Source organism: Cryobacterium sp. BB307 (genome assembly GCF_012274275.1).
Taxonomy (GTDB): domain Bacteria; phylum Actinomycetota; class Actinomycetes; order Actinomycetales; family Microbacteriaceae; genus Terrimesophilobacter.
This window is the reverse complement of sequence record NZ_JAANZA010000001.1, coordinates 453,060-507,963: the sequence shown is the minus strand read 5'-3', so window position 1 is coordinate 507,963 and position 54,904 is coordinate 453,060. Positions and strand designations below refer to the sequence as shown.

At 67.8% G+C, this 54,904-nt stretch carries 67 protein-coding genes (1 of these 67 running past the window's edge); 52 read left to right on the top strand and 15 right to left on the bottom strand.

What is annotated here, in order from left to right; all coding sequences use genetic code 11:
• The 3 genes from dnaB to HGK58_RS02495 all read left to right on the top strand — a co-directional run bounded on the left by dnaB (position 1) and on the right by HGK58_RS02495 (position 2,230).
• Complete coding sequence (dnaB, locus tag HGK58_RS02505; RefSeq protein ID WP_168625960.1) at positions 1 to 1,371, top strand: replicative DNA helicase; 1,371 nt, start codon at positions 1 to 3, stop codon at positions 1,369 to 1,371.
• Positions 1,372 to 1,459: 88 nt separating this feature from the next.
• Positions 1,460 to 1,978, top strand: a complete 519-nt coding sequence (locus HGK58_RS02500) for a DUF308 domain-containing protein (protein WP_168625959.1) — start codon at positions 1,460 to 1,462, stop codon at positions 1,976 to 1,978.
• 3 nt (positions 1,979 to 1,981) lie between these two features.
• The gene (locus HGK58_RS02495; RefSeq protein WP_349236107.1) at positions 1,982 to 2,230 is read left to right on the top strand and encodes a hypothetical protein; all 249 of its coding nucleotides are present in this window, start codon (positions 1,982 to 1,984) and stop codon (positions 2,228 to 2,230) included.
• A gap of 89 nt (positions 2,231 to 2,319) precedes the next feature.
• On the opposite strand, the gene purB is transcribed toward HGK58_RS02495, so the two are convergent.
• Positions 2,320 to 3,699 (bottom strand): adenylosuccinate lyase, encoded by a 1,380-nt coding sequence (gene purB, locus HGK58_RS02490; RefSeq protein ID WP_168625958.1) that lies wholly within the window; start codon positions 3,697 to 3,699, stop codon positions 2,320 to 2,322.
• Positions 3,696 to 4,220 (bottom strand): low molecular weight protein-tyrosine-phosphatase, encoded by a 525-nt coding sequence (locus HGK58_RS02485; RefSeq protein WP_168625957.1) that lies wholly within the window; start codon positions 4,218 to 4,220, stop codon positions 3,696 to 3,698. Before HGK58_RS02485 ends, purB begins: the two co-directional genes overlap by 4 nt.
• A 147-nt stretch (positions 4,221 to 4,367) precedes the next feature.
• Here HGK58_RS02485 and HGK58_RS02480 point away from each other — a divergent pair, with 147 nt between their 5' ends.
• Complete coding sequence (locus HGK58_RS02480; protein ID WP_168625956.1) at positions 4,368 to 4,640, top strand: hypothetical protein; 273 nt, start codon at positions 4,368 to 4,370, stop codon at positions 4,638 to 4,640.
• Positions 4,630 to 6,021 (top strand): hypothetical protein, encoded by a 1,392-nt coding sequence (locus tag HGK58_RS02475; RefSeq protein WP_168625955.1) that lies wholly within the window; start codon positions 4,630 to 4,632, stop codon positions 6,019 to 6,021. The genes HGK58_RS02480 and HGK58_RS02475 overlap by 11 nt, the downstream gene beginning before the upstream one ends.
• On the opposite strand, the gene HGK58_RS02470 is transcribed toward HGK58_RS02475, so the two are convergent.
• Positions 6,018 to 6,416 (bottom strand): phage holin family protein, encoded by a 399-nt coding sequence (locus HGK58_RS02470; protein WP_349236160.1) that lies wholly within the window; start codon positions 6,414 to 6,416, stop codon positions 6,018 to 6,020. The genes HGK58_RS02475 and HGK58_RS02470 overlap by 4 nt on opposite strands.
• 58 nt (positions 6,417 to 6,474) lie before the next feature.
• Between HGK58_RS02470 and HGK58_RS02465 the strand changes: the two genes are divergently transcribed.
• The 13 genes from HGK58_RS02465 (at position 6,475) to HGK58_RS02405 (ending at position 17,505) form a co-directional block, all read left to right on the top strand.
• On the top strand, positions 6,475 to 7,575 hold the full coding sequence (locus HGK58_RS02465) for a histidinol-phosphate transaminase (RefSeq protein ID WP_168625953.1): 1,101 nt from the start codon (positions 6,475 to 6,477) through the stop codon (positions 7,573 to 7,575).
• A gap of 75 nt (positions 7,576 to 7,650) precedes the next feature.
• Complete coding sequence (gene pdhA / locus HGK58_RS02460) at positions 7,651 to 8,736, top strand: pyruvate dehydrogenase (acetyl-transferring) E1 component subunit alpha (RefSeq protein WP_210422673.1); 1,086 nt, start codon at positions 7,651 to 7,653, stop codon at positions 8,734 to 8,736.
• Between the two features lie 83 nt (positions 8,737 to 8,819).
• Complete coding sequence (locus HGK58_RS02455) at positions 8,820 to 9,779, top strand: alpha-ketoacid dehydrogenase subunit beta (RefSeq protein WP_246865411.1); 960 nt, start codon at positions 8,820 to 8,822, stop codon at positions 9,777 to 9,779.
• Between the two features lie 10 nt (positions 9,780 to 9,789).
• Positions 9,790 to 11,100 carry a dihydrolipoamide acetyltransferase family protein gene (locus tag HGK58_RS02450; RefSeq protein WP_168625950.1) on the top strand — a complete coding sequence of 437 codons (1,311 nt, stop codon included), beginning with the start codon at positions 9,790 to 9,792 and terminating at the stop codon, positions 11,098 to 11,100.
• Positions 11,101 to 11,226: 126 nt separating this feature from the next.
• On the top strand, positions 11,227 to 12,150 hold the full coding sequence (locus HGK58_RS02445) for a zinc ABC transporter substrate-binding protein (protein ID WP_168625949.1): 924 nt from the start codon (positions 11,227 to 11,229) through the stop codon (positions 12,148 to 12,150).
• A complete protein-coding gene (locus HGK58_RS02440; protein WP_168625948.1) occupies positions 12,147 to 12,974 on the top strand; it encodes an ATP-binding cassette domain-containing protein in 828 nt (275 codons plus the stop codon). Before HGK58_RS02445 ends, HGK58_RS02440 begins: the two co-directional genes overlap by 4 nt.
• Positions 12,974 to 13,855 carry a metal ABC transporter permease gene (locus HGK58_RS02435; RefSeq protein WP_168625947.1) on the top strand — a complete coding sequence of 294 codons (882 nt, stop codon included), beginning with the start codon at positions 12,974 to 12,976 and terminating at the stop codon, positions 13,853 to 13,855. Before HGK58_RS02440 ends, HGK58_RS02435 begins: the two co-directional genes overlap by 1 nt.
• Positions 13,852 to 14,235 (top strand): transcriptional repressor, encoded by a 384-nt coding sequence (locus HGK58_RS02430; protein WP_168625946.1) that lies wholly within the window; start codon positions 13,852 to 13,854, stop codon positions 14,233 to 14,235. The genes HGK58_RS02435 and HGK58_RS02430 overlap by 4 nt, the downstream gene beginning before the upstream one ends.
• 174 nt (positions 14,236 to 14,409) lie before the next feature.
• A complete protein-coding gene (gene rpmB, locus HGK58_RS02425; protein WP_168625945.1) occupies positions 14,410 to 14,646 on the top strand; it encodes a 50S ribosomal protein L28 in 237 nt (78 codons plus the stop codon).
• Positions 14,646 to 14,813, top strand: a complete 168-nt coding sequence (gene rpmG / locus HGK58_RS02420; protein WP_168625944.1) for a 50S ribosomal protein L33 — start codon at positions 14,646 to 14,648, stop codon at positions 14,811 to 14,813. The genes rpmB and rpmG overlap by 1 nt, the downstream gene beginning before the upstream one ends.
• A gap of 2 nt (positions 14,814 to 14,815) precedes the next feature.
• Positions 14,816 to 15,121, top strand: a complete 306-nt coding sequence (gene rpsN, locus HGK58_RS02415; protein WP_168625943.1) for a 30S ribosomal protein S14 — start codon at positions 14,816 to 14,818, stop codon at positions 15,119 to 15,121.
• 42 nt (positions 15,122 to 15,163) lie between these two features.
• Complete coding sequence (locus tag HGK58_RS02410; protein ID WP_168625942.1) at positions 15,164 to 15,451, top strand: HU family DNA-binding protein; 288 nt, start codon at positions 15,164 to 15,166, stop codon at positions 15,449 to 15,451.
• 98 nt (positions 15,452 to 15,549) lie between these two features.
• The gene (locus HGK58_RS02405; protein ID WP_349236106.1) at positions 15,550 to 17,505 is read left to right on the top strand and encodes a cytochrome c oxidase assembly protein; all 1,956 of its coding nucleotides are present in this window, start codon (positions 15,550 to 15,552) and stop codon (positions 17,503 to 17,505) included.
• Here the strand turns inward: HGK58_RS02405 and HGK58_RS02400 are convergent.
• On the bottom strand, positions 17,502 to 18,488 hold the full coding sequence (locus tag HGK58_RS02400) for a hypothetical protein (RefSeq protein WP_168625941.1): 987 nt from the start codon (positions 18,486 to 18,488) through the stop codon (positions 17,502 to 17,504). The genes HGK58_RS02405 and HGK58_RS02400 overlap by 4 nt on opposite strands.
• A gap of 109 nt (positions 18,489 to 18,597) precedes the next feature.
• Here HGK58_RS02400 and HGK58_RS02395 point away from each other — a divergent pair, with 109 nt between their 5' ends.
• A complete protein-coding gene (locus HGK58_RS02395; RefSeq protein ID WP_168625940.1) occupies positions 18,598 to 19,896 on the top strand; it encodes an AAA family ATPase in 1,299 nt (432 codons plus the stop codon).
• A 1-nt stretch (position 19,897) separates the two neighbouring features.
• On the opposite strand, the gene HGK58_RS02390 is transcribed toward HGK58_RS02395, so the two are convergent.
• Together HGK58_RS02390 and HGK58_RS02385 are read right to left on the bottom strand one after the other, a co-directional pair.
• Positions 19,898 to 20,542 carry a biliverdin-producing heme oxygenase gene (locus HGK58_RS02390; RefSeq protein WP_168625939.1) on the bottom strand — a complete coding sequence of 215 codons (645 nt, stop codon included), beginning with the start codon at positions 20,540 to 20,542 and terminating at the stop codon, positions 19,898 to 19,900.
• 166 nt (positions 20,543 to 20,708) lie between these two features.
• Entirely contained in the window at positions 20,709 to 21,005 is a 297-nt protein-coding gene (locus HGK58_RS02385) for a DUF2470 domain-containing protein (RefSeq protein WP_168625938.1), read from the bottom strand.
• A gap of 43 nt (positions 21,006 to 21,048) precedes the next feature.
• Between HGK58_RS02385 and HGK58_RS02380 the strand changes: the two genes are divergently transcribed.
• Positions 21,049 to 21,597: a DinB family protein gene (locus HGK58_RS02380; protein ID WP_168625937.1), complete on the top strand. Its 549-nt coding sequence runs from the start codon at positions 21,049 to 21,051 to the stop codon at positions 21,595 to 21,597.
• Here HGK58_RS02380 and nhaA read toward each other — a convergent pair.
• The 6 genes from nhaA to HGK58_RS02350 all read right to left on the bottom strand — a co-directional run bounded on the left by nhaA (position 21,570) and on the right by HGK58_RS02350 (position 26,800).
• On the bottom strand, positions 21,570 to 22,880 hold the full coding sequence (gene nhaA, locus HGK58_RS02375) for a Na+/H+ antiporter NhaA (RefSeq protein WP_349236105.1): 1,311 nt from the start codon (positions 22,878 to 22,880) through the stop codon (positions 21,570 to 21,572). The two genes, HGK58_RS02380 and nhaA, sit on opposite strands and share 28 nt — an antisense overlap.
• Before the next feature lie 206 nt (positions 22,881 to 23,086).
• On the bottom strand, positions 23,087 to 23,593 hold the full coding sequence (locus HGK58_RS02370) for an ASCH domain-containing protein (RefSeq protein ID WP_168625936.1): 507 nt from the start codon (positions 23,591 to 23,593) through the stop codon (positions 23,087 to 23,089).
• A gap of 24 nt (positions 23,594 to 23,617) precedes the next feature.
• Positions 23,618 to 23,995, bottom strand: a complete 378-nt coding sequence (locus HGK58_RS02365; protein WP_168625935.1) for a flagellar assembly protein FliW — start codon at positions 23,993 to 23,995, stop codon at positions 23,618 to 23,620.
• Positions 23,992 to 24,876 carry a flagellar hook-associated protein FlgL gene (gene flgL / locus HGK58_RS02360; protein WP_168625934.1) on the bottom strand — a complete coding sequence of 295 codons (885 nt, stop codon included), beginning with the start codon at positions 24,874 to 24,876 and terminating at the stop codon, positions 23,992 to 23,994. Before flgL ends, HGK58_RS02365 begins: the two co-directional genes overlap by 4 nt.
• Before the next feature lie 3 nt (positions 24,877 to 24,879).
• Positions 24,880 to 26,304 carry a flagellar hook-associated protein FlgK gene (gene flgK / locus HGK58_RS02355; RefSeq protein WP_168625933.1) on the bottom strand — a complete coding sequence of 475 codons (1,425 nt, stop codon included), beginning with the start codon at positions 26,302 to 26,304 and terminating at the stop codon, positions 24,880 to 24,882.
• A gap of 10 nt (positions 26,305 to 26,314) precedes the next feature.
• On the bottom strand, positions 26,315 to 26,800 hold the full coding sequence (locus tag HGK58_RS02350) for a flagellar protein FlgN (protein WP_168625932.1): 486 nt from the start codon (positions 26,798 to 26,800) through the stop codon (positions 26,315 to 26,317).
• A gap of 434 nt (positions 26,801 to 27,234) precedes the next feature.
• Between HGK58_RS02350 and HGK58_RS02345 the strand changes: the two genes are divergently transcribed.
• From HGK58_RS02345 to HGK58_RS02195, 31 genes are all read left to right on the top strand, one after another.
• The gene (locus HGK58_RS02345; RefSeq protein WP_168626851.1) at positions 27,235 to 28,053 is read left to right on the top strand and encodes a sigma-70 family RNA polymerase sigma factor; all 819 of its coding nucleotides are present in this window, start codon (positions 27,235 to 27,237) and stop codon (positions 28,051 to 28,053) included.
• 162 nt (positions 28,054 to 28,215) lie between these two features.
• On the top strand, positions 28,216 to 29,058 hold the full coding sequence (locus HGK58_RS02340) for a flagellin (RefSeq protein WP_193509286.1): 843 nt from the start codon (positions 28,216 to 28,218) through the stop codon (positions 29,056 to 29,058).
• A gap of 98 nt (positions 29,059 to 29,156) precedes the next feature.
• Positions 29,157 to 30,497 carry a flagellar filament capping protein FliD gene (fliD, locus tag HGK58_RS02335; RefSeq protein WP_168625931.1) on the top strand — a complete coding sequence of 447 codons (1,341 nt, stop codon included), beginning with the start codon at positions 29,157 to 29,159 and terminating at the stop codon, positions 30,495 to 30,497.
• Positions 30,494 to 30,925 (top strand): flagellar export chaperone FliS, encoded by a 432-nt coding sequence (locus tag HGK58_RS02330; RefSeq protein WP_168625930.1) that lies wholly within the window; start codon positions 30,494 to 30,496, stop codon positions 30,923 to 30,925. Before fliD ends, HGK58_RS02330 begins: the two co-directional genes overlap by 4 nt.
• Positions 30,918 to 31,205 (top strand): hypothetical protein, encoded by a 288-nt coding sequence (locus HGK58_RS02325; RefSeq protein ID WP_168625929.1) that lies wholly within the window; start codon positions 30,918 to 30,920, stop codon positions 31,203 to 31,205. Before HGK58_RS02330 ends, HGK58_RS02325 begins: the two co-directional genes overlap by 8 nt.
• Before the next feature lie 109 nt (positions 31,206 to 31,314).
• Positions 31,315 to 31,659, top strand: a complete 345-nt coding sequence (locus HGK58_RS02320; protein ID WP_168625928.1) for a flagellar basal body protein — start codon at positions 31,315 to 31,317, stop codon at positions 31,657 to 31,659.
• Positions 31,656 to 32,048: a flagellar basal body rod C-terminal domain-containing protein gene (locus HGK58_RS02315; protein ID WP_168625927.1), complete on the top strand. Its 393-nt coding sequence runs from the start codon at positions 31,656 to 31,658 to the stop codon at positions 32,046 to 32,048. The genes HGK58_RS02320 and HGK58_RS02315 overlap by 4 nt, the downstream gene beginning before the upstream one ends.
• Positions 32,045 to 32,350 (top strand): flagellar hook-basal body complex protein FliE, encoded by a 306-nt coding sequence (gene fliE / locus HGK58_RS02310; RefSeq protein ID WP_168625926.1) that lies wholly within the window; start codon positions 32,045 to 32,047, stop codon positions 32,348 to 32,350. Before HGK58_RS02315 ends, fliE begins: the two co-directional genes overlap by 4 nt.
• The gene (fliF, locus tag HGK58_RS02305; RefSeq protein WP_168625924.1) at positions 32,350 to 33,930 is read left to right on the top strand and encodes a flagellar basal-body MS-ring/collar protein FliF; all 1,581 of its coding nucleotides are present in this window, start codon (positions 32,350 to 32,352) and stop codon (positions 33,928 to 33,930) included. The genes fliE and fliF overlap by 1 nt, the downstream gene beginning before the upstream one ends.
• On the top strand, positions 33,927 to 34,952 hold the full coding sequence (gene fliG / locus HGK58_RS02300; protein WP_168625922.1) for a flagellar motor switch protein FliG: 1,026 nt from the start codon (positions 33,927 to 33,929) through the stop codon (positions 34,950 to 34,952). Before fliF ends, fliG begins: the two co-directional genes overlap by 4 nt.
• Entirely contained in the window at positions 34,942 to 35,544 is a 603-nt protein-coding gene (locus tag HGK58_RS02295; protein WP_168625921.1) for a FliH/SctL family protein, read from the top strand. The genes fliG and HGK58_RS02295 overlap by 11 nt, the downstream gene beginning before the upstream one ends.
• A 2-nt stretch (positions 35,545 to 35,546) precedes the next feature.
• Entirely contained in the window at positions 35,547 to 36,866 is a 1,320-nt protein-coding gene (locus tag HGK58_RS02290) for a FliI/YscN family ATPase (protein WP_168626849.1), read from the top strand.
• On the top strand, positions 36,866 to 37,282 hold the full coding sequence (locus HGK58_RS02285; RefSeq protein ID WP_168625920.1) for a flagellar FliJ family protein: 417 nt from the start codon (positions 36,866 to 36,868) through the stop codon (positions 37,280 to 37,282). Before HGK58_RS02290 ends, HGK58_RS02285 begins: the two co-directional genes overlap by 1 nt.
• Positions 37,279 to 38,436, top strand: coding sequence for a flagellar hook-length control protein FliK (locus HGK58_RS02280; RefSeq protein WP_168625919.1), 1,158 nt, complete (start codon positions 37,279 to 37,281; stop codon positions 38,434 to 38,436). The genes HGK58_RS02285 and HGK58_RS02280 overlap by 4 nt, the downstream gene beginning before the upstream one ends.
• Before the next feature lie 15 nt (positions 38,437 to 38,451).
• Positions 38,452 to 38,880, top strand: coding sequence for a flagellar hook capping FlgD N-terminal domain-containing protein (locus HGK58_RS02275; RefSeq protein WP_168625918.1), 429 nt, complete (start codon positions 38,452 to 38,454; stop codon positions 38,878 to 38,880).
• A 26-nt stretch (positions 38,881 to 38,906) separates the two neighbouring features.
• The gene (locus HGK58_RS02270; protein WP_168625917.1) at positions 38,907 to 40,079 is read left to right on the top strand and encodes a flagellar hook protein FlgE; all 1,173 of its coding nucleotides are present in this window, start codon (positions 38,907 to 38,909) and stop codon (positions 40,077 to 40,079) included.
• Positions 40,080 to 40,261: 182 nt separating this feature from the next.
• Complete coding sequence (locus HGK58_RS02265) at positions 40,262 to 40,552, top strand: flagellar FlbD family protein (RefSeq protein ID WP_168625916.1); 291 nt, start codon at positions 40,262 to 40,264, stop codon at positions 40,550 to 40,552.
• A complete protein-coding gene (locus tag HGK58_RS02260; RefSeq protein ID WP_168625915.1) occupies positions 40,552 to 41,319 on the top strand; it encodes a MotA/TolQ/ExbB proton channel family protein in 768 nt (255 codons plus the stop codon). The genes HGK58_RS02265 and HGK58_RS02260 overlap by 1 nt, the downstream gene beginning before the upstream one ends.
• Positions 41,316 to 42,158, top strand: a complete 843-nt coding sequence (locus HGK58_RS02255; protein WP_349236104.1) for a flagellar motor protein MotB — start codon at positions 41,316 to 41,318, stop codon at positions 42,156 to 42,158. Before HGK58_RS02260 ends, HGK58_RS02255 begins: the two co-directional genes overlap by 4 nt.
• 32 nt (positions 42,159 to 42,190) lie before the next feature.
• Positions 42,191 to 43,090, top strand: a complete 900-nt coding sequence (locus HGK58_RS02250) for a flagellar motor switch protein FliM (RefSeq protein WP_349236103.1) — start codon at positions 42,191 to 42,193, stop codon at positions 43,088 to 43,090.
• Positions 43,091 to 43,134: 44 nt separating this feature from the next.
• Complete coding sequence (gene fliN / locus HGK58_RS02245) at positions 43,135 to 43,845, top strand: flagellar motor switch protein FliN (protein ID WP_168625913.1); 711 nt, start codon at positions 43,135 to 43,137, stop codon at positions 43,843 to 43,845.
• Complete coding sequence (locus HGK58_RS02240) at positions 43,846 to 44,301, top strand: flagellar biosynthetic protein FliO (protein ID WP_168625912.1); 456 nt, start codon at positions 43,846 to 43,848, stop codon at positions 44,299 to 44,301.
• A gap of 83 nt (positions 44,302 to 44,384) precedes the next feature.
• Positions 44,385 to 45,140 (top strand): flagellar type III secretion system pore protein FliP, encoded by a 756-nt coding sequence (gene fliP, locus HGK58_RS02235; RefSeq protein WP_349236159.1) that lies wholly within the window; start codon positions 44,385 to 44,387, stop codon positions 45,138 to 45,140.
• Positions 45,140 to 45,415 (top strand): flagellar biosynthesis protein FliQ, encoded by a 276-nt coding sequence (gene fliQ / locus HGK58_RS02230; protein ID WP_168625911.1) that lies wholly within the window; start codon positions 45,140 to 45,142, stop codon positions 45,413 to 45,415. Before fliP ends, fliQ begins: the two co-directional genes overlap by 1 nt.
• Before the next feature lies 1 nt (position 45,416).
• On the top strand, positions 45,417 to 46,175 hold the full coding sequence (locus HGK58_RS02225) for a flagellar biosynthetic protein FliR (protein ID WP_168625910.1): 759 nt from the start codon (positions 45,417 to 45,419) through the stop codon (positions 46,173 to 46,175).
• On the top strand, positions 46,176 to 47,264 hold the full coding sequence (locus HGK58_RS02220) for an EscU/YscU/HrcU family type III secretion system export apparatus switch protein (protein ID WP_168625909.1): 1,089 nt from the start codon (positions 46,176 to 46,178) through the stop codon (positions 47,262 to 47,264).
• Positions 47,265 to 47,298: 34 nt separating this feature from the next.
• Positions 47,299 to 49,323, top strand: coding sequence for a flagellar biosynthesis protein FlhA (locus HGK58_RS02215; RefSeq protein WP_168626846.1), 2,025 nt, complete (start codon positions 47,299 to 47,301; stop codon positions 49,321 to 49,323).
• Positions 49,313 to 50,164: a hypothetical protein gene (locus HGK58_RS02210; protein WP_168625908.1), complete on the top strand. Its 852-nt coding sequence runs from the start codon at positions 49,313 to 49,315 to the stop codon at positions 50,162 to 50,164. Before HGK58_RS02215 ends, HGK58_RS02210 begins: the two co-directional genes overlap by 11 nt.
• Positions 50,165 to 50,168: 4 nt before the next feature.
• Positions 50,169 to 50,414 (top strand): carbon storage regulator, encoded by a 246-nt coding sequence (locus tag HGK58_RS02205; protein ID WP_168625907.1) that lies wholly within the window; start codon positions 50,169 to 50,171, stop codon positions 50,412 to 50,414.
• 60 nt (positions 50,415 to 50,474) lie between these two features.
• A complete protein-coding gene (locus HGK58_RS02200; RefSeq protein ID WP_349236102.1) occupies positions 50,475 to 51,722 on the top strand; it encodes an MFS transporter in 1,248 nt (415 codons plus the stop codon).
• Between the two features lie 125 nt (positions 51,723 to 51,847).
• Positions 51,848 to 52,207, top strand: a complete 360-nt coding sequence (locus HGK58_RS02195) for a VOC family protein (RefSeq protein WP_168625905.1) — start codon at positions 51,848 to 51,850, stop codon at positions 52,205 to 52,207.
• Here the strand turns inward: HGK58_RS02195 and HGK58_RS02190 are convergent.
• Both HGK58_RS02190 and HGK58_RS02185 read right to left on the bottom strand, forming a co-directional pair.
• A complete protein-coding gene (locus tag HGK58_RS02190; RefSeq protein ID WP_168625904.1) occupies positions 52,197 to 52,430 on the bottom strand; it encodes a hypothetical protein in 234 nt (77 codons plus the stop codon). The genes HGK58_RS02195 and HGK58_RS02190 overlap by 11 nt on opposite strands.
• Before the next feature lie 79 nt (positions 52,431 to 52,509).
• Entirely contained in the window at positions 52,510 to 53,466 is a 957-nt protein-coding gene (locus HGK58_RS02185; protein ID WP_168625903.1) for an isopenicillin N synthase family oxygenase, read from the bottom strand.
• Between the two features lie 59 nt (positions 53,467 to 53,525).
• Here HGK58_RS02185 and HGK58_RS02180 point away from each other — a divergent pair, with 59 nt between their 5' ends.
• Entirely contained in the window at positions 53,526 to 54,293 is a 768-nt protein-coding gene (locus tag HGK58_RS02180) for a class I SAM-dependent methyltransferase (RefSeq protein ID WP_168625902.1), read from the top strand.
• Positions 54,294 to 54,457: 164 nt separating this feature from the next.
• On the opposite strand, the gene HGK58_RS02175 is transcribed toward HGK58_RS02180, so the two are convergent.
• Positions 54,458 to 54,904, bottom strand: partial view of a serine hydrolase domain-containing protein gene (locus HGK58_RS02175; protein WP_168625901.1) — the 3' end only. 786 nt of this gene lie beyond the right edge of the window; the window shows 447 of its 1,233 coding nt (coding positions 787–1,233); its start codon lies beyond the right edge, outside the window — the gene reads right to left on this strand; its stop codon occupies positions 54,458 to 54,460.

Genomic DNA, 54,904 nt, shown 5'->3' with positions numbered 1-54,904 from the left:
ATGTCGATAGCCCATCTCGGCTTGGCTGGCGAACGCCCCTCTGACACCCGCCAGGGTGAACGTACGCCCCCGCACGACCTGCTCGCGGAGCAGAGCGCGATCGGCGGGATGCTGCTCAGCAAGGACGCAGTCGCTGATGTCATCGAGACGGTGCGGTCGACAGACTTCTACATCCCCAAGCACGAGCGCATCTTCGAGGCGGTGCTGTCGCTCTACTCGCACGGCGAGCCGACCGACGTCATCGCGGTGACCGACGAACTCACCAAGTCCGGGGAACTGAGTCGCGCCGGGGGCGCCGAATACCTGCACACCCTGACCGCTCTGGTGCCGACGGCGGCGAACGCCGGCTTCTACGCGAGCATCGTCGCCGAGAAGGCCGTGCTGCGCCGCCTCGTCGAGGCGGGCACCCGCATCGTGCAGATGGGGTACGCGAGCGAGGGCGAGGTCGTCGACCTGGTCAACAACGCTCAGGCCGAGATCTATGGGGTCACCGGCGGCGTCCAGGCCGAGGACTACGTGCCGCTAACCGAGGCTGTCACCGTCGCAATCGATGAGATCGAGGCGGCCAAGGGCAGCGACGGATCCATGACGGGGGTTCCGACCGGCTTCGCTGAACTCGACGAATTGACGAACGGCCTGCACCCTGGACAGCTCATCATCGTCGCCGCGCGCCCGGCGCTGGGTAAGTCGACACTCGCGCTCGATTTCGCTCGCGCGGCGGCTATCAAGCACGACATGCCGACGATCATCTTCTCGCTCGAGATGGGGCGCAGTGAGATCGCGATGCGCCTGCTCTCCGCGGAGGCGGCGGTGCCACTGCAGAGCATGCGCAAGGGAACCGTCGACAGCCGCGACTGGACCACCATCGCAAGCACACGCGGTCGCATCAACGACGCCCCGCTGTACATCGACGACAGCCCGAACCTCACCCTCGTCGAGATCCGGGCCAAATGCCGCCGGCTCAAGCAGAAGGTCGGCCTCAAGATGGTCGTCATCGACTACCTGCAGCTCATGACGAGCGGCAAGAAGGTTGAGTCGCGTCAGCAGGAGGTCAGCGAATTCTCCCGCGCCCTGAAGCTGATGGCGAAGGAACTGCAGGTTCCGGTCATCGCGCTGTCGCAGCTGAACCGTGGTCCGGAGCAGCGCGCCGACAAGATGCCCGCGCTCAGCGACCTGCGCGAATCCGGGTCACTCGAGCAGGACGCCGACATGGTCATCCTGCTGCACCGCGAGAGCGCCTACGAGAAGGACAACCCGCGCGCCGGCGAGGCGGACTTCATCGTCGCCAAGCACCGCAACGGCCCGACGCGCACCGTCACGGTGGCATTCCAGGGGCACTTCTCGCGCTTCCTGGACATGGCGCCGATCTAAGCCTCGAAGCCTGCGGCGTTAGGCTTGGCTGGTCCGTTCTAGTAATCGAGGTTCAGTGTCCGCAGCGCAGACTGCTTCCGCTTGGCAGGTGCCGGTTGTTCGCGCAGTGCCCGCCGTCGCGGTCGGTCTTGCCATCACCTTCCTTGCCGATCACAGTGCGCGGATCGGGCTGCTCATGCTGGGTGCCTTCGCGGTGCTGACCGGCGCGGTGCTGGTGTGGGGAGCGTTCAGGCAGGACGATCGCGTGCTGCGCACCATCTCGCTCATCCAGGGCGTCGTGTCGATCGTGGTCGGCATCGTCGCGCTCACTGTGAACGGTGGCGGGATCGGTTTCTTCCTGTTCCTCTTCAGCGTGTTCGCGGCAGTGACTGGGTTCCTCGAGCTCTATGCCGGCCTGCGCGCGAAGGGCAGGAATCCGGCGTATCGCGACCTCCTCGCCGTCGGCGGCTTCACTGCGATCGCCGCGCTCGTGTTCCTGCTGGCGCCGCTGGATTCGGTGCAGGCGGTCGGGCTGTTCGGCGCTTACGCGATCATGGTCGGGATCTTCCTCGCGATCGCCGGCCTTTCACTGAAGTGGGCCGCTCCGGCGGCAGAAAGCAAGGGATGAACCGTGGCTACCCCCAGCATGCGTGACCGACTGCGTCCGCTCGAACTTCTCGGCTTCTCCGGGGCCATCGCCCTGTTCACCGGGATCGTGATCCTGTTCTCCACCCGCAACTGGACCATCGCCTTGATCGGCCTCGGGGTCGCGTTCATCGCCGCGATTCTCGTCATCGCGCTGCTCGCGCTCTCCGAGAAGCCGAACTCCTCCAAAGACCAGGTTCTGCGCGACGACGACGACCAGCCGCCTCACGAGTAACAAACGACGCCTTCGCTGACCGAGCGCGGGTTTAAGGTGGCGCGCGGTCAACAAACCAGCGCGCGGTTGTCCCGGCGGGGCGGAGACGCCTAGAGGCGGTCGACTAGGGACGAGGCCAGGCCAACGTAGTCGGCCGGCGTCAGGGCGAGCAGACGCTGCCTGGCTGCCTCGCCGATGTCGAGCGTCCGGATGAACGCGGCCAAGTCGTCGGACGTGATCCGCTTGCCGCGGGTGAGCTCCTTGAGCAGGGCGTACGGGTCGCTGATCGAGCTGCGCCCGGCGGTCACCTCCGCGCGGATCACCGTTTGGATCGCCTCCCCGAGCACCTCCCAGTTCGCGTCAAGATCGGCGGCGAGGGCATCCGGATTCACCGCGACCTCGCGCAGCCCGCGCAGGATGTTGTCGAGAGCGAGCAGCGAATGCCCGAGCGCGACGCCGACGTTCCGCTGGGTGGTCGAGTCCGTCAGGTCTCGCTGCAGGCGCGAGGTGACCAGTGTCGCCGCGAGCGAATCGAGCAAGGCGCTTGCGAGTTCGAGGTTTGCTTCGGCGTTCTCGAACCGGATGGGGTTGATCTTGTGCGGCATGGTCGACGATCCCGTCGCGCCCGCCTGCGGGATCTGGGTGAAGTAGCCCATAGAGATGTAGGTCCACACATCGGTGCACAGGTTGTGCAGCACGCGACCCGCGTGACTGACGCGCTGGTACAGCTCGGCCTGCCAGTCGTGCGACTCGATCTGGGTGGTCAGCGGGTTCCAGGTCAGCCCGAGACCTTCGACGAACTCCTTCGACAGCGCTGCCCAGTCCTGGTCGGGGTCGGCGGCCAGGTGCGCGGCGAAGGTGCCGGTCGCGCCGCTGAACTTGCCGAGCACCTCGACCTGCGCCAGCTGGGCCTCGATGCGCCGCAGCCGGTACGCGAAGACCGCGAATTCCTTGCCGAACGTCGTCGGCGTTGCCGGCTGACCGTGGGTGTGGGCGAGCATCGGCTGATCCCGCTGGGCACGCGCGAACTCCTCGAGAGCGGCGATGACCTCGCTGAAGCGCGGAAGCCACACGTCATCGATGGCCGCCTTGATGGTGAGGGCGTAAGCGAGGTTGTTGATGTCCTCACTCGTGCACGCGAAGTGCACGAGTTCCGCGACTTCCTGCAGACCCAGCTCGTCGACGCGCCGCCTCAGGTAGTACTCGACCGCCTTGACATCGTGGCGGGTCTCGGCCTCGAGCGCCGCAAGCTCGTCGATGTCACTCTGCCCGAAGTCGTCCACCGTGGCGCGCAGCGCCGTCTTCTGCTCGTCGGTCAGCGCGCTGGAGCCGAACAGCGACCGGTCGGTGAGGAACACCAGCCACTCGACCTCGACCTGCACCCGAGCGCGATTGAGCGCGGCCTCCGACAGGTGCTCGCCGAGTTCCACAACCGCCTGCCGGTAGCGCCCATCGAGCGGGCTGATCGGCTGAGGTGGCAATGGGGTCATGAAACTCTCCGTCTGATTCCTGGTTCGAGCTGCCGGAACAGCGCGGCGCACGCGCGCTCGATCATGCTCAATACCGAGTCGAACATGGCCGCATCCGAATAGTACGGGTCCGGCACATCGAGCATTGCAGCCTGCTCGTGGTCGAAGCTGAGCAGCAACTGCACCTTGCCGGCATCCTGTTCGTTGCTCGCCCAGGACTTCAGGATGCGTTCCTGACTGCGGTCGAACACCACGACCAGGTCCAGTTGGTCGAACCAGCTGGCGTCGAACTGGCGCGCCCGGTGTCCCTCTCCCCCGTAGCCGTTGCGATCGAGCACGGCAAGGGTGCGCGCGTCGGATGGTTCGCCCACATGCCAGTCGCCGGTGCCGGCGGAGGTCACCGCGACCGATCCGGCATAACCCGCTTTTCGCACCAGCTCCCGGAACACGACTTCCGCGATCGGAGACCGGCAGATGTTGCCCGTGCACACGAAGCAGATCCTGAAGAGCGCCGACTCGTCGAACGCGCGATCGAAGCTCATTGCCTTATTCTCCCCCGGTTCGTAGCAAGCACGCGACGACTCCTCCCGCACACGGTGCCTGTCGCGACATCTCTCGGGTTGATGCTGGGGCCGATCGCGACTGAACCCAGTGAAGCAGGAGACTGGGGCCGGTGGAAAGGGGTTGCGGTGGATTCGGCTCTCGCGACCGCGGTGGCGCTGGCCGTCAGACTCGAACGGCAGGCGGTGCAGGTCGCTTTCGTGCACCGCAGGGTGCGGGAAGCCTGCGAGCGAGGCAACGAGCCGATCGCCGCATCCGCCTGGAGCGGACCGTCGCGACGAGCCTTCGACATCGAACTCGACGCCCTGGCCCGTGAAATCGCACTAGCCACCGACGCGCTGTACCGAGCCATCGAAGCCAGCCGCCGCGCATCCGAGACCCTGGCGAACCGTGTCGGATGATCTCGTCATCGGCCCGCACGGAACCCGCGCTGACACCTCAGAGCTGGTCAGGGCAGCACAGCGCTACCGCGTCCTCAGCACTGAACTCACCGGCTGCCTTGCCCACCTCGCCGTCGCCGACCGCCTCATCGGCGTGCCCGGGCTCGTCGCCGCCGATGCCCCCTACAGCGCGATGCTGGCGGAGCGGGCGATCGATGACGCGACCGTGGCGCTCGCGCGGGCGCGGGAGAGCGCCGACGTCCTCTCTCGTGGCCTGACGAACGTTGCGAGCGAGTTCGAGTTACAGGAGCGGATGCTTGCCCGCAGCAACCAGGAACTGGCCGCCCTGCTGGGTTACGGTGTCGGCTTCTTCCTCCCGATCCTCTCGGTGCTCGCCCTGAACGGCGCCATCTTCTTCGGCGCCGCGGCCGCGGCCGGCAGTCTGCTGCTGCCCGAGGAAGCGCGTGCGCGGGCGTTCGAGAACGCCCGGGAGTGGTTGGGCACCAAGGCGTGGGTGCTCTCCGACCCGGCGTTCGTCGAGTTCGTGCGGCTGGGCGTCCTCAGCGCGGACGATGTCGGCGCCGGCCGGGCAGGCGTTCCGCTGATGCTCGCCCGGCTGCTCGGCGACGAGGGGTTCGGGGTCACCGGTGTCGACACGTCGGCGGCATTCTTCGGCGCGGCGGGCGCGGCAGCCGGCGTGCTCACCGAGTCCGCGGTGAGAGTGCACAAGCACGCGGCGCCGGATGCCGCACCAGCCCGCGGTGCTCTGGACCGCATCGGGCGGATCCCCGACGAGCCGCACCAGGTGCGCATCGACCGCTACCAGACCGCCGGCCAGGCGCCGCGGTTCGAGGTCTACATCGCCGGCACATCCGGAGCCGCCGGCCAGCCCTGGGACATGACCAGCAACGTGCGCGCGCTCGCCGGCGCCGACTCCGGTTCGTACCGTGCGGTGCTGGACGCCATGCGGCAGGCCGGCGTCGAGCCGGGTTCCGCGGTTGTCTTCACCGGCTACTCGCAGGGCGGGATGATCGCCGCTGGGCTGGCAGCATCCGGCCAGTTCAGCACCGAGGGGCTCGTCACGGTCGGCGCTCCCGCCGGGCAAATCGCGGTTCCCCACACCATCCCGTACCTGGCGATCGAGCACACCAATGACCTGGTTCCCGCGCTCAGCGGCAGCTTCGAGTCCTCCCAGCCGGTGCTCGTCCGCCGGCAGCTGTACGACGGGCAGGCACCGACAGCCGGTGAGCTGCTGCCCGCCCACCAACTCACGAACTACCGGGACACCGCCGGCCTGGTCGACGCATCCGACGACGCCCGCATCGCGGGCGTGCTTGCCAGCATCGACGCCGGATCGGCAGGCACGGTCACCTCAACGGTCTTCCGCGCAGTGCGCGACTAGTGCTTGCCGACGATCGGCCGCAGCAGGATGCTGATCAGCCAGCTGAGCAGGCCCAGCACGATGGCGCCGAAGACGCCGGCCCAGAAGAAGCTCTCCACCTGCAGCCCGAAGCCGAGCAGCCCGGAGATCCAGCTCACCAGCAGCAGCAGCAGCGCGTTCACGACGATCGCGATGATGCCGAGGGTCAGGATGTAGATCGGGAACGCGACGATGCGGATGAAGTTTCCGATTACGCCGTTGACGACGCCGAAGATCAGCCCGACCAGCAGGTAGGTGAGCACCGTCGCCACCGTGTTGCCGGACTCGTAGGACTCGACCGTGAAGCCGGGAACGATGAGGGTTGTCAGCCACAGGGCGACAGAGTTGACGATGAGCCGCACGAGGAATCTCTTCACGACGCCAACTATGCCGGTCTCGTCCGCTCGCCCGCAAACGCCCGAATATGCTGAGGTCATGACGTCCCCCGATTCGCCGCGAGTCGTGCTGCGGCCCGAGATTCTCAGCACCGCGCCGTACCGGCAAGGCAAGCCGGCGCCGGCCGACGCGTTCAAGCTCTCGAGCAACGAGAATCCGTTCTCGCCTATCCCTGAGGTGCTGGCGGCCATCGCGGGCGCATCGATCAACCGGTATCCGGATGCCGCGGCGCGGGTGTTGAGTGAGCGGCTCGCCTCTCGCTTCGGGGTCGCGACCGAGGAGATCCACGTCGGCTCCGGATCGGTGTCCATCCTCGCGGCGCTGATCCAGGCCGCGGCTGCGCCGGGTGACGAGGTGGTGTTCGCCTGGCGGTCGTTCGAGGCGTACCCCGGGCTGGTCACCGTGGCCGGTGCGACCGGCGTGATGGTCCCGAACCGGCCTGACCACAGCCACGATCTCGAGGCGATGGCCGCAGCGGTCACCGACCGCACGCGCGTGGTCATCGTGTGCACCCCGAACAACCCGACCAGCACGATCGTCACCGCCGACGAGTTCGAGAAGTTCATGGCGGCCGTGCCGCCGACCGTGCTGGTGCTGCTGGACGAGGCCTACGCCGAGTTCGTCACCGACCCGGATGCCGTGGACGGCACCACGCTGATCGGCCGCTACCCCAACCTGGTTGTGCTGCGCACCTTCTCGAAGGCGTACGGGCTGGCCGGCCTGCGCATCGGCTACGCGATCGGACCGGAGTACATCCTGGACGCCGTGCGCGCGACCTCCATCCCGTTGTCCGTCACCGAGCCGGCCCAGCGCGGCGCGATGGCCGCACTCGACAACGAGGCGACGCTGCTCGAACGCGTCGCCGAACTTGTCGATCGCCGCGACGACCTGTGGGAGCGGCTGCGCTCGCTGGGCTGGAGTGCCCCGCAGCCGCAGGGCAACTTCATCTGGTTCGCCACGGGTGAAGAAACCGAGGCCGTCTACGACGTCTTTCTCGACCACGGCATCGTCGGCAGGATGCTCGGCGACGGCATCCGGGTGTCCGTCGGAGAGGCCGAGTCTGTCGACAAACTCGTATCCGCCGCCGCGGAGGTTGTCGAGAAGCTACCAAGGGCACTCAGCAACACCGCGTTAGATTAGTAGCTTGCGTCGTCAGGGGCGCACAAGAACCGAAAGAACGAGGCGCGCGTGGCGGAACCCCGATCGGCAGTCCAGCTGCTCACCCCAGAGGGACGATTGAACACCGACGGCGCCGCGGCCGAATATCTTCCCTACATCGACGCGCTCGACGACGACCAGTTGCGCCAGTTCTACCGCGACATGGTCGTGGTGCGCCGCTTCGATGTCGAGGCCGCGAACCTGCAGCGGCAGGGCGAGATGGGCCTGTGGGTGCCGAGCATGGGCCAGGAGGCGGCGCAGGTTGGTTCGGCCTACGCCACCCGGGCGCAGGACCACATCTTCCCCGCCTACCGCGAGCACGCGATCGCGATGATCCGCGGGGTCGATCTGATCGACATCATCCGGATGCTGCGCGGCCTCACCCACGGCGGATGGGACCCCAAGCAGCGAGGCAACTTCCACCTGTACACGCTCGTGATCGGCTCGCACGCGCTGCACGCGACCGGGTTCGCGATGGGCATCGCGCTCGACGGCGACCCGACCGGCGACCCGGACAAGGACGAGGCGACCATCGTCTACTTCGGCGACGGCGCCACCAGCCAGGGCGACGTGAGCGAAGCGTTCGTGTTCGCGGCCAGCTACCGCACGCCGCAGGTGTTCTTCCTGCAGAACAACCACTGGGCCATCTCGGTTCCGGTGAGCGTGCAGTCGCGCACCCCGCTGTACCAGCGCTCCGAGGGCTTCGGAATACCGAGCGTGCAGATCGACGGCAACGACGTGCTCGCCAGCTTCGCGGTCACCAAGCGCAATCTGGACGAGGCCCGCGGCGGCACCGGCCCCCGCCTGATCGAAGCGCTCACCTACCGGATGGGCGCCCACACCTCATCGGACGACCCGACCAAGTACCGCAGCGACGCCGAGGTGGCCAGTTGGGCCGAGCGCGACCCGATCAGCCGGTACGAGACCTGGCTGCGCTCGCTGGGTGCCACCGACAACTTCTTTGAGAACGTGAAGACGGAGGCCGAGGACTTCGCCGCCGACATCCGCCGCCGCACCCTCGAGCTTCCGACGCCCGACCCTGCGCTCATGTTCGACCATGTCTACTCGGAGCCGCATCCGGTGACCGAGGAGCAGAAGGCGTGGCTCGCCGACTACGAGCAGTCGTACGGGGGTGACGCATGAGCGACATCGTGACCGGGCAGGACCAGGTCCGCACAGCACATCCAGAGCAGACACCGGAGGCGCCGGCCACCGCCGAGCTGCCGATGGCAAAGGCGCTGAACGCCGGCCTGCGCAAGGCTCTGGCGGACGACCCCAAGGTGCTGCTGATGGGCGAGGACATCGGCCCGCTCGGCGGCGTGTTCCGCATCACCGAGGGGCTGCAGGCCGAGTTCGGGCCGAAGCGCGTCATCGACACCCCGCTCGCGGAGTCCGGCATCATCGGCACCGCGATCGGACTCGCGATGCGCGGCTACCGTCCGGTGGTTGAGATCCAGTTCGACGGCTTCATCTTCCCCGGCTTCGACCAGATCACCACCCAGCTCGCGAAGCTCACCAACCGGCACGAGGGGACGCAGGCGTTCCCGGTGGTCATCCGGGTGCCGTACGGCGGGCACATCGGCGCGGTCGAGCACCACCAGGAGAGCCCGGAGGCGTACTTCGCCCACACGCCGGGCCTTCGACTGGTGAGCCCGAGCACCCCGAACGACGCCTACTGGATGATTCAGGAGGCGATCCGCTCCAACGACCCTGTGATGTTCTTCGAACCGAAGAGCCGCTACTGGCCGAAGGGCACAGTCGACTTCCGGGCGAGCGTCGCGCCGCTGCACTCCAGCCGCGTCGTGCGCACCGGCACCGACGTCACCGTGCTCGGGCACGGCGCGATGGTCAGCGTGCTGCTGCAGGCGGCCGAGATCGCCGAGGCGGAGGGTGCGAGCCTCGAGGTCGTCGACCTGCGCTCCCTTTCCCCCATCGACTACCGCCCGATCCTCGAATCGGTGCAGAAGACAGGGCGGCTGGTGATTGCCTCCGAAGCCCCCGGATTCGCGAGCATCCCGTCCGAGATCGCGGCAACGGTGGCCGAGAAGGCGTTCTACTCGCTCGAGGCGCCAGTGCTGCGCGTGACCGGGTTCGACGCACCGTTCCCGCCGGCCAAGCTCGAGACCCAATACCTCCCGGACGCAGACCGGGTGCTCGAAGCGGTCGACAGGGCGCTGGCCTACTAGGAGTCATGAAATGAGCACAACGTCAGAGTTCCTCCTGCCCGATCCGGGTGAGGGTCTCACCGAGGCCGAGATCGTCTCCTGGCGCGTGAAGCCCGGCGACACCGTGTCGATCAACCAGGTGCTGGTCGAGATCGAGACCGCCAAGTCGCTGGTCGAACTGCCCAGCCCGTTCGAGGGTGTTGTGCGCGAGCTGCTGGTCGCCGAAGGCGACACGGTCGACGTCGGCTCGCCGATCATCCGCGTCATCACCGAGGGCGACGGCGGGCAACCGGATGCCCCCGCGCCGGTCGATGAGACCGTGCGCGACGAGCTCGCCGACGCTGCGGGCAGCGTGACCAGCGAGCCGGAGGACAAGCCCGGCGCCGTGCTCGTGGGCTACGGGGTCAAGGCCGGTGCTGCGCAAACCCGACGGAACCAGCGGCGCACCCGCCGGCTCACCGCCGTGCCGGCGGCATCCGCCACGTCCGTCATCGCCAAGCCGCCCATCCGGAAACTCGCCAAGGATCTTGGGGTCGACCTGACCGAGGTGGCCGGCAGCGGACTGGTCGGCGAGATCACCCGCGACGACGTCATCCGGCATGCGCAGCAGGCGAGCGTGTTCCGCAATATCGAGACTCCGGAGTGGGGAGCCGACCGGGAGGAGTACATCCCGGTTAAGGGTGTTCGCAAGGCGATCGCGACCGGTATGGTGCGCAGCGCGTTCTCGGCACCGCACGTCGGCGTGTTCGTCGACGTCGACGCGACCCGCACGATGGAGTTCGTCGCGCGGCTGAAGGCATCGGCGGACTTCGCGGGCATCAAGGTCTCCCCCATGCTCATCATGGCCAAGGCGATGATCTGGGCCGTCCGCCGCAACCCCACGGTCAACTCGACCTGGACCGACGAGCAGATCATCGTGCACAACTACGTCAACTTCGGCTTCGCGGCTGCGACCCCCCGCGGGCTGGTCGTGCCGAACGTCAAGGACGCGCAGGAGTTGTCGCTGCGAGAGCTGGCCCAGGCGCTCGAGCACATGACGAACGTCGCCAGGGAGGGCAGGCTCCAGCCGGCCGACATGGCGAACGGCACCATCACGGTCACCAACATCGGCGTCTTCGGCATGGACACCGGCACGCCGATCCTCAACCCGGGCGAAGTGGCCATCGTCGCGCTGGGCACGATCAAGCAGAAGCCGTGGGTCGTCGATGGTGAGGTGCGTCCGCGCTTCGTGACCACGCTCGGCGCGAGCTTCGACCACCGCGTGGTCGACGGGGACGTCGCGAGCCGCTTCCTCGCCGACGTCGCGAGCATCATCGAGGAACCCGCCCTTCTCCTCGACTGACCGCGCGCCTGGACTGGCTTGGCTGCTGAGTCTTTTGACAGCAACTTTACTTTTGACAACGATTATCATTAGCACGTAATCTTCGTCTGGGCGTCTCCAACCCCGCCCTTAGAACAGGTCCCTTTGATGAAGACCACTCCCCTCGCGCTGGTCGGTGTGCTCGCGGTCGCGCTCACCGGATGCGCGGCGCCGGGCGCGGACAACGCGCCCGACGGCATCCGAATTGTCGCCTCCACCGACGTCTACGGCGACATCGCGCGCACGATCGCGGGGGACCGCGCCGACGTGACGAGCATAATCACCGGTGTCGCGCAGGATCCGCATAGCTATGAGGCCACCGCGCGCGACCAGCTCGCGGTCGCGCGCGCTGACGTCGTGATCGAGAACGGCGGCGGCTATGACGTGTTCATGGACGACCTGCTGGAGGCATCCGACGCGACGGTGCTCACGGTCTCCGAGTTCGCCGAGGATGCGCCGGAGAAGAGCGCGCACGGCGAAGACGGCCACTCGCACAGCGGGGAGTTCAACGAGCACGTCTGGTACGACCTGCATGTGATCGATGCGTTCAGCGCTGCGCTCGCGGCACAACTCGCCGAGGTTGACCCGGCCGGTGCCGTGGACTATCGCGCGAACCTCGCCGGTTTCGCGGGTCGACTCGAGGGGCTCATCGACCGGGTCGACTCGGTGAGCGATCAGTTTGCAGGTGACGGATCACTCGCCACCGAGCCGGTGCCCGGGTATCTGCTGGCCGAACTCGGCTTCATCGACGAGACCCCTGCGCCGTTCGTTGCGGCCGTCGAGGGAGGCATCGACGTCGCTCCGGCGGTGCTGCTCGACGCGCTGCGGGCGCTCGAGTCCGGCAGCGTCTCGCTCGTCGTGCACAACGAGCAGACCTCCGGCTCCGAGATCCAACGCGTCGTCGAGGCCGCACGCGACGCGGGGATCCCCGTGGTTGCCATGACCGAGACGCTTCCTGACGGCGCCGACTACGTCGGCTGGATGGACTCCAATGTCACGGCAGTGCTCGCGGCGATGGGAGCAGACAGGTGACCGGGGACAGCGCACCCGTGCTCAGCATCCGGGCTGCGACCCTCGACTTCGGTGACCGGCAGCTGTGGCACAACCTGAACCTTGACGTCGCCCCCGGCGAGTTCATCGCCGTGCTCGGACCCAACGGCACCGGCAAGTCGAGCCTGCTGCGTGCGGTCATCGGGCAGCAGAAGCTCACCGCCGGCACCATCGAGCTGCTCGGTGCGCCCGCCCGGACCGGCAGCCGCGACATCGGCTACATCCCGCAGCAACGGCTGTTCCAGGACGGCACGCCGTTGCGCGCGCGCGACCTGGTCGCGCTGGGGATCGAGGGCGAGCGCTGGGGCCCGCCGATGACGATGCACGCCACCAGGGCACGAGTGAAGGAAGTGCTCGGCCAGGTCGGGGCAACCGCCTACGCGGACATGCCAGTCGCGACACTCTCCGGCGGCGAGCAGCAGCGGGTCCGTGTCGCGCAGGCGATCGCGGCGAAACCGAGGCTGCTGCTCTGCGACGAGCCGCTATCGTCGCTCGACCTGCATCACCAGCGCACGATCAGCGAGCTGATCAACGAGCAGCGCAGGCTGCTCGACACCGCGGTGATCTTCGTCACGCACGACGTGAACCCGGTGCTGCCGTTCGTCGACCGGGTGCTGTACCTCGCCGGCGGTCGGTTCCGGATCGGGACTCCGGATGAGGTGCTGCGCTCCGAGGTCCTCTCCTACATGTACAACACGCCGATCGAGGTCATCCACTCGCGCGGACGAGTCGCCGTGCTCGGCGCGCCGGAGGGTTACGGCGTGCACGACCACCTCGAGCACCACCGGACGGGAGGGGGCGCCTGATGGACGAGCTCCTCTCCCAGCTGTTCAATTTCACCGACTACGGCCAGCTTCTTGCCCTCGTGAAGAACTCGATCATCGCGGGCGCGATGCTGGGGCTGGTCGGCGGGCTCATCGGCACGTTCGTGATGATGCGCGACCTCGCGTTCGCGGTGCACGGCATCAGCGAGCTGTCGTTCGCGGGTGCCGCCGCGGCCCTGCTGTTTGGCGTGAATGTGGTTGCCGGCTCGCTGCTCGGGTCGCTGCTCGCCGCGATCCTGCTCGGCCTGCTCGGTACGAAGGCCAGGGACCGCAATTCGATCACCGCGGTGCTCATGCCGTTCGGGCTCGGCCTGGGCATCCTGTGCCTCTCCCTGTACGAGGGTCGCGCCGCCAACAAGTTCGGCCTGCTCACCGGCCAGATCGTGTCGGTGGACGACCCCCAGCTGACACTGCTGATCGGCATCTCGATCGTCGTGCTGATCGGCCTGTTCCTGATCTGGCGGCCGCTGACCTTCGCGAGCGTTGACGAGGATGTCGCCAGGGCACGCGGGCTGCCGGTCGACCGGATCGGCATCGTCTTCATGGTGCTGCTGGGGCTCGCGACGGCCGTGTCCATCCAGATCGTCGGCGCGCTGCTCGTGCTCGCGCTGCTCGTCACCCCGGCGGCTGCGGCGATGCGCGTGACGACGTCGCCGCTGTACACGCCCCTGCTCAGCGTCGCGTTCGCGGTGATCTCGGTCGTCGGCGGCATCCTGCTCGCGCTCGGCGGTGGCCTGCCGATCAGTCCGTATGTGACCACGATCTCGTTCTTCATCTATTGCGTGTGCCGCCTGATCGGGTGGGCGCGGGCAAAGAAGGGCCAGCCCGGGCGGCGCATCGAGAGGGTTAGGGTGTCGGCATGAGGCGCAAGACCTGGCAGCGTGACGCGGTGCGGGACGAACTCGAGCAGCAGAGCGGGTTCGTGAGCGCGCAGGGTCTGCACGCCACACTCGTCACGCAGGGCACCGCGATCGGGCTCGCCACCGTCTACCGTGCGCTGGCGGACCTCGCCAGCGACGGCGACGCCGACAGCCTCCAGTCGGATGACGGCGAGACGCTGTACCGCGCCTGTCGCACGGACAGTCACCACCACCACCTGATCTGCCGGCAATGCGGCAGGACGGTCGAGATCGAGGCCGCCGCGGTGGAGAAGTGGGCACGCAAGGTGGCCTCCGACAACTCGTTCACGCACGAGTACCACGTCATCGACATCTTCGGCCTCTGCCCGGACTGCGCCAAGTAGTCCGACCGAGCCACATTGCGCGCATCCGCCGCGTCGACTATTCTCTTTAGGTCAGGCGGATTCCCGCCTTTCTTTGTGTGCCATCCGAGCGGAAAGAATCTCGGATCTGGCATGCCGACAAGTGACCTTGGGTGGGGCGATCGTCCCACGGTAGATCAGAACAGGAGTACCACCATGGCAGCTGTCTGCCAGGTGACCGGCGCCACTCCCGGCTTCGGACACAGCATTTCGCACTCGCACCGTCGCACCAAGCGGCGCTTCGACCCGAACGTTCAGAAGAAGACGTACTTCGTGCCGTCGCTTCGTCGGAACGTGACGCTGACGCTCAGCGCCAAGGGAATCAAGGTGATCGACGCCCGTGGCATTGAGGCTGTCGTCAAGGACCTGCTCGCACGTGGGGAGAAGATCTAGTGGCAAAGCAACAGGACATCCGCCCGATCATCAAGCTGCGGTCGACCGCCGGTACCGGGTACACCTACGTGACCCGCAAGAACCGCCGCAACAACCCTGACCGACTCGTGCTGAAGAAGTACGACCCGATTGTGCGCAAGCACGTCGAATTCCGCGAGGAGCGCTAAGCATGGCCAAGAAGAGCAAGATCGCCAAGAACGAGCAGCGGAAGGTCATCGTCGAGCGTTACGCCGCGCGTCGTGCCGAGCTGAAGAAGGCACTCGTCGACCCGACCTCCACCGACGAGCAGCGCGAGGCCGCACGCCTCGGCCTGCAGAAGCTTCCGCGCGACGCTTCGCCGGTCCGTGTTCGCGGTCGCGACGCGATCGACGGCCGTCCCCGTGGGTTCCTGAGTGAATTCGGCATCTCCCGTGTGCGTTTCCGTGAAATGGCGCACCGCGGCGAATTGCCCGGAATCACGAAGTCAAGCTGGTAAGTTCAGTTTTCACCACATTCATTCGTCCGAGGAGGACAATCGATGGCTGACAAGTCACTAAACCGTACCGAGCTCGTCGCGGCCATTGCCGCGGACACCGGTCAGAGCCAGAGCGCGGTCAACGGTGTGCTCGACGCTCTGTTCACCACGCTCGCCAAGTCCGTCGGCAACGACGTCAAGGTGACCATCCCGGGCTGGATCTCGGTTGAGCGCACCCACCGTGCCGCTCGTGCGGGACGCAACCCTTCCACCGGCGAGGCGATCCAGATCGCTGCAGGGTACGGCGTGAAGGTCAGCGCTGGCAGCAAGCTGAAGGCTGCCGCCAAGTAACGTACACCACGTGTGAGGGCGCGAGACTTCTGGTCTCGCGCCCTTTCGTGTTTCTTGGGCGTTCGGTGCGTGCTCCGCTAAGTACGTAGGCTGGGGTGGTGCCGAGAACCATCCGATTGCTGGCGCCCGCAGCCCTGCTGCTGGCCGCGCTGGTGTCGCTGGTCGCCGCGCTGCAGTTCGGGGGCGGCGCGGAAGCGCCGCGGTTCGATCCCGGCGCGATCGTGCGCTACGGCGTGCCCATCTCCCGGCTCGCGCTCGACGTGACCGCGGCGACGACGATCGGTGCGCTCGTGCTCGCATGCTTCGCGCTTGGCAAGGAGGCCGCGTTCGACCGGGCGATGGATGTCGCATCCGCGACGGCAGCAGCCTGGACCATCGCAGCGGGTGCGGCCACCTTCTTCACCTACCTGAGCGTCTCCGGTCTGCAGCCGAGCCTTGACCCGACCTTCGGGCAGCAGTTCGGCAACTACCTCGTGAACTTCGAGATCGGCCGGTTATGGCTGACCACCACGGTCGTGCCCGCTGTCGTCACGGTGCTCTGCTTCGCGGTGCGCAACCGCACCGCGGTGGCCTTGGTCGCGGCACTCGGCGTTGTCGGCCTGGTTCCACTGGCGCTCATGGGCCACGCCGCCGGGGCAGCCAGCCACGACGCCGCCGTGAGCAGCCTCGGACTGCACCTGGTGTTCGTGAGCGTCTGGCTCGGTGGCCTGGTCACGCTGGTGCTCATCCGCGGCACGCTCGGCCCCGGGCGGCTGGTGACGGTGCTGTCGCGCTACTCGACCCTCGCCCTGGTCAGCTTCATCGTCGTGGCGACTTCCGGCACCGTCAACGCCGCCATCCGCATCGGCTCGGTCGAGAGCATCCTGTCGCCCTATGGCGTGCTCGTGATCGTGAAGGTGCTCGCGCTCGTGACGCTTGGCGGGTTCGGCGCCTTCCAGCGCCGCTTCGTGATCGGCCGGATGGTCAACGACAGATTGCCGGAGCGAGTCGGCTTCTGGTGGCTGGTCGTCGCCGAGGTGGTCGTTATGGGCGTCGCATCGGGTGTCGCAGCCGGACTCGCCGCCACCCCGACCCCGGTGGCGCAGGAACCGTTCGACTCGTCGCCGGCCGCCCTCCTCACCGGTGAGCCCCTGCCGCCGCCGCTCACCTTCGAGCGGTACTTCACCGAGTGGGACTTCGACATCCTCTGGGTGCTCATCACCGCGTTCCTGGCCTTCTTCTACCTGGCGGGCGTGTGGCGACTCCGCCGCCGCGGCGACCGCTGGCCGGTGTACCGCACGATCCTGTGGCTGGTCGGCCTCGCGCTGCTGTTCTACGTCACCAACGGCGGAATGAACGTCTACGAGCAGTTCCTATTCAGTTCGCACATGCTCGCGCACATGCTCATCGGCATGGCTGTGCCGCTCTTCCTCGCCCCCGCCGCGCCGGTCACGCTCGCCATGCGGGCGATCCAGAAGCGGTCGGATGGCAGTCGTGGCGCGCGCGAGTGGATCCTGCTCACCGTGCAGTCCCGGTGGGCCGGCTTCTTCTCCAACCCGATCGTCGCCGGCGCGTTCTTCGCGTCATCGCTGTGGATCTTCTACTACTCGCCGCTGTTCCGGTGGGCGGCAGAGGACCACATCGGCCACACCTTCATGATCGTCCACTTCCTGCTGACCGGTTACCTGCTGGTGCAGGCGCTCATCGGGGTGGATCCGCTGCCGTACCGCGCGCCCTACCCGATGCGGCTCATCGTGCTGCTGGCCACCATGGCGTTCCACGCCTTCTTCGGGTTGGGCCTGATGACCGGCACCGGGTTGCTGCTGGCCGACTGGTACGGCGCGATGGGTCGCGATTGGGGCCCCAGCGCGCTCGAGGATCAGCAGATCGGCGGTGGGATCGCCTGGAGCGTCGGCGAGATCCCCACCATCGCCCTGGCGATCGCGGTTGCCGTCATGTGGGCACGCAGCGACGAGAAGGAGGCGAAGCGCCTCGACCGCAGGGACGACCGGGACGGCGGCGCCGAGCTCAGCGCCTACAACGACATGCTGCAGAAGCTCGAGAAGCGCGGTTAGAGCACGTCGATCGAGACGCCGCCATCCTCGCGCAGCGTCACAGCCCAGCTGATCGTGAACGGCACGTCCTCTTCGACTCGCGACAGCGAGCCGTCGAACAGCGACCGCACCTCGACGCTCAGGTGCGCTACGCCCGCGGTCTCCGGCGCCACCCAGACGTCGGACGTGTCACCGGGCACGAGGCTGATCACCGGATGCTCGGCTATCGACCACTGTGGAGCGCTCTCGACACGGTCGTCGATGGGAAGCCCGAACGGGCATCCGCTGGGGAACAGCACCTGCTGTGCGGCGCAGTCCTGAAGAAACGAGTCGACCTCGTCCTGCAGTTGAGAGACGAACTCGGCACTGGCCTGCACGTCCACCTCGGCCGGGACGATGCTGTTCGGCGTCGTCACCCGCACCGGCACGTCAGTCGCGGTCAGGTACCTGGAGTCGTGGCTCAGCACGTACCGGCTGGGGGTCAGCACCTGCCAGGCGCTCGGCTGGTTGGCACCGGCTGAGGAGAGCCGGATGCCGTTGACGGTGAACTCGGCGGCGTGCAGCGGTGTCACCTCGAGCACGCTGATCGGGCTCCGGGCGAAGGACCAGCCGTAGAACAGCCCGAACCGGTTGCCGGAGGGCTCAACGAAGAACTCGGTCTCGCCTGCCACCCCGTCCAGCGTGTAGGCGACGGTCAGCACGCGGACATCGGGGAAGACCTCCTCGGCGACGATGTCGATGTCGGACAGCTCGCCGAGCGCATCCGGGGCGAGCAGGCTGTCGCTCGCGCCCTCCACCGCGGTGACGCCTTCGGTCGCGAGCGCCGCCGGCACGTCGCGTCGCTCGAGGGCCTCGAGGTAGTGGGTGACGAAACCCTGCGCGCTGAAGACCGTCTGGTTGAGGGTCACGACCGTGGCGATGAACCCGGCGATGATCAGGCCGAGGAGGATGAGCCATCCGGCGATGACCCGGCCCCGCTCGGGGGTGCCGGATGCGTTCGCCATGCACTCAATCCTACGGTCGGGCGCGAAACCCACAGACGGGCGGGGTCGGCGCGGGCGTGCCGGTGGCGCGCAGTAGATTGGGTAGTCGGAACCAGGCGGGAGTAGTTGATTGAGCCAGCCACAGCTCTCCGCCGAGCAAGCGGCGGTTTTCGAGATGATCGAGGGCACGCGCGACCATGTCTTCGTGACCGGGCGTGCGGGCACCGGTAAGTCGACGCTGCTGAACCACCTGTCTTGGCACACGTCAAAGCAGCTCGTGATCGCAGCCCCGACAGGGGTGGCGGCGCTGAACGTCGGCGGGCAGACCATCCACTCGCTGTTCCGGCTCCCCATCGGGGTCATCGCCGACCACGAGCTGGAGCAGAGCGCCGAGCTGCGCAAACTGCTGAACACCATCGACACCCTCGTCATCGACGAGGTGTCGATGGTCAACGCCGACCTGCTCGATGCGATCGACCGCAGCCTCCGGCAAGCCAGGGCGCGGAGGCATGAACCGTTCGGCGGCGTGCAGATTGTGCTGTTCGGCGACCCGTACCAGCTCGCTCCTGTGCCGGGTGACGGCGACGAGCGGGCCTACTTCGCCGACCAATACCGGTCGATGTGGTTCTTTGACGCCCGGGTCTGGGCCGAAGCCGAGCTGAAGATCGTCGAGCTCACCACGATCCACCGTCAGCATGAGGAGGAGTTCAAGTACCTCCTGAACGCGGTGCGGCACGGCATGGTCACGGCGGAGATAGCGGGGCGGCTGAACGCGGTGGGCGCGCGGCCGGCGCCGACGGATGACGCGATCACGCTGGCGACCCGCAACGACACGGTCAACCGGATCAACGCATCCGAACTCGGCCGACTGCCAGGGCGGGCACTGACCGCCAACGCGGAGATCAACGGCGACTTCGGTGGACGGTCCTTCCCGGCTGACGACCGGCTCGAACTCAAGGTCGGTGCGCGAGTGATGTTCCTGCGCAACGACAGCGACCAGCGCTGGGTCAACGGCACCGTCGGGACCGTGGAGAAGATCGCCGACACCGTCTGGGTCGACATCGACGGTGAGGTGCATGAGGTGCAGCCGGCGGTGTGGGAGAAGTACAAGTACTCCTACTCGCCGGCGACGAAGCAGCTGCGGCGGGACATCGTCGCCGAGTTCACCCAGTTCCCGTTGCGGCTCGCGTGGGCGGTGACGATCCACAAATCGCAGGGCAAGACCTACGAGCGCGCAATCGTCGACCTGGGCCAACGGTCGTTCGCGCCAGGGCAGACCTACGTCGCGCTCAGCCGCATCACCGACCTCGACGGGCTCTACCTGACCAGGCCGCTGCGGCCATCCGACATCATCGTCGACGAGAACGTGCGGCGGTTCATGTCGGGCGTGCAGCGCATCCCCGGCATCGAGGCGGCCGCGGCGACCTGAGTCAGGCGGCGGCCTTGGCTGCGGAGAGGTCGACGAACAGGTCGGCGTTGAACCGGTAGGCGAGCACCACTTCGTCAATCACGCGAGCGCATTCATCCGCGTCCCAGTCGACGGAGTCGAGCTGTTCGCGGTAGGTGTTCTTGAACTGCTTCGGGTCGGCGATCTGGTCGAACAGGTAGAAGCCCACGCCGTTGGTCTCGAACCCGAACTGGCGCTGCATGAGGCGGCGGATTACCTGACCGCCCGACAGGTCGCCCAGGTAGCGCGTGTAGTGGTGCGCGATGAATCCGCCCGGCCAACTGCTGCCGACCTCCGTGATGCGATCGACATAGCGTTGCGTGCTGGGCAACGGCCGGATGCGCGCCGCCCAATCGGGACCGATCAGGAACTCGAGGTCCGCTTCCAGCGCGGGCATCCGGGTCAGTTGCGGCGAGATGAACGGCGCGGCGACAGGATCGTCCGCCATCCGCTCAGCCGCCGATTCGAGCGCCGCGTAGATGAAGTAGTGCTGCTCGACGAGGGCAATGTAGTCGTCGCGGGTCCCCTTGCCGCGCATGAGGTCGGACATGAACGTCTCGCTCTCGGTGCTGCCGTGATCGGTCCAGGTGCGTTCGCGCAGCGCTTGCGAGAAGGGGATGACGCTCATCGAGTTCCTTAGGTTAGGTAACCCTAAGCTTACCCAGGCGTCCAACCTGAAGAAAGCCCTGAACCCGTTTCAAGGAGATTCGGGTTCAGTCGGGTCCGGATGCCTGGTGTCGACACCTTCGTGGCCGGATTTCCTTGGGATGGGTCAAATGCCGGCGAGGTGCGAGTCAGTGCGGCCGCGGTTCGATGCCGAGCTTTGCGCACGCGGCGTCGTACAGGGCTACGATCTCCCGCCGGATCTCCGGTCGCTCGCTGATCGTGACCGACCACGGCACGCTCAACTCGTGCTCGTCGTCGCCGATCGCGTACTCCCAGTGACCGCTGACGTCGTCCAGCCCTGTCATGGTCGCGGTGTCGGCATCCGGGCTCCCGAACGCCCGCGCGATCAGCAGGTTGTCATCCGAGTGGTCGCCGTTCATGTGAGCGAGCACAGCGCTGATGACGTCGGGGGAGAAGGTTGGCATGAAATCTACGGTACCTCGGAGCCAACTGGTGCACGATTGATGGATGAGGATCCCTGCGGACACCAAGGATTGGACCTGGGTGCTCGAGCGCCCGTGTCCCGAGTGCACGTTCGACGCGTCCACGACGAGCGAGCACGATGTCGCGAACCTGGTGCGGGGTGTCGCGGACCTCTGGCCGGGCGTGCTGGATCGCCCCGACGTGCGGGTGCGACCGGATGAGCACACTTGGTCGCCGCTCGAGTACGCAGCGCACGTGCGGGACGTGTTCCGGATCTTCCGGGTGCGACTGGACCTCATGCTGACCGAGGACAACCCGACGTTCCCCAGCTGGGACCAGGACGAGACCGCGGCCGCCGAACGGTACAACGAGCAGGACCCGGCCGTGGTCGCCGATGAGCTGCTGGTCGCCGGGCAGGAGCTGGCCGACGCGCTCGACGCGGTCCCGAATGCCGCCTGGTCTCGCCCCGGCACGCGCGGCGACGGAGCCCAGTTCAGCGTTGCGACGCTCGCGAAGTACCTGATTCACGACCCCGAGCATCACCTCTGGGACGTCACCAAGCCGCGTCAGGAAGCGGTCCCGCCGGTCTCATAGACATCCGGGATGCCGTTCCGGTCGTCGTCCGCGCTCTCCGCGCGCTCGATCCGCCGGTAGCGCCCATTGCGTGCGGTGAGGATGAGGGCCGCGAGCACGGCTGCGGCCACTGACGCCGTGAGCACGCCGACCTTCGCGAGGTCTCCGTAGTCGTCGTGGCCGAATGCCAGTTCTCCGATCAGCAATGACACGGTGAACCCGATCCCGGCGAGGGTCGCGATGCCGACCAGGTCGATCCAGCCGTACGACCGCTCGAGTTCTGCGGTCGTGAACCGCGTGACCAGCCACGTGCTTCCGGCGATCCCGATCGGCTTGCCGAGAACCAGCGCCGCCATGATGCCGAGGGTGACCGGATGCGCGAGCGCGGTGAAGAAGCCGTCGGCGCCACCGATGGCCACCCCCGCAGCGAAGAACGCGAACACCGGCAGCGCGAAGCCAGCGGAGAGGGGTCGCAGACGATGCTCGAAAACCTCCGCCAGGCCCGGCCCGGCCGCGCCGCCGGGTCGCAGCACCGGGATGGTGAACGCGAGCAGCACGCCGGCGACGGTCGCGTGCACTCCCGATGCGTGCACGAGCAGCCAGGCGATCACTCCGAGAGGCACGAGCATTCCCCACGCCGCGAGGCGGTGTCGAGCGAGGGTCGAAGAGAACCGCCGGGCGAGCAGCAGGTGCGCGCCGATCGGGATGAGCGCCAGCAGGAGGTACAGCGGCATGACGGCCTCGGTGTAGAAGACCGCGATGATGGTGATCGCGATGAGGTCGTCGACCACCGCGAGGGTGAGCAGGAAGATGCGCAACGCACTCGGCAGGTGCGACCCGATGATGGCGAGCACCGCGACGGCGAACGCGATGTCGGTCGCGGTGGGCACCGCCCACCCGCGGAACGCGAGCGCATCGCCCCAGGTGACGGCGACGAAGATGACGGCTGGCACGAGCACACCGCCGGCAGCCGCGACCACGGGCACGACCGCGGTGCGCGGGTGGCGCAGGTCACCGGCGACGAACTCGCGTTTCAGCTCGAGCCCGATCAGGAAGAAGAAAATCGCGAGCAGTCCATCGGAGGCCCACTGGCCGATGGTCAGGTCGAGGCTCCACTCGGCGGGTCCCACTCTGAAGTCGCGCACGGCGAAGTAGCCGTCTGCGAGCGGGGAGTTGGCCACGACAAGCGCGATGGCCGCGGCGACCACCAAGAGAATGCCGCCGACTGTCTCCTTGCGGAGCACCTCGGCGATGCGCCTGGCCTCTGGCCAGCTGCCGCGAGCGGGGAAGCGTTGCTGGGTCACAAGGTGCCTTCCGGGGTCGGCGGTCTCATTGCCGACCAGACTTCCCGGCGCACCTTCGGCAAGTGTAGTCGGCGCCTTCGCCGCGCGGCCCGTTGTCGCCCACCGCGCCACCGCGCGGTGAATTGTGCTCGCGCGGTTGTTGCAGCACCCGCGCGAGCAAGAAACACCCGCGCGAGCGCTTGTCGGGGGAGAGGACTGCCCAGCGGTCAGTCGGCGAGTTCGGGGGGCCAGACCACCGCGAAACGCTCGAACACGATCTCGTCGGCTTCCGACCAGGTCGCCCCGCGCGCAGCGCTCGTGCGCTGCCAGTACCGGCGGTGCTCCGCCCGCCAGCTCTCCAGCGAGCGGTCGTCTTCGCCCTCATCGAACGCGAACAACTCGTCGGCGCTGCCGAAGTCGCCGATACGCAGCTCGAGGGTCCGGAGAATCGCACGAGGCGCTCCGGCGCCATCACACGCGACCCAGTGGGACCCGATGCGAGGCGACTCCTCGCCTTCGGCGGCAAAGTCGGCGACAAGCGTTGACGTGGCGCGCTTCGGGCCGTGGGTGACCTGACGCAGCAGCAGGTCCGCGAGCTCTGCGGAGTCGCCGAACCGGTCGACCGTATAGTCCTCGCCGCGGATGGCATCCGGATGCGCGTGTGCGTAGAGCGCCCACATAGCGGCCGCTGCGGCCAGGTCCGGCTCAGCGGCCGGCGTGCGGGTATCGGTCATGAACCGATTCTCCCAGCCAGCAATTCAGGCAGCGCGCAGCGGTGCGCGCAGCGGCCACACCGCATCGTCCAGAATCACCTGGGCGCAGCGTCCGGTGGTCGAGTTCACCACGATCGGTGCCATCAGGTTGACCGTCGTGCCGTCATCGCCGGGATTCGCCACGACGAGCAGCAGCGCATCCTCTGCCCGCGTCAGCTCGAGCGCGGCCGCTTGAGTGTCCGAGAGGACCGGCGCATAGTCCGGAAGGTAGAGGGAGGCATCGATCACGAACATCCGGATGCCGCGCTCGGAGTCTGGCCGAAGCACGAACAGCCCAGGCGCCCCAGCGACATCCTCGAGGGTGAAGTCGACCAGGGCGTCGAACCCGGGCGGCGACTCGATGAAAGTCAGGGATGCGGTCATCGCAGGAAGTCCATCAGGGAGGGCTGCAAGGCGCGCGCTGTGACCGCGAGGGCGGACTGGTACGCCACTTCCTGCAGTTTCAGGTCGAGGATGATCCCCGCGAGGTCGACGTCCTCAACGCCCGACCTCTGCGCTTCGAGCGCGACCGACTGTTCCATGTTCGACTCCTCAGCGGACTGCATCTGGGCGTGACGTGTTCCTACCGCGGCCTGCTCGCCCAGCATCGCCGTAAGCCTGTCATCGATCTCCTGCAGGCGGGGGCCGACGTTGACACCGGAACGCAAGTCAGCCGCGATGGCGTCGACGAGCGCGAAGACGGAGCCAGCGCCGACACCGAAGACGGCCGCTCCATCGCCGTCCACCCGGACCGTGTTGTTGGCGTCGATGCGACGCTCGACGGTGCTCCCTGCCGCACCGGTGTAGCTGTAGTCGGGGTTGAACGCGACCGAGGCATCCGAGTTCCCCGCGAAGACGCTTCGGCCGAGGTACGTCGTGTTCGCCTGCTTGAGCAGCTCCGCGCGCATATTGTCGAGTTCGACGGCGATCGCCTCGAGCGCGGTCGGCGACATCGCGCCCTCGTTCGCGCCGCGCACGGTGAGGTCGCGCACGCGGTTCAGGATGCCCGTGGTCGCGCTGAGAGCGGAGTCGACCGTCGTCAGCCAGCCCGTGCCGTCAGCGATGTTGCGGCTGTACTGGCTGGTTGCCCGCTGTTCAGCACGCACCTGCAGCGCCTGAGCGGTGGCGGTCGGGTCATCTGATGGTCGCGTGATGGCCTTCCGGCTGGATGCCTGGTCCTGCAGCTTCGCGAGCGCGGACATGCTCGCCTGCAGGTTGTGCTGGGCGGTGCGCACCATGCTCTGGCTGGTTGTCCGGGAGATCATCCGTTACCTCCCGACGATGCCGGTGCGGTTGATCAGCGTGTCGAGCAGTTCATCGACAGCGGTGATGACGCGAGCAGCACCCTGATACGCGACCTGGAAGGTGAGGAGGTTGACGTTCTCCTCGTCCAGGTCGACCCCGGCCTGGGACTGTTGGGCGGTCCACGCGGCGTTGCTCGCCACGTCGGCCAGCGCCGACTGGGTGGCGGCGCTGCGGCTGGCCACGCCGATTCCGGTGACGATCGTCGACCACAGCGAGTCGGGTGAACCGGGCCCGACGCCCAATTGTCCGATCGCGTCGGCGATGCCGCCGCCAAGCGCACCCGATCCTGGCAATGCGGCGGCGATGCCGTTCACATCGGTGGGCACGACACGCATCCCGAGCGCCGCGGGCAGTGCGGCGTCGAACTCGAAGAAGTCGAGACCGGTGGCGCCGGAGACGGTCTCGCCGGTGCGGTGCACCTGATTGACGGCGTCAGCGAGTTGGGTCGCGAACACGTTGTACGAGGCTGCCGCCTCGGCGAGTGGTCCGCCGGTGCCTGATCCATCGGCGGGTGCAAGCATCGCGACCGCGCCGCCGATCCGGCCGGCGTCGAGGGAGACGGCTTCACCGGGCCGGTGTGCCCACTCCAGTCGCACCGGTGAGCTCGGGGCGTCCTCCATCCGGTAGCCGCCGGCAACCTGCACGGCGCGGAAGCGGTCGCCCGAGACGAGGGCGTTGCCGCCGATCAGGACCTCGACGGTGCCGTCGCCGGTCTCGCGCACGGTTCCGCCCGCGAGTTCGGCGATCGACGTGGTCAGCGCACTGCGCTGGTCGAGCAGTTCGTTGACGTTCGCACCGGTGGCGAGTCCTGCCCGGATGCGCGCGTTCAGGTCGGCGACACGCGCGCCCGCCTCGTTCAGGTCGGCGACCATGCCGTCGGCTTCCGTTCGAAGCCGGGCCCACTGGCCCTCGACGTTGCGGTAGGCGCGGGCGATGCCGGACGTCAGCACACCGGTGTGCTCGAGGAGAACCCCAGCTGAGGCAGGCTCTCCGGCCCGGTTGCCGAGGTCCTGCCACGCCGCCCAGAACTCGCCCAGTTGCGCGGAGAGGCCGTGCCGCCCCGGCTCCTGCAGGGCGGCCTCGAGCTTCGACATGGCAGTGTCGCGAACGCTCCAGTAACCGGATGCCGCGGACGTGCCACGCACTCGCGCGTCGAGGAAGATGTTGCCGATGCGGGTGATCCCGTCGACCGAGACGCCCTGCCCGGCCCGGCCGACCGTGGTCAGCAGCCCGGTTTCGGCGACCGGACCCACCGCTGAGGTGGAGATGCGCTGGCGCGTGTAGCCGTCGGTGTTGGCGTTGACGATGTTCTGCGCGACGACATCCAGTCCCGCGCGTGCCGCGGAGAGGCCGGAATATGCCGTCGACAGGCCACTGAACGTACTCACGGGGTGCTCCTCACAGACTCGTGTCGACCAGGTTCGCGCTGCCGGTGGACGCTGAGCTTGCCCCGTCGGCGGTGTAGATGCCTGCGTCGGGGTTGAGGTCGGCGATCGTCTCCTGGGTCGACCGCACCGCGGCCCGCAGGTGCCGCTCGTTGCCGTCCCTGACCTCCTTGATCTGCGCCGCGAGCTCCGTCATCGCACTCAGGTGGCCCTGGAAGATATCCGTCCAGGTTCCCTCCGGCGCTGCGGCGACCAGGTCGCGCAGGGTCGCATCCTCGCGCGCGCCCCACTCCTGAGCGAGAGCGGAGACCTCGATCGTGCGGGTCAGGCCGGCGGCGCGCAGCCGGTCGAGAACCTGCTCCACCTCGCGGGTCGCGTGTTGCAGCCACCGGGTCTTGCCTGCGGTGAGGAGCAGCTGCTCCTCCTCAAGCTTGAACAGCAGCATCTCGAGCAGTTCGCGTTCGCGCCACAGCAGCGCCGAAACGTCGTTTGCGCTCACGAATGCCTCCAGTCAGCCGGGTCGTGTCAGCGTATCGCCGGATGCCTTGCGGCTGGGGTCGACTCGCTTCCAATGGCAACTGTCGGCCGGACGCGTACAACGGTTAGCGATCGCTCGATCCCACTCGAAGGACCCTCCTGTCTCCCCCAAAAAGAGGGATACGTTCCCCCGAACTGGGGGAGAACGGTGCTTTGTTTTGCGCTCAAAAACAGTGAAAGTGTCACTGACAGGCGGAGTGAACAGACCAGTCCGCCCGACAGGAGTGACGAAGGTTGCACCACGACCGCGCCGCATCACTCCCGACGCACCCGGCACCCGAAACATGCCACCCCAGGTCCAACCGATCGACCGCTCGCAAATGATCAACTCAACAACCACGCGCTTACCCGCCTTCGAATCAGTTTCCGAATTCGTCTCAGACGGGGGTCTTGTCGTTGAATCGCACCGAGCGCAACAAGCTGGTGGTCGAGAACCTGCCATTGGTGGGCTATCTCGTCTCCGAATTGGTGGCGAAAGCCACTCATCTCTCCCGCGATGACCTCGCCTCCGCTGGCGCACTGGGGCTGATCTCCGCCGCCGACTCCTTCAACCCGGAGCTCGGTGTTCCGTTTGGCGCGTACGCTCGGCAGCGTGTGCTCGGCGCCTTCGCCGACGAGCTGCGGTCCAGCGATTGGGCCACACGTTCCGCCCGGAAGCGGATCAAAGAGACCCTCGCCGTTCAGGAGTCGCTCAATGCAGCGCTGGGCCGCTCTCCGAGCGTGGACGAGCTGGCTGCGGCCATGGGCGTCGATCGCAAGAGCGCCTCTGAGGCCGTTGCCGACGCATCGCGGACCGTCTCGCCGCTGGACGACCTGACCGCCGAGTTCCTGGAAGCCGAAACCGTGTTGCCGGAGGATTCGCTCCTGCACGACGAGCGAATCGCGTACCTTCATGCCGCAATCGAGGCGCTCCCTCCGAAGATGCGCCACATCGTCCGGGAGGTGTACTTCGAGGACCGCTCGGTCGGGGACGTTGCGGCGGAACTCGGGATCACTCACTCCGCGGTTTCGCAGCAGCGCACGGAGGCCATCCGGCTGCTCCGCGACGGACTGCGCACGCATTACGCCGATGGGCCAGGTGAGGTCGAGCTGGAGTCCCGCATCGCGGTGTCGAGCCGCAGCGCGTACCTCGGCCGGCTCGCCGACCGCGCGGCAGCGGGCATGAGCCGGATGGCGAAAAGTCCGCTGATCGCCGGCACCACCGCAGCGTCCTGATCCTAATCGAGTCGGGACGTTTGCCCACTTTGAGCGAGGCGATACCGCGAAAAACTCCCGACTCGATTCTCCTAACGGATGCCGCGGCGCAGCCGATAGCTTCTCGCGACAGCCCATGGACGGGCTGTGCAGCACAACACCCAGATCACGGAGGAAACCACAATGGGTATGCAGATCAACACCAACGTTGCGGCGCTCAACGCGTACCGCAACCTGTCCAACACGCAGAACGATCTCTCGAAGTCGCTGGAGAAGCTGTCCAGTGGTCTCCGCATCAACCGCGCAGCGGATGACGCAGCGGGCCTCGCGATCTCCGAGGGCCTCCGTTCGCAGATCGGCGGCCTCAACGTTGCTGCCCGCAACGCCCAGGACGGCATCTCGGTCATCCAGACCGCGGAAGGCGCCCTGACCGAGGTTCACTCGATCCTGCAGCGCGTGCGTGACCTCGCTGTTCAGGCCGGCAACGACTCGAACAACGCTGACTCTCGTGCGGCGATCGCCACTGAGGTCGAGGCGCTCGGAGCGGAACTCTCGAGAATCGGTGCTTCGACCAACTTCAACGGCATCAAGCTGCTCAACGGCAGCGCAAACCTCACCTTCCAGGTTGGTGCGGGTGGCGTTGCTGCGGAAGACCAGATCGGCGTCGACCTTGCGGGCGCGAACGTCGCGACTATTGGCACGGCTATCACTGGCCTGGCCACGGGTACCGGATTCGACGACGCGGTGAACGCACTCACAACCATCGCGGCCATCGACGGGCACATCAAGTCAGTGTCCACCGCTCGCGCCGAGCTCGGTGCGGTGCAGAACCGCTTCGAGTCGACCATCAACAGCCTCAACGTGTCGAAGGAGAACCTCTCGGCAGCCGAGTCGCGCATCCGCGACACGGACATGGCGCAGGAGATGGTCAACTACACCCGTTCGAACATCCTGTCGCAGGCGGGCACCGCGATGCTCGCTCAGGCAAACGCGTCGAACCAGGGCGTGCTGCAGCTCCTGGGCTAAGCACTGACCACGCCCGGGATGGCCGAAGGGGAACTGGACCTCTCGCTTCGGTCGTCCCGGGCGTTTCGAATCTCACACACGAGTAGGGACGGACGAGCATGGCACTTTCGATAGACGGCCTCGCCAGCGGGCTCGACACCACGTCGCTCATCAACTCCCTCATGCAGCTCGAGGCTGCCCCGCAGACCCTCCTGAAGCGCAAGGTCAGCGCTACCAACGGCATGATCGCCGCGCTCAAGGGCCTGAACACCAAGATCGCCGAACTCGGCACGCTCGCGAAAGACACGGCCAAGCCCGCCGCCCTCGACCTGCTGCGCACCACGTCGAGTTCCGACAAAGTGACCGCCACCGCCGGCCGTTCCGCAGCCGCGGGCGAGACGAGCATCGTCGTCGACCAGCTCAGCGCGCGGCAGATCTCGCTGTCAGAGCGGATCAGCGCCTGGCCGGACACCGCGCTGACCATCACCGTCGGCTCGGCCGACCCGGTGACGGTCACGGCGGCATCCGACTCGCTCGATGACATCGTCACCGCGGTCAACAAGGCCAGCGCAGGCGTCAGCGCAATGAAGGTGGCAGCCGGCACCGACGCGGTGACCGGCGATCCGCTGTTCCGCGTGCAGTTCACTGCAACCGACAGCGGAACGGCTGGCGCGTTCAGCATCGGCGGCACCGCCGCCACCGTGACCGACATCGTGAGTGCCCAGGATGCGCAGCTCCGGCTGTGGGCGGGCACCGCGGCCGAGCAGGTGATCACCTCCCCGAGCAACACCTTCACCCGGCTCCTGCCGGGCGTCGACGTGACCGTCGGAGAGGCATCCGCCGCACCGGTCACCATCACCGTGCAACGCGACGACACCGCGATCGGTGAGGCGGCGAAGAAGTTCGTCGACTCCATCGCCGGTGCGCTCGCCGAGATCGCCGCGAAGTCCGCAGTCACGTCCAGGACCGGCAGCAACGGCAAGCCCGTAGTCGGCAGCGGACCGTTCACGGGCGACAGCGGCATTCGCGCGGTGAACCAGTGGCTCGTGAGCACCGCCACGCTCCCAGTGGACGGCGTGTCGCCGTCGACGATCGGAATCAGCCTCACCAAGGACGGCGTACTCGAATTCGACGAGGAACGATTCGCCGCGGCGCTCGAGAAGGACCCGGCTCGCACCACGAACATCGTTCAGCAGCTCGCCGCACGGGTCGCCGGTGCCGCGGACCAGGCATCCGACCGCTTCGACGGCCTGCTCACCACCAAGATCACCGGGCAAGAATCCCTCGTAGGCCAATTGAGCAACCAGATCGACAACTGGGACACCAGGCTCGCGACCCGCCGAGCGACGCTCGAGCGCACCTATGCCGCCCTCGAGGTGCAGCTGAGCACCATGAACGCCCAATCGGCGTGGCTCGCCTCCCAGGTGAACAGCCTGCCGAAGATGCAGAGCGCGTCATGAGCGTGAACGTCGCAGGCGAGCAGCTGCGCTCACGCTACAACCGGGAGGCGATCCTCTCGGCCAGCCCGGCGCGACTGCTGACCATGCTCTACGACCGGCTGCTGCTCGACCTGCACCGCGCGGAAAGGGCGCAGCTGGCGGAGGACTGGTCCACAGCATCCGAGAACCTGCTGCACGCGCAGGCCATCGTCGCCGAGCTGACCTCGTCGCTCCGGCTCGACGTGTGGGACGGCGCGCAGGGGCTGCTCGGACTGTACAACTACGTCTCCAGCTCTCTCGTGCACGCCAACACCCATCGCGACGCCATCGCGACCCGGACCTGCGCAGAACTCCTCGAGCCGCTGCGCCTCACTTGGCATGAGGCGGCCGATCGACTCGCGGAAAGCACCGCCTCCGCACGCCCCACGGGAACGATCATCATTGCCTGAGAAGGATTTCGAGGCGTGGGAGCGCGCCCTCGCCGCTCTCGAGCTGGCTGCGAAGTCGGCGCCATACGGCGTCCCGACGAGCTGGAACCCGCCCGGCGACCTCGGCGCATTGCCTGACGACCTGCACGAGCGGGCCAGCCGGGTCCTCGAGGTGCAGGAGCGAGCCATCCGCAAGCTCAGCGACCTGCAGGTCGAGACCGCCGGCCACCTCGCCGCGATCCGGGCTGTGCCCGCGCTGCGACCGGATGCAGCATCCGTCTACCTGGATGTCACAGGGTGACTCTCCTAACGCCCGGCCAATAGCGGCCGATAGCAAGAGACGAGGACAGGGATCGTTCTCGTGATGGCCAGGGACCGGCCGACGTTGCACCTTACGAAACGGGATCTGCGTGTTCAATTCGGTCACCTCGCTCGCGCTGACCAGCGCCCTCGATGGCCTCGCGTTGCGGCAGCGCACGATCGCGAACAACATCGCCAACGTCAACACGCCCGGCTACCAGGCCAAGCGGGTGCTGTTCGAGGATGCCCTCGCCCAGTCCGTGAGCCGCGGTGACGGAAGCGCCGAGGCGACAGTGGCCCGCTCACTCGAACCGACCCGGCTCGACGGCAACAACGTCAACCTCGACACCGAGACGCTGTCCAACATCGACACGGTGCTCCGCTTCCAGTTCGCCGCGCGCGCGATCGATGGCGAAACAGCCAAGCTGCGCGCAGCGATGAGGACCAACTCATGACCTTCGACGCGATCGGCATCGCCGGCACCGGCCTCAACGTGCACCGGAAGTGGCTGGATGCCGTATCCGACAACCTCGCGAACATCAACACCGCGGCGAGCACAGACGGTGAGGCGTTCCGCGCCCGTTATGTCATCGCGGAGGAGGGCCGCGGCACTTCAGGCGTCTATGTCGCCGGAGCCGCGTTCGGGGACGGCGAGGGCCGTGTCGTCTACGAGCCTGACCACCCGCTCGCGGACGAAGCGGGATACGTGCGCTACCCCGACATCGACCTGGCGTCACAGATGAGCCAGCTCATCCTCGCCCAGCGCGGCTACCAGGCGAATGCCGCGGTCGTCGACCGGGCCAAGGAGTCCTACCAGGCCGCACTGCAGATCGGACGCGCATGATGATCCCCGCCGTCAGCTCCGTCACGGGCGTCACCCCGACCGGCTATGTCGACCCGTCGCGGTCCGCGGGTGCCGCAGGCGACGGCGCCTTCGCCGGATCGCTCTCGACCGCGATCGACGGCCTTGCCGGGCTGCAGGCCGACGCCGATCGGCTCGCGATCAAGGCGGTCACCGGCGACCTCGCCGACATCCACCAGGCCACCATCGCCGCGACCCGCGCGCAGGTCACCCTCGAGCTGATCGCCGCGGTGCGGAACAAGGGTGTCGACGCCTTCAACGAGATCATGAGGATGCAGGCCTGATGCCGACCCAAGTCTCCACCGCGCTCAAGCGGTTCGTTTCGGGCGTCCGTGAGTTCACCATCGCCCAGCGCACCCTCGCGATCATCGGGCTCGCGGTGCTTGTGCTCGGCGTGGCAACGCTGGGCATCTGGCTGAGCCGCCCCACCTACACGCCCCTGTTCTCAGGGTTGGCGCCCAAGGATGCGAGCGCGATCGTCGAGCAGCTGCGCGCCGAGAGCGTGCCATACGAGCTCACCGGCGGCGGGGGGAGCATCCTCGTGCCCGAGCAGTACGTCTACGACCAGCGCCTGAAGGCCGCCGCTGCCGGGCTCCCGTCATCCAGCAACGGCGGCTACTCGCTGCTCGATGACATGGGCGTCACGTCGTCGGACTTCCAGCAGTCGGTCACCTACAAGCGGGCGCTCGAAGGGGAGCTCGCCGCGACGATCGGCGCGATGAAGGACGTCAAGGTGGCATCGGTGCGCCTTGCCATCCCAGAAGACAGCGTCTTCGTGTCAGAACGTCAGGAACCGACCGCGTCGGTTTTCGTGGAGACCGAGCGCGGAGTCGACCTCAGCGCCGAGCAGGTTCAGGCGATCGTGCAGCTCACGTCGGCGTCGATCGATGGCATGAAGGCAGCCAACGTCGCGGTCGTCGACGCCGACGGAACGGTGCTCTCGGCCGTCGGAGTCGGTGCGACGGGCACCGCCGACCAACGCGGGTCCGATTATGAGGAACGCGTCCGCCAGGCGGTGCAGGCGATGCTCGACCGTGTCGCCGGTGTCGGCAACGCGACCGTCGTCGTCTCCGCCGACATGAGCTACGAGTCCGCTCAGCGTCTCGAGGAGCAGTTCACGGTCCCGGATGACGCACCGGCACTCAACGAGTCCACCCACACCGAGACGCATGACGGCGGCCGTGCCGCGACCGGCGTGCTCGGTCCCGACAACATCGCGGTTCCCGGCGGCGAGCAGGACGGCGTCTACACGTCGGAGTCGGTCACCCGGAACAACGCCGTTAACAAGGTCACTGAAACCCGCACCATCCCGGCTGGCGCGATCACCAGGCAGACCGTCTCGGTCGCGCTCAACGAAGCCGCGGCATCCGACCTGAACATCACCAACATCTCCGCACTGGTCGCCGCGGCGGCGGGCATCAACACCGACCGGGGCGACGAGGTCACCGTCGAGGTCGTGCCGTTCAACGCTGCTGGCGCTGCGGCGGCAGCCGAGGCGCTGGCCGCAGCGGAGGCGGAAGCGGCCGCGGAACGGCTCACCACCCTGATCACCAACGTCGCCATCGTGCTCGGACTCGCGGTGCTCATCGTCGTCGCCATCGTCCTGCTGTCGCGACGGTCGCAGCGAGAGCGTGACGCGGTCGAGATCGGCGAGCTGAAGGACATGCTCTACGGACCGGCCCAGACGGTGCCGCTGCTCGGAGCCACCCCACCGCCGGCCGAGCTGCCGGCAGCTCCGCCAGCCCCGGATGCCGGAAGTGACTCCGCGCGCGCCCGCGCAGAGATCGAAGCGCTTGCCGAGCGCGACCCGCAGCGCACCGCCGAGTTCCTGCGCAGTCTCATGGACGATCGGCAGCCCGCATGAGCGAAGTCACAACACCAACCGCTCTGAACGGCACGCAAAAGGTTGCCGTCGTGCTGATGAACCTCGACCCCCAGAGGGCGGCCGAGGTTCTGAAGCGCTTCAGCGAGGCCGAGGCGGAAGAGATCGTCGCCGAGATCGTGCGCCTGCGGCGCGTGGATCCCCAGGTCGCGCAAGCGGCGCTCGCTGAGTTCCACCAGTTGGCGATGCGCGGCACCACCGCAGCGCGCGGCGGCAAGGATGTCGCGACCGGCCTGCTCGAGGCCTCCTTCGGTGCCGAGCGGGCGGCTGGGCTCATGAGCCGTGTGACGTCGTCGATGGCGGGCAAGGCGTTCGAGTTCCTGGATGCCGCCGAACCGGCGCAAGTGCAGGGCATGCTCGAGGGCGAACTGCCGCAGACCATCGCGCTGGTCCTCGCCCACCTGCGTCCGGAGCTCGCCTCCCAGGTGATGTCCGGACTGGACGAGGTGCTGCGCACCGATGTCGCCGAGTGCATCGCGACCATGAACCCGGCGCCGCCGGAGGCTGTGCGCATCGTCACCGACACGCTCAAGCAGCGCGCCGGAGCCGTCGTCTCCTCGCGCGAAGCCAACCAGGTGGTCGGCGGCATCCAACCGCTGGTGGACATCATCAACCGGGCAGATGTCGCGACGGAGCGGGCGCTGCTCGAGGCACTAGAGGAACGCGACCCGGAACTCGCCGAAGAGGTGCGATCCCGGATGCTGACGTTCTCGGACATCGTGAAATTCGAGCGCCGCGACGTACAGCAGGTGCTGCGCGGCATCGACCCGACAGTGCTGGCGACCGCGATGAAGGGCACGAACGAGGCGGTCATCGAGGTCATCCGCAGCAACCTGTCCGAACGCAACCGGGAACTGCTCGACGGCGAGGCCGCGGCTCTCGGCCCTGTGCGCCTGTCCCAGGTCGAGGAGGCCCGCGCAGAGGTCGTGCGCGCGATCCGCGACATGGAGTCGCAGGGTGCGATCACGGTGCAACGCGTCGACGAGGACGAGTATGTCTACTGATGCCGAGTTCTCGCCCGCGGCCTTCCCCGCCGTGCGGGTCGGGGTGCCGTCCTCACGTGACGCGGGCGAACGCATCCGGGGGCACGCCGCAGGGTTCGCCGCTGGGCTGCGCGCCGCAGCTCGCGAGCAGGAGGAGTGGCTGGCCCGCAAGGAAGCGGAGTATGCGGCGAGGATCGCGCAACACGACGCCGAGCGCCGGGGGGCCCGCGCGGTTCTCGAGGCTGCGGCGCGCGCGGTGCGTGACTGCACCACCCCGGTGCTGGCAGACGCGCAGGACCTGATCGCGGCCGGTGCCATCGACCTGGCGGAGGCCGTCGTCGGACGCGAATTGCGCGACGACACCGCTTCTGCGCGCGCCGTAGTACACCGCGTGCTCGCGCACACCGACACCGCGGTCGTGGTGTCGGTGCGCCTGAACCCCTCCGATCTTGCGGCGCTTGATCCCGCCGAGACGGCCGGCCTCGAGTATCGCGCCGACCCGTCACTGCGGCGCGGCGATGCGATCGCAGAGCTTCCGGATGGCTTCCTGGACGCCGGGATCACCAGCGCCATCGAGCGCGCTCGCGGCGTGCTGCTCGGGGAGGGATCGTGACGCTGACAGACACCACCATTCGGGCTCAGTTCGCCGAGGCGGCTCTCGCTGCCCGGCCGCAGAAGGTCGGCACCGTCACCTCGGTGGTCGGCCTCGGGATCGAGGTGGTCGGGCTGGACTGCGCGATTGGCGAGTTGATCACCATCGGCGACGGCCCGTTCATCGACGCCGAGGTGATCGCGACCACGCGCGACGGCATCCGGTGCATGCCGCTCACCCGGATGAACGGTGTCAGCGCCGGCGCCCCGGCGCGCGCGAGCCTGCGGCCGCAGCTCGTGCCGACCGGTCGTGGTCTGCTCGGCCGGGTCATCGACGGCCTCGGCCGTCCGATCGACGACAAGGGACCCCTCGCGCACGGCGGGCTGGTGCCGATCGACAACGACACACCATCGGCGATGCGCCGTGCGCGCATCGACACCGAACTGCCGCTCGGGGTTCGCGTGCTCGACACGCTCACGACCGTCGGCCGCGGGCAGCGACTCGGCCTGTTCGCTGGGTCGGGGGTAGGCAAGTCTTCGCTGCTGTCGATGATCGCCAGAGGCACGGATGCGACGGTGTCGGTGATCGCGCTCGTCGGCGAGCGGGGTCGCGAGGTGCGCGAGTTCCTCGAGGACGACCTCGGCCCGGCCGGACTCGCGCGTTCCATCGTGGTGGTCTCGACGTCGGATGAGCCGGCGCTGATGCGGCAGCGGGCCGCGTTCGTCGCTACTCGCATCGCCGAATCGTTCAGGGACACCGGCGCTGACGTGCTGCTCATGATGGACTCGCTCACGCGCGTGGCGATGGCACAGCGCGAGATCGGGCTCTCCGTCGGTGAGCCCCCTGCGACTCGCGGCTACCCGCCGTCGACGTTCTCGTTGCTCGCCCGCCTGCTCGAGCGGGCCGGCACAGCGGAGACCGGATCCGTCACCGGGATCTACACCGTGCTGGTCGACGGCGACGATCACAACGAGCCGATCGCGGATGCCGCGCGCTCGATCCTCGATGGCCACGTCGTGCTCGACCGCAAGCTCGCGGTGACCGGGCATTTCCCCGCTGTCGACTCGCTCGCATCCGTCTCCCGGGTCGCGGGCAAGCTCGTCAGCCCAGAGGATGCGCTCACCGCGACGGCACTGCGCACTGTGCTCGCCGCGCGCAAGTCGGCGCAGGACCTCATCGACGTCGGCGCCTACAAGCAGGGCAGCAACCGGTGGGTCGATGCCGCGATCGCTCACGAGGATGCGATCAACGACTTCCTTCGGCAGGGAGTCGACGAAGCCGCCGGGACTGGGGAGTCGTGGGGTCGGTTGCGTGCCCTCGTCGGGCAGTTAGGGGTGATGTGATGGCCAGGTTCCCGCTGTCCGGTCTGCTGCGCCTGCGGCAGCTGGAGAAGGATGTCGCTGCCGGTGACCTTGCGCTCGCCAACGCCAGGCTCGCCGCCACCGCGGATCGCGCCGCTGGCGAGCGCACCGTGCTTTCCGGCATTGCTCCGGATGCGGTGAGCACCGCTTCCCTGGTTGCGATCGCCGCGGCGCGTTCCGCGACACAAGCGGCGCTCGCCGACCTGGCCGACCTCGCGGCGGTGCACCGCGCGGAAGCGGACGAGGCAGGCGTCAGACTGAACCGGTCGCGTGCCGACGCGCTCGGACTCGAGAAGCTCGAGGCCCGGCACCGCAGCGCTCTCGACGACGAGGAACTACGCGCCGAGCAGCACCTGCTTGACGAGTTCGCGAGCGCCGGCAGGGGGGCCGCGCGATGACGATCCTGAACCTACCCGTGGCGACGCCGGTCGCGTCGACTCGACCGACTGCAGCAGCGCCGGCAGGCGATGAGAAGTCGATCGACGCCTTCGCCGCGATCATGAGCTCGGCCATCGCAGTGCTCGCCGAAGTGACCACCGCGGCGCCGGGAGGCGACGCCGAACTGCCGTCAGAGCCTGAGGAGACCCCGGAATCCGCTGCGTCGACGCAGCCCGCGACGAACCCGGTCGGATTGCCTCAGTCGACCCAGGTTGCATTGGTTCCGGAAGCCTCGAGCGGGGACCGGCCCACACCGATCCCGGCAACCGGGGCCGAGGCGTGGACCGAGTTGGATGCGACGGCACCCGATTCCACCCCGTTGGGCACGCAGCCGCGGGCCGACGAGCCAGCCGCACCGACCGCAGCGCCGCCGGTTCTGCGCAGGGCCGCGGTGAACGACGATGGCACCCCGTCCGCGCCGCCGCTCACCACCGCCGACGAGCCGGCAGGCGAACCGACGGCGACTCGCGTCGCAGCGCCAACACCGGCATCCGTCGCTCCAGTACACGGCGAAGCCGCCCCGACGCCGATCTCAGCCTCTGGGACCACGAACGCATCGGGACAGAGCGCTCCCGCACAGCCCGCTGCGGCACCGCCGGCCGAGACCGTCGAGCCGCCGCCGGCGGCCCCCATCACCCCCGTCACCCAGCCGGTCTCACCACCGACGGTCGCCGTCGCATCCGCCGTCCCCGCCCAGCGGCCGGTGCCGTTCGCCGGCCAGGTGCTCACCCCGATCGTCACCCTGGCCCGCGCACCGCACGGTGACCACGTCGTCACGGTCACGGTCACGCCGGAGAACCTCGGTCCTGTCACGGTGCGAGCCCACGTCGGACCCGACGGCGTTCGGGTGGAACTGTTCGCGCCACTCGATGTGGGAAGGGACGCGTTGCGGGCCATCCTTCCGGACCTTCGTCGGGATCTCGCCGCCACCGGGCTGCAGGCGCAGCTCGACGTGTCTGCGCAGTCGGAACCGGATGCCCGTGACCGGCAGCGGGAGGAACCCGGAGGCAACCTTCCCGGCCGGCTCGCCGAGAAGCCCGCCACAGCTGACACCCCGCTGCGATCCGAGCCGCACCCGGCCCAGCTGACCTCGATCCTCGACGTCATCGCCTGAGAAGAAGGAGCAACTGTGACTGTCGAAGCACTGACCAACGAACCGGCAAAGGCCACCGGGATCTACACGACCCAGCCGACGCGCACGCCCAAGCAGACGATGGACAGCGAAGTGTTCCTGTCGCTGCTGGTCACCCAGCTGCGCAATCAGGACCCCAGCTCGCCGATGGACAGCAACCAGATGATCACCCAGACCACCCAGCTGGCTTCGATGGAACAACTCACCCGGCTGTCGACGCTGGGCGAGGAGAACTTCTCGCTGCAGATGCGCATGGCCGCGGCGGCCCTCATCGGCCAGGAAGTCAGCTACGCCGGCGAGAACGGCCAGATCCGCTCCGGCATCGCCTCGGCGGTGTCGTTCGCGAACCAGATCCCCACCGTCACCATCGACGGTGCTGCAGTGAATCTCGACCTGATTTCCGGCGTCAACCGCGCCGCATCCTGACTCGACCACCAACGAAAGGCATAGAAATGCTCCGTTCGCTCTACTCCGGAATCTCCGGTCTCCGCTCCCACCAGACCATGCTCGACGTCACCGGCAACAACATCGCCAACGTCAACACCACCGCGTTCAAGGCGTCCGCAACCCAGTTCCAGGACACCCTCTCGCAGATGACGCAGGGCGCCGGCGCACCGCAGGCGCAGGTCGGCGGCACCAACCCCGCGCAGATCGGGCTCGGCGTGCAGGTCGCGGGCATCACCACGAACTTCGCCCAGGGCTCGGCGCAGGCGACGGGCCGCGCGACCGACATCATGATCTCCGGCGACGGCTTCTTCGTGACGAACCTCGGTGGCGAGACTCTCTACACGCGCTCAGGCTCGTTCGACTTCGACGCGCAGGGACGCCTGGTCGGACCGGGCGGCGCCATCGTGCAGGGCTGGACCGCGGTCGGTGGGGTCATCAACACCGGTGGCGCGGTCGGTGACATCAGCCTCCCGCTGCAGGCGGTCGCTCCCGCTATCGCAACGTCGGCCGCCACGGTCGGCGGCAACCTGCCGGGGGAGGCCGCCGTGGGCGATGTCCTCGTCAGGGACGTCGACGTCTTCGACGCCACCGGCGCTGCACGCACCCTGACCCTCACCTTCACCAACACCGGTGCCGGAACCTGGGATGTCGCCGCCGACGACGGGGTGGCGACCGGCACCGACGCGCTGACCTTCGTCGACGGTGTCCTGACGGCGGGCGGCTCGCTCACTGTCGGCGGCATCGCGGTCGACCTCACCAGCGCCACGGGGTACGCCGGCATGACCACCGTGTCGGTGACCGGACAGGACGGGCGCACCGCCGGCAGCCTCGATTCGTTCACGCTGGCCAAGGACGGCACGATCATCGGGTCGTTCAGCAACGGAGCATCCGAGGCGATCGGACGCATCGCGCTCGCGACCTTCACCAACCCGGCCGGCCTGGAGAAGGCGGGAGCCTCCGCCTACCGTGGCACGTTCAACTCCGGTGCAGCCGAGCTGGGCACCCCTGGCGCTGCCGGATTCGGCAGCCTCACGGGAGGGGCGCTCGAGATGTCGAACGTCGACCTCTCGCAGGAGTTCACCAACCTCATCGTCGCGCAGCGCGGCTTCCAGGCCAACGCGCGCATCATCACCACCTCCGATGAGGTGCTCCAGGAGCTCACGAACCTGAAGCGCTAGCCACAACCCTCGAGTTGCCCACTTTGGCCCCTGTTTCCGTGCGATTCAGGGGCCGAAGTGGGCAATTGGGCGTTACCGGGCGGATCGGGTGAGCGCTCGCGCCTAACGCATCGCCTTCAGCGGCCGACAGTTGCACGTGATGGCTCAGGATGAGCCTGGCGCATAACCCAGGGATGGATCAGATGATCGTTGTCACGCGACTGAACGACAGTCAATTCGCGATCAATCCTGACCTGATCGAGCGCATCCACGCCCACCCGGACACCACCCTGGTCATGGTCGACGGCGCCAAATACATCGTCACCGAGTCCATCGCCGAGGTCGTCGACCGGATCGCGGCCTACCGCGCTCGTGTCGTGTCGCTGGCGAACTCCATGTCGAGCGGGCGGACTCTGGATGCCGGCCGGCAGCTTGGCATCGTCGAACCGCCAGACGAGGGCGCGGCCGAGCTGCGTCGCCCGCGGAGGATCTGATGGATCCGGCAACCCTGATCGGCATCCTCGTCGCGTTCGGCGCCCTGTTCGCCATGATCACCATGGAGGGCGCGCACGTCACGGCGATCCTCCTGCCGGCGCCGATGATCCTCGTGCTGGTCGGTACGATCGCGGTCGGCGTCGCGGGCGGCACACTCCGGGACTTCATCACCGCGGTGAAGGCGATACCGCACGCGTTCCGCGGCAAGGTCGCCCGAGCTCACGAACTGATCGACAACCTGGTCGCGCTCGCCGAGACCGCGCGGCGCGAGGGGCTGCTCTCGCTGGAGAAAGAGGCCGACACCGTCGAGGACCCATTCCTACGCGGTGCGCTGCAGAACATCGCGGACGGCACCGACGGCGACGAGCTCCGGATCCTCCTCGAGGACGAGATCGAGACCCGCGCGAAGGCGGGCCGCACCGCCGCGAAGTTCTATTCGAGCCTCGGCGGGTACGCGCCGACCGTCGGCATCATCGGCACCGTGGTCTCGCTGACCCACGTGCTCGAAAACCTGTCCTCCCCGGACACGCTCGGCCCGATGATCGCCACCGCGTTCGTTGCGACCCTCTGGGGACTGCTGTCGGCCAACTTCATGTGGCTGCCGCTCGGTGCCCGGCTGCGCAGGCTCAGCGACCTCGAGGTCGAGCGGATGACCCTGCTGATGGAAGGCGTCCTCGCCGTCCAGTCGGGCAGCCAGCCCCGACTTCTCGGTGAGCGGCTGCGTGCCATGGTGCCAGCGAACGAGCTGCCTGCGGATGCGGCGTGAGCACGCGCTCGAGGCGTCGCCGCGGCGGGGAGTCCGAGGAGGAACCCGCCAACGACGAGCGCTGGATGGCCTCCTACATGGACATGGTCACCGTGCTCATGTGCATGTTCATCGTGCTGTTCGCGATGTCGGTGGTCGACCAGGAGAAGTTCGAGCAGCTGCGCACCTCGCTCGCCACCGGGTTCGGCTCGGTCCCCTCGGAGCTCGTAGACGACTCTGACGGCGTCATCGTCCCGCCGGAGAAGGTTCACGAGGACGGTGAGGGCTTCACCGTCGTGGCCAACAGCGACCGGGAGAAGCGCGCGCTCGAACTCGCGGTCCTCGAATCCGATCGCCTCGTCGCGCTGCGCGAGCAGCTGCGGGCAGCACTCGTCGCATCCGGGCTCGAGCACACCGTCGACTTCGAACTCGACGAGCGGGGACTGACGGTGCGGCTTGTCGGCTCCGAGACCTTCTTCGAATCCAACCGGACCGCGCTGAGCGGAGTCGCGGTGCGCGTTCTGGACAGCATCGGCCCCATCCTGGCCGCGAGCGACTACACGGTCTCGGTAGAGGGGCACGCCGACTACCGGCAGTCGGTGCACCCGTTCCCGACGAACTGGGAACTGTCGTCCGGCCGCGCGACCGGGGTGCTTCGGCACCTGGTCGAGCACGGAGGGATGCCGCCGGAGCGGATCGCATCCGTCGGATTCGGCTCGGCTCGTCCGCTCGCATCCGGCTCGTCCGACGAGAGCCTGGCTCTGAACCGGCGCGTGGACATCATGGTGCTCTCCGATGAGCCGGAAGCAGTGCGCGAGCTGATTCCCGCCACGCTGGACGGGGCGGCAGGCGGCGGCTAACGGCGGCGGGACGTCTGCCGATAGTGCTCGGTGTGACGGTCCAGGAACAACAGCGTGTCGACGTGCCCGCACGAGCGGGCAGAACGGCGGAGCTGTACGACTTCCGGCGACCGTCGACGCTTGCGCGTGAGCACGCGCGGGTGCTTGAGCTCGCATTCGAGACGTTTGCCCGGCAGTGGGGCACCCAGCTGACCGCCACCGTGCGCGCCATGTCTCAGGTGACCTGCGAGCAGGTGCTGATGCAGCCGTACGACGAGTACGCTGCGAGCCTCCCGTCGGCGACCGCCATGGTGCTGTGTGCCATGGAGGACAGCGCGGCCAAGGCGGTCATCCAGTTCCCGACCACTGCTGCGCTGGCCTGGGTGAACTCGATGCTCGGCGGTCACGGCAGGCCGGTGGCCGAGGAACGCAAGTTCACGCTCATCGAACAGGCGCTCGTCAAGCGGCTCATCGACGACGCGCTGGAAGACCTGCGCTACTCGCTCGGTCCGGTCCTTGCGCGGCCGATCGTATTCGACGCCTTCCAGTACAACTCGCAGTTCGCGCAAGCCGCCGCGACCACCGACCTGATGATCGTCGCGACCTTCGACATCCGGGTCGGAGAGACCACCACGACCGCGACCGTCGCCATTCCGGCCGCGCTGGTGCTCTCGCAGCTCGGCGACGCCAACCCCATCCGCACGGCGGAGGATGCCGCAGACCACCTGCACGCGCACGTCGCGATGGCGCCCGTCGATGTCAGCCTGCGCCTCACGCCGGTCATGGTGCGGCCCGCACGCATCCTGAACCTCGCCGTCGGTGACATCCTGCGGGTCCCACACCCACAGCATCGACCTCTCGAGCTCGCGGTGCAGGGCATGCCGATCGCCCGCGCCGCAGCCGGCTCCAACGCCTCCCGGCTGGCGTGTGTCGTCGTCGACGCGGACTTCTGAACCACGGCCACCGGGCACACACCACTCACTCGAGGAGATAGACAATGACCAACACGGCGACTGCCAACGTCACCGAAGCGGCGGCCGCGCTGGTGCTCCAGCTGCCGACCGCGCGTGTCCTCAGCGCCACCCGGCTTCCGTCGGGCGCAACGGTGGACCGGGAGCGCGCTGGCGCGATCGCCGCATCCTTCGTCGGCGCCGTGTCAGCCGATGTCGCCCTGATGCTGGGCGATTCCGAGCTGATCGCGGAGGCGGCCGGGACCGATTCCGCCATGGTGTCCGTTGCGGATGTGCTCCGGCCGGCCCTCGAGGCAGCTACCGCAGTCTTCGGCGCGGGGGTGCTCGGCGGAGTGAGCGCGGACGGTGACCTAGGCGTGTTCGACGACCCGGCCAGCGCGCTCTTCCAGTTGGCGACCGACACCGGCACTCCGGCCGGCTGGTTCGGCATCCGCGTTCGCGAGCCAGACCCGAGCCAGCCGACCATCGCGACCGAGGGGTCCGTCGCGGACAAGCTTGGCCGCATCAGCAACGTCGAAATGGCAATGACCGTCGAGATCGGGCGCACCCGGATGTCCGTGCGCGACGTGCTCAACCTCGAGCCGGGTGGCGTCGTCGAACTGGATCGCTCGGCCGGCGCGCCCGCCGACATCCTGCTCAACGGTCGGCTCATCGCGCACGGTGAGATCGTCGTCGTCGATCAGGACTATGCGGTTCGCATCACCGAGATCATCGACGTGAATGACGGGTTGAGCTGAGTGGACACCCTTCTCGTCGCGGGGCGGGTGCTCGTCTCGCTCGCGGTCGTGCTCGCCCTGCTCTGGTACTTGCAGCGCCGAATCGGCGGCAAGATGCGCACGGCGCGCACCACCCCTGACGCAGTGACCGTCGTCAGCCGGCAGACCATCACTCCCAAGGCATACGTCGTCGTGATCGAACTCGAGGGGCGACGACTGCTGCTTGGCGTCACCGAGCAGTCGGTCAATGTGCTGCACGCCGACGAACCGGTTGCCGCTCCCGCAGCGGACGACAGCTTCGAGCACGCGCTCGAGAACGCGGTGTGGTCGCCGGATGCCGCGCCCGTCCCCGCATTGCGTGCCGTCTCCCGCCGTCAGCTCGGCGGCAGGCACAAGCAGCCGACCGTGCTGGCCGGCTCCATCCTGTCGCCGACGACCTGGCGGCAGACGGTCGAGGCGCTGCGGCCGGTCCGGTGACCACCTCGTCGGCAGCGGCACCACGCGGCACGCGGCGGCGTCTTGCGCCAGCGGTCGCGGCTGCCGTCGTGCTCGCCGGTCTCGTGCTCCTCGATCCGGTCGCGGCCGGCGCGGTGACCGTCGACCCGGTGCCGCCGACCGATCCGACACCGCCGACCGATGGGTTCGGCGGCATCACCATCGACATCAACGGCCCCAACGGTGCGCCGTCGGCCTCGATCCTCACCCTCATCGGCATCACCCTGCTCTCGGTCGCGCCCGCGTTGCTGCTGATGATGACCTCATTCACGAAGATCTTCGTGGTGCTCGCGATGGCGAGGAACGCGCTGTCGCTGCCGTCCATCCCACCGAACCAGGTCATCGCAGGGCTCGCCCTGTTCCTGTCGCTGTTCATCATGAGCCCGGTGCTCACAGAAATGAACGACGTCGGGGTTCAGCCCTACCTGGCTGGGACCATGACGTTCGCGGAGGCCGTTGACGCGGCATCCGGGCCACTGCGCTCGTTCATGCTGTCGTTCACACGCGAAGAGGACCTTGCCCTGATGACCCGCGCGGCCGAGCTGCCGAACCCGGATGATCCGGCGTCGGTGCCGATGCTCACCCTCATCCCGGCGTTCCTGATCTCTGAGCTGCGCGCGGCGTTCATCATCGGATTCGTCGTGTTCGTGCCCTTCCTGGTGATCGACCTCGTCGTAGCCTCGGCGCTCATGGCGATGGGCATGATGATGCTCCCGCCGGTGATGATCTCGCTGCCGTTCAAGATCCTGCTGTTCGTGCTCGTCGACGGGTGGGGCCTCATTATCACGTCGCTGATCAGCAGCTACAACGGCGGTGGCTGATGGATTCCAATGCCGTTCTCGACATCGGGGTGCAGGGGCTGCTGGTCGCGGCCAAGCTGGGCGCGCCGCTGCTGGTCACCGCGCTCGTCGTCGGCTTCGCCATCTCGCTGCTGCAGTCGATCACCCAGGTGCAGGAGGTGACGCTGTCGTTCGTGCCCAAAGTGGTCGCCGTCGGCCTGGCGTTGCTGATCAGCGGGCACTGGATGATCTCGGAGATGGTGGCCTTCACGAACGGCCTGTTCGACTCGATCCCGTCGCTCATCGGGAGCGGTTGACATGCAGCTCGCGATCAACCCCGCCTGGATGGAAGCGGTCATGCTGGCCGCGGTGCGGATGACCACCTTCCTCGTCATCGCCCCACCGTTCTCGTCCCGCGCGTTCCCGGCCCGCATCAAGGCGATGCTGGCGATCGGGCTCGCCCTCGCGGTGTCGCCTGCGGTCACCGCCGGCTACACCTCGCTGGACACCGCCGGCTTCCTGGCCGCGCTGGCGCTCGAACTGCTCATGGGCGCGCTGCTCGGATTCCTCGTGATGATCGTCTTCTCGGCCGTGCAGTCGGCCGGCAGCCTGATCGACCTGTTCGGCGGGTTCCAGCTCGCTCAGGGCTTCGACCCGCAGTCGATGGTCAACGGCGCGCAGTTCGCGCGGCTGTTCAACATGGCCGCGGTGGTGCTCATCTTCAGCACCGGGGCGTACCAGCTGATCATCGGCGGGCTGACCCGGAGCTTCCGTGCCCTGCCGATCGGGGGTGCGATCGATCTCGGCCGTCCGGTCGAGGCGATGACGACCGGGATCACCGAGCTGTTCCTGTCATCGGTGCAGATCGCCGGGCCGCTCATCGTCATCCTGTTCCTCGCCGACGTGGGGCTTGGCCTGCTCACGCGTGTCGCGCCAGCGCTTAACGCGTTCGCGCTCGGCTTCCCGCTCAAGATCCTGCTCACACTGACCTTCGCCGTGACCGTGTTCGTGGCGCTGCCGCAGATCATCGAGTCGCTGACCGGCGACGCGCTGAAGCTGCTGACAGGGGTGAACTAGATGTCGGATACCTCGGAAGAGCGCACAGAGCAGGCCACCGACAAGCGGATGAAGGAGGTGCGGTCCAAGGGCCAGCTCTCCAAGTCGCAGGACCTCACCGCATGGCTCGGCATCGGCGCCGCCGCGGTGCTGCTGCCGATGGCGCTCGCAAACGGCGCGTCGGCCGGCACCGACCAGCTGTTCCGGCTCGGCGCGGTCGCCGCGTCGCCGGAGCCGTCGGTCGCGGTTCAGTCGCTGTGGCACGGGATGTCATCGGTGCTGTCCACGATCGGCCCGCTGCTCGCGGTGGTCGCCATCGCGGTGCTCATCGGTGCCGCGTTGCAGGGCGGCATCCACTTCCGGAAGTTCAAGGGCAAGTTCGAGCAGTTCAACCTCGTCAGCGGACTCAAGCGCACCTTCGGCATGCAGGCACTGTGGAATGGTGCCAAGGCGGTGCTGAAGACCGCGGTCGTCGGCCTGGTGCTGTACCTCGTCGTGCAGTCTTTGATGCCTGTGCTCATGGGCGCCGGTTCGCAGTCGGTCAGTGCACTGCTGGATGCCGCCGGGCAGGGCGCGGCGACGCTCGTGCAGTTCGCGGTCATCGCCGGGTTGGCGCTCGCCGTCGCGGATGTCTGGGTCGTCATCCGGAGAAACCGGAAGCGCACCCGGATGACCAAGAAAGAGGTACGCGACGAGAACAAGTCGCAGGACGGCGACCCGCTCATCAAGGCCCAGCGCCGCTCACGGCAGCTGTTGCTCAGCCGCAACCGGATGATGGCCGCCATCGCCGACGCCGACGTCGTCCTGGTCAACCCCGTGCACTTCGCCGTCGCGTTGCGCTACGAGCCTGGAAAGTCGGCTCCCCGCGTCGTCGCCAAGGGGGCTGGGGCGATCGCCGCCCGTATCCGCGAGGAAGCCGAGAGCAAGCGCGTGCCGATGGTCAAGGACATTCCCCTTGCGCGAGCACTGCACGCGTCGTGCGAGCTCGGCCAGGAGATCCCGGTCGAGCTCTACGACGCGGTCGCGCGGGTGCTCGCATTCGTGATGGCACTGAATTCTCGTGGCACGCGGGGCGTGCACATCCTTCCCCAGCCGGTGTTGTCGGCATGAGTTCTGGAGGTATCTGGTGAAAAGCGCCTTTGCGATGCTCGGCGTGCCGGTGGGCGTTGTCGGCATCATCCTGCTGCTGGTTGTGCCGGTGCCTGCGTTCCTGCTTGACGTGCTGATCATCGTGAACATCCTGTTCGCGCTCGTCATCCTGCTCACGAGCATGTTCGTCAAGAAGCCGCTGGACTTCTCGGTGTTCCCGTCGCTGCTGCTGGTCGCGACCCTGTTCCGGCTCGGCATCAACGTCGCATCCACCCGGCTTGTGCTCGGTGACGCCTACGCCGGCCAGGTCATCGAGGCGTTCGGCCACGTTGCCGTCGGCGGGTCGCTGATCATCGGTGCCGTGGTGTTCCTCATCCTGGTGGTCATCCAGTTCGTGGTCGTGACCAAGGGTGCGGAGCGGGTCGCCGAGGTCGGTGCGCGGTTCACGCTCGACGCGATGCCGGGCAAGCAGATGGCGATCGACGCCGACCTGAACGCCGGGCTGATCACCGACGCCGAGGCCAGGGAGCGCCGCGCCGCGGTGGCCGCTGAGGCCGACTTCTACGGCGCGATGGACGGCGCCTCCAAGTTCGTGAAGGGCGACGCCATCGCCGGTCTGGTGATCATCATCATCAACTCGATCGGCGGCGTCGCGATCGGCCTGGTGCAGCGGGGCATGGACTTCGGCGACGCGCTGAACACCTACACGCTGTTGACCATCGGCGACGGCCTGGTCACGCAGATTCCCGCGCTGTTGATGGCGGTGTCCACCGGCATGATCGTGACCCGGTCCAACGTCGAGGCCGACATGGGGTCCACCGCGACGTCGCAGCTGACCCAGTCGCGGATGGCGTTGATGATCACCGGATGCGCGTCCATCGTGATGGCGCTGATCCCCGGCATGCCGATGATCCCGTTCGTCATCATCGGCGCCGCGCTGATCCTGGTGTCGCAGCGCCTCAAGGCGTCGGCCGCCAGGGAGCAGGCGAAGGCCGCCGAGGTCGAGGCGGTCACTCCGGAGGCGGAGACCACCGAAGACCTGATCGAGCAGATGCGGGTGCACGCGCTGGAGATCCAGCTGGCACCGGATCTCATCGACCTGGTCACGGGGGCATCCGACGACCTGCTCGCCCGTGTGCGCGCGCTGCGCCGCAAGATCGCCTTCGAGCTGGGCATTGTCGTGCCGCCCGTGCGCACGCGGGACAGCATCGACCTGCCGTCCGGGACGTACGCCATCCGGATCGCCGGGGTCGAGGCGGGCCGCGGCTCTGCCCCGCGGGGCAAGGTTCTCGCGCTCGGCGACGAGCTCTCCAGCCTGCCCGGACCGTCCACCACCGAGCCGGTGTTCGGACTGAACGGAAAGTGGGTCTCCAGCGAGCTGCGGCACAGTGCCGAGCTCAGCGGCGCCACGGTGATCGACCGGGTGTCGGTGCTCGTCACCCACTTGTCGTCGTTGATCACCCAGAACGCCGCCCGGCTGCTCACCAGGGAGGACGTGCGCGTGCTCACCGAGGGCGTGAAGCAGGTGAACCCGTCGGCGGTGGACGAACTGGTGCCGTCATTGCTGACCCTGGCGGAGGTGCAGCGTGTCCTGCAGGGGCTCCTGGTCGAGCAGGTTCCGATCAACGACCTGCCGCGCATCTACGAGGCCCTCGCATTGCGCGCCAAGGTCTCCGGTGACCCGGAGGGGCTGATCGAGACGGCGCGGATGGCGCTTGGGCCGACCATCGCCGCCCGCCATCTCGATGGTGGGCTGTTGCGTGTCATCATGATCGACCCGCTGCTCGAGCAGACGATGCTGGAGCAGCTGCGCCCCAGCGAGAACGGAAGCCAGATCGTGCTCGACGCGAAGACGATCGAAGCGGTGCTCGGCTCGGTGCGGGAGTCGCTCGAGGTTGTTCAGGCGAGAGGCAACGGCGCGATCCTGGTGTGTGCGCCCGCCCTGCGTCCCGCCATCCGGCGCCTGGTGTCGCCGCAGCACGGCGGGCTGCCTGTGCTCTCGTATCAGGAGGTCACCGCGGTGAACGCTGAGATCGAGACGGTGGGGGTGATCCGCAGTGCCTCGGCGATTGCAGCTTGAAAGCCCCAGCCTCGGCGAGCTGAATTCGCGCGTCATGGCCAGCTACGGCCCGCGGGCCACCATCGTCGCCGTCGACGAGGTCACCGTCGGCGGCATCGGCGGGTTCTTCGCCACCCGGCGGTTCGTGGCGACCGTTGAGGTGCCGGACCGGCCGCTTGACACCCGGCCGATCGACTCGCACGAGCTGGACCTGCCCGCGCGGGTCGGCATTGCGGCGCTGCTGGACGATGCGGATGCGGCCGAGGTGCACGTGAACGGGACGGAGTCGCGGGCGAGCCTGTCGACGTCGTCGCGCGAGTTCGCCGACATCCTCGGCGAACTGGCCTCGGTGACGGATATCCCGGCCGCCGCCCCCGCCGTCGCGGTGCCGAGCACGCCCCTGCCGCTCGGGAACGCGGGGGACCTGGTCATCGTGGCCGGCCTCGACGGCGACGCCCTCCCTGTTACCCGGATGATGGGGAGGAGCGCAGCCATCTCGGTAGCCGGTGGGCTGGTGATCCCGGATGCCAAACGGGTCGAGGACAGGCAGGCCGCGATCGCCGCGAGGGCGACCGGTGTGCGGGCGGGCCGACCGGTTTTCATAGCGGTCGGGCTGGGGCACGCCGCGGCATCGGTGCGTGAGCATGCGGGCATGCTCGAAGCGTTGCGCGCCGATCAGGTGTGGGCGGTCGTCGACGCCGGTAAGAAGCCCGCCGACACCGCGGCCTGGGTGCGTGAACTCGACGCCGTGGTGCGGGTTGACGCGATCGCGGCGATGCGTCGCCGTTCGACCGACACCCCGGAAACGGTGGAGTCGCTGAACCTGCCGGTGAGTTGGGCGTTCGACGCTTGGATAGGCTGACAACGTGCTGGTGTTGACGAGGAGAACGGGCGAGCGGCTGCTCGTCGGCGATGACATCGTCATCACCATCCTCGAGACCAGGTCGGATGGCGTCCGGATCGGCATCGACGCCCCGCGCGGGGTTCGCATCCAGCGCGAGGAGATTGTTCGCGCCGTGACCGAGGCGAACGTCGAAGCAGCGCAGGGCGCACCGGATGCCGAGGATCGCATCCGTGCCGCGCTCGGCCTGCCGGAGGCGCCGACCAGCTGATTCGCTGTTCCGAGCCGCGTGGTAGTGGTGCTCGGTGGTCGAATGTGTCACTGTTCCGTGGTGACGAAACGTGATCCGGTCGCGCGGCGACCGCTCGGTGCCTCGTACTGGAAGCTGTGGAGCTCCTCCGGGCTCTCCAACCTGGCTGACGGCGTGTTCAGCGTCGCCCTGCCGCTTGTCGCGATCACCTACACGCAATCACCGATTCTGATCGCGGGCGTGTCGCTCGCGCTGCGGCTGCCCTGGTTGATCTTCGCGCTCCAGGCCGGCGCGCTCGCCGACCGAATGGACCGGCGGACCCTCATGGTCGTCGCCAACACCACGCGCGCGCTTGCGCTGGTCACGCTCGCCGTCGCCGCGTTGATGGGTCTCGGGTCGATCTTGCTGATCTACGTCGTCGGGCTGGCCATCGGGTTCGCCGAGACGATCTACGACACATCGGCGCAGTCGATCATGCCGCAGATCGTCGGCCGCGATCAACTGTCGCGGGCGAACGGTCGCCTGTACGCAGTCGAGCTGACCGCCAACCAGTTCGTCGGGCCGCCGCTCGGCGGGTTCCTGGTCGCCGCCGGCGCGGCGATCGCGTTCACCGTGCCCGCGGGAATGTGGCTTGCTGCGGTCGGGGTGCTGCTGCTCATCCGGGGCAGCTTCAAGGTGCAGCGCGAGGGCGAGAAGACCACCATTCGCGCGGACATCGCCGAGGGTTTGCGCTTCCTGCTCGGGCACCGCATCCTGCGCACGCTCGCGATCATGACCGGCATCTTCAACCTGGCCTCCAGCGCCTCGTTCGCGGTGTTCGTGCTGTACGCGGTTGGACCCGAATCAGCGATGGGCCTGAACGAGCCGGCCTTCGGTGTCTTGCTGACCGCGAGCGCGATCGGCAGCCTGCTCGGCTCGCTGGTCGCCGAGCGGATCGAGGACTGGGTCGGCAGGTCGCGCTCGCTCATGATCGGGACTGTCGGTGGCGCAATCATGCTCGGTGTCCCGGCGTTCACCACCGACGTCTGGCTCATCGGCATCGGGTTCTTCCTCGGCGGGGTCACGGTCGTGCTGTGGAACGTCGTCGTCGTGTCGCTGCGGCAGCGCATCACGCCGGACCGTCTGCTCGGCCGGGTGAACAGCGGCTACCGGCTGATCGCGTGGGGCACAATGCCGCTCGGTGCGGCGCTCGGCGGGCTGGTCGGCGAATGGCTCGGTCTGACCTGGGTGTTCGGGCTCTCGGCGGTGCTGTCGCTGTCGCTGCTGGCGTTCATGTACATCCTGACCGACCGCGCGATGGATGCCGCGGAGCAGGACGCCGTGCCGTAAGCGGCGCGAGCCCCGCCCCGCCCCGCCGAGACTGCAAAAACCTGCGCTCTCAGCCTCGAGAACGCCCATTTGCGCAGTCTCGCGGGGTGATTGTCGTCGGAGATCACGCGAACTAGCGTGGAGGGATGCTGAGGGTCGGCTCGATTGTGGTGCGGGTCACGGACCTGCCGCGTCAGGAGGCGTTCTGGACCGCCGCGCTCGACTATGAGCCGCGCGAGCCGACGCGGGACGACGATTTCATCGTGCTGCGGCCGCGGGATGGTGTCGGACCGAACGTGTCACTCGACGCCCATCCGACGGGGTTGCCGATTCCACCGCGCATCCACCTGGACCTGTACACCGAGCATCAGGCCGAGGAGATCGCGCGGCTCGAGTCGCTGGGCGCCACGCGCGTGCACTGGGACAAACGCCCGGATGACGCCGACTACGAGATCATGGCCGACCCGGAGGGCAACCGCTTCTGCGTGGTCGACGTCACCCGCTGAAACCACGGATGCGGCGTTGGTTGCGGATCGCGAAACTGACAACCACAACGCCGATGACCAGCGGCACGAACGACACGCCGAGCAGCATCCACAGCGGGATCGGCGAACCGGTTGAACCCCACAGCGAGCCGACGATCATGAACAGACCAAGCGCCAGGAAGGGCACGGCGACCACGTAGAGCGCGATCGTGGCGGCACGGGAGGGCACGCGTGTCTCGCTCATGTCGAGACACTATCGCGTTACCGCCCACCGCTGGTTGAGGGATCGCGAAGCGATCGTCTAAACCAGCTTCAGCGCCGGCCTAGGAGCCGACGATGCTCTTGTGCGACTTTCCGGCCAGGTGCGGGCCGGCCATCACCGGCTCGTACTTCGGCTCCTCGCCCGTGGCGATGCACTCCACGATGGTCGAGTAGTTGGCGTTGTGGAAGAAGGGCATGCTCTGGCGACGTTGAGACTTCGAGGAGCCGGCATCCGGGTTCACCACGCGGTGCAGGGTGGACGTCCAGCGGTCGTTGGTCCACCGGGCCATCAGGTCGCCGATGTTGATGACGTAGGCGCCCGCGGTCGGCGGAACGTCCACCCAGGCATCCGACTTGTCGTCGCGCACCTGTAGGCCGCCCTTGCCGAGCTCCTGGCGCAGGATGGTCAGCGTGCCGTAGTCGGTGTGGGCGCCGGCGCGCTGCTGGCCCTCCTCTGGAGGAGTGGTCTGCTCGGGGTAGTTGATGGCGCGCAGTGCGCTCGGGCTGGCGTCGATCTTGTCCGCGAAGAAGTCGGCCGGCAGGTCGAGGCCGAGCGCGAAGATCGACATCAGGCGGTTCGACAGGTCCGTCATCGCGGCGAAGTAGGCATCCCAGGCCTCGCGCATCTCCGGCAGCGCGGTAGGCCACACGTTGGGCGAGAACAGGCTGGCCTCGGTCTCGTCGGCGAGGGTGCGGCTGGTGGCACCCGGGCCCATGTTGAAGCTCTCCTTCAGGTCGCCGGGGGCCATCGCGTCGAGCGAATTGGCGAGCGACTCCGACAGCATCGGGAAGTACCCATAGAGCCCGCCAGCCGGTCGCTCCACCTCGAGCTTGCGATCGAGGGGCAGGTCGAAGAAGGTGCGCGTGATCTCCCAGCAACGGTCGGTGACAGCATCCGGCACGCCGTGATCGACGATCTGGAAGAAACCGACCTCACGCAGCGTCTGGTCGATTTCGTGGCCGACGACGGCCGGGTCGCGGTCGATGCTGATTGTGGGGATCTCGATGGGGTGGCTCATATCGCCAATCTAGCCGAGCCGTGGGGTGCGGATGCGGGGTGCGAACGTAGACTGCGCGCGTGAGCTTCGACACCGTGGCCGCAGACGCCTACGACCGTTTCATGGGCCGCTACTCGCGGCTGCTCTCCCCGCAGCTCGCCGACTTCGCCGGAGTGGCAGCTGGCCAGCGTGCGTTGGATGTCGGATGCGGCACCGGTGCGCTGACGGCTGAGTTGTCCGCCCGCCTCGGCGAGGATGCGGTTGCAGCGATCGATCCGGCCCCCCGGTTCGTTGAGGCAACTCAGCAGCGGCATCCGGGTGCCAAGGTTGTCCAGGCGAGAGCTGAGGACTTGCCGTTCGGTGACGACGCATTCGACGTAGCGCTCGCCCAGCTCGTGGTGCATTTCATGCGGGATCCGGTGGTCGGGCTGTCGGAGATGCGTCGCGTGACACGAAACGGCGGTGTCGTCGCGGCGTGCGTGTGGGATTTCACTGGCGGTCGCTCACCGCTGAGCCTGTTTTGGAGGGTCGCGGGGGAGTTTGATCCGGGACTTTTCGATGAGTCCAAACGCGCCGGGACCAGCGAAGGCGATCTGGAGAGACTTTTCGGCGCGGCAGGCTTCGCTGACATTGTCGGCTCGGCGCTCGAGGTCAGCATGGAGCACGCCGGCTTCGACGAGTGGTGGCAGCCGTACACGGCCGGGGTCGGGCCGGCGGGGGAGTACCTTGCGCGGGCTGATGCTGATCGTCGGGATCACATCCGCGAGCGCTGTCGCGCCGAACTGCCGGATGGTCCGTTCACGGTGACCGCGGTGGCGTGGGCCGCGCGCGGCACTGTGCCCGCCTAGTGCTCGCGAGCGCCGCCCGATTGTGCGAGCGCACGGGATAGTGCGCACGCGCTCGAACATTTCGGGCGCACTCGGCCAAGGGCGCCGGAGCAAGCTGCGCTGTGCTGCGGACCGGCCTCAACCGGGGCAGGAAGGCTGCCCCGGTTGAGGCTAATCGAGGTCGGTCAGCCGTTGGCGGTCAGGAGGCGCGTGCCGAGAGTCGCGGTCGCGGGGGTGACGACGTCCGAGAGCACTATCACCGCCTTGTTATTGGTGCGGTCCAGGGCGAAATAGGAGCTGTACCCGCCCGTCTCACCCGTGTGCCAGGTGATCGTTTGGTCGTCTGTCGACGGTGAGATCAACCAGAAGACACCCATGTCCATGTCGGTCCCGATTGTGATGGTTGGGTCAAGGGCCGCCATGCCCGGTGCTGTTCCGTCCAGGAGAGCTGTGGCCAGTCGGGCCAGGTCTTCGGTGGTGGAGACAATGGCACCGGATGGTGCGTACGCGTTGATCACCCACGGGTGCACGATGAGCCCTGACTGCGATCTTCCACCCGGGACGAGCGCCTCGTCGTCTTGGATGGCGGTGTCGTTCATTTTGAGGGGCTCGAACAGTCGCGTGCGCATGAG

Coding starts and splice junctions, on each gene's coding strand:
- HGK58_RS02220 (WP_168625909.1), top strand. CDS start 46,176: ATGTCGGATACCTCGGAAGAGCGCACAGAGCAGGCCACCGACAAGCGG.
- HGK58_RS02385 (WP_168625938.1), bottom strand. CDS start 21,005: ATGCCAACCTTCTCCCCCGACGTCATCAGCGCTGTGCTCGCTCACATG.
- HGK58_RS02195 (WP_168625905.1), top strand. CDS start 51,848: ATGCTGAGGGTCGGCTCGATTGTGGTGCGGGTCACGGACCTGCCGCGT.
- HGK58_RS02225 (WP_168625910.1), top strand. CDS start 45,417: ATGCAGCTCGCGATCAACCCCGCCTGGATGGAAGCGGTCATGCTGGCC.
- HGK58_RS02340 (WP_193509286.1), top strand. CDS start 28,216: ATGGGTATGCAGATCAACACCAACGTTGCGGCGCTCAACGCGTACCGC.
- HGK58_RS02365 (WP_168625935.1), bottom strand. CDS start 23,995: ATGACCGCATCCCTGACTTTCATCGAGTCGCCGCCCGGGTTCGACGCC.
- fliN (WP_168625913.1), top strand. CDS start 43,135: ATGACCAACACGGCGACTGCCAACGTCACCGAAGCGGCGGCCGCGCTG.
- HGK58_RS02410 (WP_168625942.1), top strand. CDS start 15,164: ATGGCTGACAAGTCACTAAACCGTACCGAGCTCGTCGCGGCCATTGCC.
- HGK58_RS02330 (WP_168625930.1), top strand. CDS start 30,494: ATGAGCGTGAACGTCGCAGGCGAGCAGCTGCGCTCACGCTACAACCGG.
- HGK58_RS02485 (WP_168625957.1), bottom strand. CDS start 4,220: ATGAGCTTCGATCGCGCGTTCGACGAGTCGGCGCTCTTCAGGATCTGC.
- fliG (WP_168625922.1), top strand. CDS start 33,927: ATGAGCGAAGTCACAACACCAACCGCTCTGAACGGCACGCAAAAGGTT.
- HGK58_RS02430 (WP_168625946.1), top strand. CDS start 13,852: ATGAGGCGCAAGACCTGGCAGCGTGACGCGGTGCGGGACGAACTCGAG.
- HGK58_RS02270 (WP_168625917.1), top strand. CDS start 38,907: ATGCTCCGTTCGCTCTACTCCGGAATCTCCGGTCTCCGCTCCCACCAG.
- HGK58_RS02280 (WP_168625919.1), top strand. CDS start 37,279: ATGACGATCCTGAACCTACCCGTGGCGACGCCGGTCGCGTCGACTCGA.
- HGK58_RS02315 (WP_168625927.1), top strand. CDS start 31,656: ATGACCTTCGACGCGATCGGCATCGCCGGCACCGGCCTCAACGTGCAC.
- HGK58_RS02390 (WP_168625939.1), bottom strand. CDS start 20,542: ATGAGCGTCATCCCCTTCTCGCAAGCGCTGCGCGAACGCACCTGGACC.
- HGK58_RS02285 (WP_168625920.1), top strand. CDS start 36,866: ATGGCCAGGTTCCCGCTGTCCGGTCTGCTGCGCCTGCGGCAGCTGGAG.
- HGK58_RS02215 (WP_168626846.1), top strand. CDS start 47,299: ATGCTCGGCGTGCCGGTGGGCGTTGTCGGCATCATCCTGCTGCTGGTT.
- HGK58_RS02445 (WP_168625949.1), top strand. CDS start 11,227: ATGAAGACCACTCCCCTCGCGCTGGTCGGTGTGCTCGCGGTCGCGCTC.
- HGK58_RS02455 (WP_246865411.1), top strand. CDS start 8,820: ATGGCAAAGGCGCTGAACGCCGGCCTGCGCAAGGCTCTGGCGGACGAC.
- rpmB (WP_168625945.1), top strand. CDS start 14,410: ATGGCAGCTGTCTGCCAGGTGACCGGCGCCACTCCCGGCTTCGGACAC.
- HGK58_RS02190 (WP_168625904.1), bottom strand. CDS start 52,430: ATGAGCGAGACACGCGTGCCCTCCCGTGCCGCCACGATCGCGCTCTAC.
- HGK58_RS02400 (WP_168625941.1), bottom strand. CDS start 18,488: ATGGCGAACGCATCCGGCACCCCCGAGCGGGGCCGGGTCATCGCCGGA.
- fliQ (WP_168625911.1), top strand. CDS start 45,140: ATGGATTCCAATGCCGTTCTCGACATCGGGGTGCAGGGGCTGCTGGTC.
- HGK58_RS02435 (WP_168625947.1), top strand. CDS start 12,974: ATGGACGAGCTCCTCTCCCAGCTGTTCAATTTCACCGACTACGGCCAG.
- HGK58_RS02260 (WP_168625915.1), top strand. CDS start 40,552: ATGGATCCGGCAACCCTGATCGGCATCCTCGTCGCGTTCGGCGCCCTG.
- HGK58_RS02370 (WP_168625936.1), bottom strand. CDS start 23,593: ATGACCGATACCCGCACGCCGGCCGCTGAGCCGGACCTGGCCGCAGCG.
- HGK58_RS02380 (WP_168625937.1), top strand. CDS start 21,049: ATGAGGATCCCTGCGGACACCAAGGATTGGACCTGGGTGCTCGAGCGC.
- fliF (WP_168625924.1), top strand. CDS start 32,350: ATGCCGACCCAAGTCTCCACCGCGCTCAAGCGGTTCGTTTCGGGCGTC.
- HGK58_RS02265 (WP_168625916.1), top strand. CDS start 40,262: ATGATCGTTGTCACGCGACTGAACGACAGTCAATTCGCGATCAATCCT.
- rpsN (WP_168625943.1), top strand. CDS start 14,816: ATGGCCAAGAAGAGCAAGATCGCCAAGAACGAGCAGCGGAAGGTCATC.
- HGK58_RS02450 (WP_168625950.1), top strand. CDS start 9,790: ATGAGCACAACGTCAGAGTTCCTCCTGCCCGATCCGGGTGAGGGTCTC.
- purB (WP_168625958.1), bottom strand. CDS start 3,699: ATGACCCCATTGCCACCTCAGCCGATCAGCCCGCTCGATGGGCGCTAC.
- HGK58_RS02465 (WP_168625953.1), top strand. CDS start 6,475: ATGACGTCCCCCGATTCGCCGCGAGTCGTGCTGCGGCCCGAGATTCTC.
- HGK58_RS02185 (WP_168625903.1), bottom strand. CDS start 53,466: ATGAGCCACCCCATCGAGATCCCCACAATCAGCATCGACCGCGACCCG.
- flgL (WP_168625934.1), bottom strand. CDS start 24,876: ATGATCTCCCGGACAACCAGCCAGAGCATGGTGCGCACCGCCCAGCAC.
- dnaB (WP_168625960.1), top strand. CDS start 1: ATGTCGATAGCCCATCTCGGCTTGGCTGGCGAACGCCCCTCTGACACC.
- fliD (WP_168625931.1), top strand. CDS start 29,157: ATGGCACTTTCGATAGACGGCCTCGCCAGCGGGCTCGACACCACGTCG.
- fliE (WP_168625926.1), top strand. CDS start 32,045: ATGATGATCCCCGCCGTCAGCTCCGTCACGGGCGTCACCCCGACCGGC.
- HGK58_RS02295 (WP_168625921.1), top strand. CDS start 34,942: ATGTCTACTGATGCCGAGTTCTCGCCCGCGGCCTTCCCCGCCGTGCGG.